At 66.9% G+C, this 56526-nt stretch carries 54 protein-coding genes and 1 tRNA gene (1 of these 55 only partly in view); 19 read left to right on the forward strand and 36 right to left on the reverse strand.

Features of this window, described 5'->3' with window-relative positions; genetic code table 11:
- Positions 1-95 precede the first annotated feature (95 nt).
- The 6 genes from rho to argS all read right to left on the reverse strand — a co-directional run bounded on the left by rho (position 96) and on the right by argS (position 8878).
- Positions 96-2126, reverse strand: coding sequence for a transcription termination factor Rho (rho, locus tag AC4ELH_RS28930; RefSeq protein ID WP_498888255.1), 2031 nt, complete (start codon positions 2124-2126; stop codon positions 96-98).
- 312 nt (positions 2127-2438) lie between these two features.
- The gene (gene thrB / locus AC4ELH_RS28935) at positions 2439-3386 is read right to left on the reverse strand and encodes a homoserine kinase (protein WP_498888257.1); all 948 of its coding nucleotides are present in this window, start codon (positions 3384-3386) and stop codon (positions 2439-2441) included.
- Positions 3387-3391: 5 nt separating this feature from the next.
- Positions 3392-4492: a threonine synthase gene (gene thrC, locus AC4ELH_RS28940; protein WP_448448394.1), complete on the reverse strand. Its 1101-nt coding sequence runs from the start codon at positions 4490-4492 to the stop codon at positions 3392-3394.
- Positions 4489-5811, reverse strand: coding sequence for a homoserine dehydrogenase (locus tag AC4ELH_RS28945; RefSeq protein ID WP_498888260.1), 1323 nt, complete (start codon positions 5809-5811; stop codon positions 4489-4491). The genes thrC and AC4ELH_RS28945 overlap by 4 nt, the downstream gene beginning before the upstream one ends.
- Positions 5808-7193 (reverse strand): diaminopimelate decarboxylase, encoded by a 1386-nt coding sequence (gene lysA / locus AC4ELH_RS28950; RefSeq protein ID WP_498888335.1) that lies wholly within the window; start codon positions 7191-7193, stop codon positions 5808-5810. The genes AC4ELH_RS28945 and lysA overlap by 4 nt, the downstream gene beginning before the upstream one ends.
- Before the next feature lie 35 nt (positions 7194-7228).
- On the reverse strand, positions 7229-8878 hold the full coding sequence (gene argS / locus AC4ELH_RS28955; RefSeq protein ID WP_448448391.1) for an arginine--tRNA ligase: 1650 nt from the start codon (positions 8876-8878) through the stop codon (positions 7229-7231).
- Positions 8879-8983: 105 nt separating this feature from the next.
- Here argS and AC4ELH_RS28960 point away from each other — a divergent pair.
- Positions 8984-9056: transfer RNA gene (locus AC4ELH_RS28960), tRNA-Arg, on the forward strand.
- Positions 9057-9112: 56 nt separating this feature from the next.
- Here the strand turns inward: AC4ELH_RS28960 and AC4ELH_RS28965 are convergent.
- The gene (locus tag AC4ELH_RS28965; protein WP_448448390.1) at positions 9113-9775 is read right to left on the reverse strand and encodes a hypothetical protein; all 663 of its coding nucleotides are present in this window, start codon (positions 9773-9775) and stop codon (positions 9113-9115) included.
- 403 nt (positions 9776-10178) lie between these two features.
- Here AC4ELH_RS28965 and AC4ELH_RS28970 point away from each other — a divergent pair, with 403 nt between their 5' ends.
- Together AC4ELH_RS28970 and AC4ELH_RS28975 are read left to right on the forward strand one after the other, a co-directional pair.
- Complete coding sequence (locus AC4ELH_RS28970; protein ID WP_498888263.1) at positions 10179-11336, forward strand: acyl-CoA dehydrogenase family protein; 1158 nt, start codon at positions 10179-10181, stop codon at positions 11334-11336.
- 11 nt (positions 11337-11347) lie between these two features.
- On the forward strand, positions 11348-12034 hold the full coding sequence (locus AC4ELH_RS28975) for a GntR family transcriptional regulator (protein WP_064880120.1): 687 nt from the start codon (positions 11348-11350) through the stop codon (positions 12032-12034).
- A 200-nt stretch (positions 12035-12234) separates the two neighbouring features.
- Here AC4ELH_RS28975 and AC4ELH_RS28980 read toward each other — a convergent pair whose 3' ends face one another.
- The 6 genes from AC4ELH_RS28980 to AC4ELH_RS29005 form a co-directional block, all read right to left on the reverse strand.
- Positions 12235-12978: an ABC transporter ATP-binding protein gene (locus AC4ELH_RS28980; RefSeq protein WP_064880122.1), complete on the reverse strand. Its 744-nt coding sequence runs from the start codon at positions 12976-12978 to the stop codon at positions 12235-12237.
- Entirely contained in the window at positions 12954-13835 is an 882-nt protein-coding gene (locus tag AC4ELH_RS28985) for an ABC transporter permease (protein WP_498888265.1), read from the reverse strand. Before AC4ELH_RS28985 ends, AC4ELH_RS28980 begins: the two co-directional genes overlap by 25 nt.
- A complete protein-coding gene (locus tag AC4ELH_RS28990) occupies positions 13832-14890 on the reverse strand; it encodes an ABC transporter substrate-binding protein (protein ID WP_498888267.1) in 1059 nt (352 codons plus the stop codon). The genes AC4ELH_RS28985 and AC4ELH_RS28990 overlap by 4 nt, the downstream gene beginning before the upstream one ends.
- A 13-nt stretch (positions 14891-14903) precedes the next feature.
- Positions 14904-16259 carry an LLM class flavin-dependent oxidoreductase gene (locus AC4ELH_RS28995; protein WP_498888269.1) on the reverse strand — a complete coding sequence of 452 codons (1356 nt, stop codon included), beginning with the start codon at positions 16257-16259 and terminating at the stop codon, positions 14904-14906.
- Positions 16260-16433: 174 nt separating this feature from the next.
- Positions 16434-16805 (reverse strand): hypothetical protein, encoded by a 372-nt coding sequence (locus tag AC4ELH_RS29000; RefSeq protein WP_064880130.1) that lies wholly within the window; start codon positions 16803-16805, stop codon positions 16434-16436.
- 389 nt (positions 16806-17194) lie between these two features.
- The gene (locus tag AC4ELH_RS29005) at positions 17195-18076 is read right to left on the reverse strand and encodes an LLM class flavin-dependent oxidoreductase (protein WP_448448404.1); all 882 of its coding nucleotides are present in this window, start codon (positions 18074-18076) and stop codon (positions 17195-17197) included.
- Between the two features lie 51 nt (positions 18077-18127).
- On the opposite strand from AC4ELH_RS29005, the gene AC4ELH_RS29010 reads away from it, so the two are divergent.
- The 4 genes from AC4ELH_RS29010 (at position 18128) to AC4ELH_RS29025 (ending at position 21484) form a co-directional block, all read left to right on the forward strand.
- Positions 18128-18541, forward strand: coding sequence for a VOC family protein (locus AC4ELH_RS29010; protein WP_448448384.1), 414 nt, complete (start codon positions 18128-18130; stop codon positions 18539-18541).
- 83 nt (positions 18542-18624) lie between these two features.
- Positions 18625-19935 carry a sensor histidine kinase gene (locus AC4ELH_RS29015; protein ID WP_498888272.1) on the forward strand — a complete coding sequence of 437 codons (1311 nt, stop codon included), beginning with the start codon at positions 18625-18627 and terminating at the stop codon, positions 19933-19935.
- Positions 19923-20567 (forward strand): response regulator transcription factor, encoded by a 645-nt coding sequence (locus tag AC4ELH_RS29020; protein ID WP_064880138.1) that lies wholly within the window; start codon positions 19923-19925, stop codon positions 20565-20567. Before AC4ELH_RS29015 ends, AC4ELH_RS29020 begins: the two co-directional genes overlap by 13 nt.
- 32 nt (positions 20568-20599) lie before the next feature.
- Complete coding sequence (locus AC4ELH_RS29025; RefSeq protein ID WP_064880140.1) at positions 20600-21484, forward strand: DUF4097 family beta strand repeat-containing protein; 885 nt, start codon at positions 20600-20602, stop codon at positions 21482-21484.
- Here the strand turns inward: AC4ELH_RS29025 and AC4ELH_RS29030 are convergent.
- Together AC4ELH_RS29030 and AC4ELH_RS29035 are read right to left on the reverse strand one after the other, a co-directional pair.
- Positions 21481-22506: a nitronate monooxygenase gene (locus AC4ELH_RS29030; RefSeq protein ID WP_498888275.1), complete on the reverse strand. Its 1026-nt coding sequence runs from the start codon at positions 22504-22506 to the stop codon at positions 21481-21483. The genes AC4ELH_RS29025 and AC4ELH_RS29030 overlap by 4 nt on opposite strands.
- Entirely contained in the window at positions 22506-23030 is a 525-nt protein-coding gene (locus AC4ELH_RS29035; RefSeq protein ID WP_064880156.1) for a GNAT family N-acetyltransferase, read from the reverse strand. The genes AC4ELH_RS29030 and AC4ELH_RS29035 overlap by 1 nt, the downstream gene beginning before the upstream one ends.
- Positions 23031-23085: 55 nt before the next feature.
- Here AC4ELH_RS29035 and AC4ELH_RS29040 point away from each other — a divergent pair, with 55 nt between their 5' ends.
- Positions 23086-23469: a VOC family protein gene (locus AC4ELH_RS29040; RefSeq protein ID WP_498888277.1), complete on the forward strand. Its 384-nt coding sequence runs from the start codon at positions 23086-23088 to the stop codon at positions 23467-23469.
- 6 nt (positions 23470-23475) lie between these two features.
- Here the strand turns inward: AC4ELH_RS29040 and AC4ELH_RS29045 are convergent, their stop codons facing one another.
- Positions 23476-23946, reverse strand: a complete 471-nt coding sequence (locus AC4ELH_RS29045) for an Rrf2 family transcriptional regulator (protein ID WP_064880158.1) — start codon at positions 23944-23946, stop codon at positions 23476-23478.
- 236 nt (positions 23947-24182) lie between these two features.
- Between AC4ELH_RS29045 and AC4ELH_RS29050 the strand changes: the two genes are divergently transcribed.
- Positions 24183-25193 (forward strand): hypothetical protein, encoded by a 1011-nt coding sequence (locus AC4ELH_RS29050; protein WP_498888279.1) that lies wholly within the window; start codon positions 24183-24185, stop codon positions 25191-25193.
- Between the two features lie 101 nt (positions 25194-25294).
- Here the strand turns inward: AC4ELH_RS29050 and AC4ELH_RS29055 are convergent, their stop codons facing one another.
- Positions 25295-25891: a cysteine hydrolase family protein gene (locus AC4ELH_RS29055; protein WP_498888281.1), complete on the reverse strand. Its 597-nt coding sequence runs from the start codon at positions 25889-25891 to the stop codon at positions 25295-25297.
- A 43-nt stretch (positions 25892-25934) separates the two neighbouring features.
- Here AC4ELH_RS29055 and AC4ELH_RS29060 point away from each other — a divergent pair, with 43 nt between their 5' ends.
- Complete coding sequence (locus AC4ELH_RS29060) at positions 25935-26357, forward strand: hypothetical protein (protein ID WP_498888283.1); 423 nt, start codon at positions 25935-25937, stop codon at positions 26355-26357.
- Positions 26358-26369: 12 nt separating this feature from the next.
- Here AC4ELH_RS29060 and AC4ELH_RS29065 read toward each other — a convergent pair whose 3' ends face one another.
- The 4 genes from AC4ELH_RS29065 to AC4ELH_RS29080 form a co-directional block, all read right to left on the reverse strand.
- On the reverse strand, positions 26370-27113 hold the full coding sequence (locus AC4ELH_RS29065; protein WP_498888285.1) for a 3'(2'),5'-bisphosphate nucleotidase CysQ: 744 nt from the start codon (positions 27111-27113) through the stop codon (positions 26370-26372).
- Positions 27110-28954 carry an adenylyl-sulfate kinase gene (gene cysC / locus AC4ELH_RS29070; RefSeq protein ID WP_498888287.1) on the reverse strand — a complete coding sequence of 615 codons (1845 nt, stop codon included), beginning with the start codon at positions 28952-28954 and terminating at the stop codon, positions 27110-27112. The genes AC4ELH_RS29065 and cysC overlap by 4 nt, the downstream gene beginning before the upstream one ends.
- The gene (gene cysD / locus AC4ELH_RS29075; protein WP_448448374.1) at positions 28954-29892 is read right to left on the reverse strand and encodes a sulfate adenylyltransferase subunit CysD; all 939 of its coding nucleotides are present in this window, start codon (positions 29890-29892) and stop codon (positions 28954-28956) included. Before cysD ends, cysC begins: the two co-directional genes overlap by 1 nt.
- A 94-nt stretch (positions 29893-29986) precedes the next feature.
- Complete coding sequence (locus tag AC4ELH_RS29080) at positions 29987-31321, reverse strand: MFS transporter (protein WP_498888338.1); 1335 nt, start codon at positions 31319-31321, stop codon at positions 29987-29989.
- 83 nt (positions 31322-31404) lie between these two features.
- Between AC4ELH_RS29080 and AC4ELH_RS29085 the strand changes: the two genes are divergently transcribed.
- On the forward strand, positions 31405-31818 hold the full coding sequence (locus AC4ELH_RS29085; RefSeq protein WP_498888289.1) for a PaaI family thioesterase: 414 nt from the start codon (positions 31405-31407) through the stop codon (positions 31816-31818).
- Between the two features lies 1 nt (position 31819).
- On the opposite strand, the gene AC4ELH_RS29090 is transcribed toward AC4ELH_RS29085, so the two are convergent.
- The 6 genes from AC4ELH_RS29090 to AC4ELH_RS29115 form a co-directional block, all read right to left on the reverse strand.
- Positions 31820-32311 (reverse strand): beta-class carbonic anhydrase, encoded by a 492-nt coding sequence (locus AC4ELH_RS29090; RefSeq protein ID WP_064888106.1) that lies wholly within the window; start codon positions 32309-32311, stop codon positions 31820-31822.
- Between the two features lie 123 nt (positions 32312-32434).
- Positions 32435-34378, reverse strand: a complete 1944-nt coding sequence (locus AC4ELH_RS29095) for an ArnT family glycosyltransferase (RefSeq protein ID WP_498888292.1) — start codon at positions 34376-34378, stop codon at positions 32435-32437.
- Complete coding sequence (locus AC4ELH_RS29100; protein WP_498888294.1) at positions 34375-35661, reverse strand: bifunctional glycosyltransferase family 2/GtrA family protein; 1287 nt, start codon at positions 35659-35661, stop codon at positions 34375-34377. Before AC4ELH_RS29100 ends, AC4ELH_RS29095 begins: the two co-directional genes overlap by 4 nt.
- 55 nt (positions 35662-35716) lie before the next feature.
- A complete protein-coding gene (locus AC4ELH_RS29105) occupies positions 35717-37504 on the reverse strand; it encodes an ArnT family glycosyltransferase (protein ID WP_498888340.1) in 1788 nt (595 codons plus the stop codon).
- Positions 37505-37607: 103 nt separating this feature from the next.
- Positions 37608-39203, reverse strand: a complete 1596-nt coding sequence (locus tag AC4ELH_RS29110) for a sensor histidine kinase (RefSeq protein WP_498888296.1) — start codon at positions 39201-39203, stop codon at positions 37608-37610.
- Entirely contained in the window at positions 39181-39885 is a 705-nt protein-coding gene (locus AC4ELH_RS29115; RefSeq protein WP_064879676.1) for a response regulator transcription factor, read from the reverse strand. The genes AC4ELH_RS29110 and AC4ELH_RS29115 overlap by 23 nt, the downstream gene beginning before the upstream one ends.
- A 178-nt stretch (positions 39886-40063) precedes the next feature.
- On the opposite strand from AC4ELH_RS29115, the gene AC4ELH_RS29120 reads away from it, so the two are divergent.
- Positions 40064-40519 (forward strand): hypothetical protein, encoded by a 456-nt coding sequence (locus AC4ELH_RS29120; protein WP_498888298.1) that lies wholly within the window; start codon positions 40064-40066, stop codon positions 40517-40519.
- Here AC4ELH_RS29120 and AC4ELH_RS29125 read toward each other — a convergent pair.
- Positions 40516-40755 (reverse strand): hypothetical protein, encoded by a 240-nt coding sequence (locus AC4ELH_RS29125; RefSeq protein ID WP_055116241.1) that lies wholly within the window; start codon positions 40753-40755, stop codon positions 40516-40518. The two genes, AC4ELH_RS29120 and AC4ELH_RS29125, sit on opposite strands and share 4 nt — an antisense overlap.
- Before the next feature lie 409 nt (positions 40756-41164).
- On the reverse strand, positions 41165-41419 hold the full coding sequence (locus tag AC4ELH_RS29130; RefSeq protein ID WP_064879612.1) for a hypothetical protein: 255 nt from the start codon (positions 41417-41419) through the stop codon (positions 41165-41167).
- A 162-nt stretch (positions 41420-41581) separates the two neighbouring features.
- Between AC4ELH_RS29130 and AC4ELH_RS29135 the strand changes: the two genes are divergently transcribed.
- Genes AC4ELH_RS29135 through AC4ELH_RS29145 form a run of 3 tightly spaced genes read left to right on the forward strand, consistent with a single transcriptional unit; the run spans position 41582 to position 45353 of the window.
- Entirely contained in the window at positions 41582-42559 is a 978-nt protein-coding gene (locus AC4ELH_RS29135) for an ABC transporter permease (protein WP_064879614.1), read from the forward strand.
- Positions 42556-43506, forward strand: a complete 951-nt coding sequence (locus AC4ELH_RS29140; RefSeq protein WP_064879616.1) for an ABC transporter permease — start codon at positions 42556-42558, stop codon at positions 43504-43506. Before AC4ELH_RS29135 ends, AC4ELH_RS29140 begins: the two co-directional genes overlap by 4 nt.
- Positions 43503-45353 carry a dipeptide ABC transporter ATP-binding protein gene (locus AC4ELH_RS29145; protein WP_448448369.1) on the forward strand — a complete coding sequence of 617 codons (1851 nt, stop codon included), beginning with the start codon at positions 43503-43505 and terminating at the stop codon, positions 45351-45353. The genes AC4ELH_RS29140 and AC4ELH_RS29145 overlap by 4 nt, the downstream gene beginning before the upstream one ends.
- 2 nt (positions 45354-45355) lie before the next feature.
- Here AC4ELH_RS29145 and AC4ELH_RS29150 read toward each other — a convergent pair whose 3' ends face one another.
- On the reverse strand, positions 45356-46720 hold the full coding sequence (locus AC4ELH_RS29150) for a DoxX family protein (RefSeq protein ID WP_498888342.1): 1365 nt from the start codon (positions 46718-46720) through the stop codon (positions 45356-45358).
- Positions 46721-46810: 90 nt separating this feature from the next.
- On the opposite strand from AC4ELH_RS29150, the gene AC4ELH_RS29155 reads away from it, so the two are divergent.
- Positions 46811-48493, forward strand: coding sequence for an ABC transporter family substrate-binding protein (locus AC4ELH_RS29155; RefSeq protein ID WP_135359155.1), 1683 nt, complete (start codon positions 46811-46813; stop codon positions 48491-48493).
- 8 nt (positions 48494-48501) lie between these two features.
- The gene (locus tag AC4ELH_RS29160; protein WP_498888302.1) at positions 48502-49011 is read left to right on the forward strand and encodes a hypothetical protein; all 510 of its coding nucleotides are present in this window, start codon (positions 48502-48504) and stop codon (positions 49009-49011) included.
- Here AC4ELH_RS29160 and AC4ELH_RS29165 read toward each other — a convergent pair.
- Genes AC4ELH_RS29165 through AC4ELH_RS29185 form a run of 5 tightly spaced genes read right to left on the reverse strand, consistent with a single transcriptional unit; the run spans position 48992 to position 52570 of the window.
- Positions 48992-50236 carry an alpha/beta hydrolase gene (locus AC4ELH_RS29165; protein WP_498888304.1) on the reverse strand — a complete coding sequence of 415 codons (1245 nt, stop codon included), beginning with the start codon at positions 50234-50236 and terminating at the stop codon, positions 48992-48994. The two genes, AC4ELH_RS29160 and AC4ELH_RS29165, sit on opposite strands and share 20 nt — an antisense overlap.
- Before the next feature lie 25 nt (positions 50237-50261).
- A complete protein-coding gene (locus AC4ELH_RS29170) occupies positions 50262-50528 on the reverse strand; it encodes a cytochrome C oxidase subunit IV family protein (protein ID WP_064958004.1) in 267 nt (88 codons plus the stop codon).
- A gap of 2 nt (positions 50529-50530) precedes the next feature.
- A complete protein-coding gene (locus AC4ELH_RS29175) occupies positions 50531-51049 on the reverse strand; it encodes a cytochrome c oxidase subunit 3 (protein ID WP_498888344.1) in 519 nt (172 codons plus the stop codon).
- A gap of 46 nt (positions 51050-51095) precedes the next feature.
- The gene (locus AC4ELH_RS29180; protein ID WP_234789915.1) at positions 51096-51767 is read right to left on the reverse strand and encodes a hypothetical protein; all 672 of its coding nucleotides are present in this window, start codon (positions 51765-51767) and stop codon (positions 51096-51098) included.
- A 44-nt stretch (positions 51768-51811) separates the two neighbouring features.
- Positions 51812-52570, reverse strand: coding sequence for a hypothetical protein (locus AC4ELH_RS29185; RefSeq protein WP_064879682.1), 759 nt, complete (start codon positions 52568-52570; stop codon positions 51812-51814).
- A gap of 121 nt (positions 52571-52691) precedes the next feature.
- On the opposite strand from AC4ELH_RS29185, the gene AC4ELH_RS29190 reads away from it, so the two are divergent.
- Together AC4ELH_RS29190 and AC4ELH_RS29195 are read left to right on the forward strand one after the other, a co-directional pair.
- Positions 52692-53303, forward strand: coding sequence for a TetR/AcrR family transcriptional regulator (locus AC4ELH_RS29190; protein WP_064879630.1), 612 nt, complete (start codon positions 52692-52694; stop codon positions 53301-53303).
- A gap of 45 nt (positions 53304-53348) precedes the next feature.
- Positions 53349-54563 (forward strand): acyl-CoA dehydrogenase family protein, encoded by a 1215-nt coding sequence (locus tag AC4ELH_RS29195; protein WP_064879632.1) that lies wholly within the window; start codon positions 53349-53351, stop codon positions 54561-54563.
- Here AC4ELH_RS29195 and AC4ELH_RS29200 read toward each other — a convergent pair.
- Positions 54560-56526: the 3' portion of an AAA family ATPase gene (locus AC4ELH_RS29200; protein ID WP_498888308.1), read on the reverse strand. 667 nt of this gene lie beyond the right edge of the window; 1967 of the gene's 2634 nt are visible here — the last part of the coding sequence; the start codon falls outside the window, past its right edge; its stop codon occupies positions 54560-54562. The two genes, AC4ELH_RS29195 and AC4ELH_RS29200, sit on opposite strands and share 4 nt — an antisense overlap.

Genomic DNA, 56526 nt, shown 5'->3' on the forward strand with positions numbered 1-56526 from the left:
GGATGCAAAAAAGTACTCCCCAGAAGAACAAACTGAATTTCTCAGTCCAACTTCCGGGGAGCACTTCAATATCGGGGGCCTTTTTGGTGTCGCGCTTAGTCGACGTCCATGTTGCCCGGAGCGGTCTTGGAGACCTGGACCAGGAACTCGTAGTTGGTCTTGGTCTTGCGCAGCTGGCTCATCAGCAGATCGATGGCCTGGTGGCTGTCGAGCCCCGAGAGCACCCGGCGCAGCTTGTGCACCACCGCGAACTCGTCCGTCGAGAGCAGCAGCTCGTCCTTGCGGGTACCGGACGGGTTGACGTCGACCGCGGGGAACACCCGGCGCTCGGCGATCTTGCGGTCGAGCTTGAGCTCGGCGTTGCCGGTGCCCTTGAACTCCTCGAAGATCACGGTGTCACCGGTCGAACCGGTCTCAACCATCGCCGTGGCGATGATGGTCAGCGAGCCGCCGTGCTCGATGTTGCGGGCCGCGCCGAGGAACCGCTTCGGCGGGTACAGCGCGGTGGAGTCGACACCACCGGACAGGATGCGACCCGAGGCCGGCGACGCGTTGTTGTACGCGCGGCCCAGACGGGTGATCGAGTCCAGCAGCACGACGACGTCCTTGCCCTGCTCGACCAGGCGCTTGGCCCGCTCGATCGCCAGCTCGGCGGCCTGGGTGTGGTCTGACGGCGGACGGTCGAAGGTCGAGGCGATGACCTCGCCCTTCACCGAACGCTGCATGTCGGTGACCTCTTCCGGGCGCTCGTCGACGAGCACCACCATGAGGTGGCATTCCGGGTTGTTCTTGGTGATCGCGTTGGCGATGTCCTGCATGATCGTGGTCTTACCGGCCTTCGGCGGCGACACGATCAGGGCGCGCTGTCCCTTACCGATCGGCATGATCAAGTCGATGACGCGGGTGGTCAGCCGCTCCGGCGTGGTCTCCAGGCGCAGCCGCTGGTTCGGGTACAGCGGGGTCAGCTTGGTGAAATCGGGGCGGTTCTTGGCCGCCTCGACCGGACCACCGTTGACACTGTCCAGGCGCACCAGCGGATTGAACTTCTGCCGCGGGTTCTGGCCCCCGCCGCCCTCACCCTCGCGGGGCACGCGGACTGCACCGGTCACGGCGTCGCCGCGGCGCAAGCCGTTCTTGCGGACCATGTTCATGGACACGTAGACGTCGTTCGGCCCGGCCAGGTAGCCCGAGGTGCGGACGAACGCGTAGTTGTCCAGCACGTCGAGGATGCCGGCGACCGGCTGGACGACGTCGTCCTCACGCAGCTCGGTCTCGTTGCCACCCTCGGCGCCACGCTCACCGCGCCGGCGACGATCGCGGTCGCGGAACCGACGGCCGCGACGGCCCTGCCGGCCGTCCCCATCGCCATCGTCATCGGTGTTGGCGTTGCCGCCTCGGTTCTGCTGGTTGTCGGACTGGTCGGACTGCTCGCGCCCCTGGCCGCGGTCCTGTTTCTGGTCGCGGTCCTGCTTCTGGTCGCGCTTGTCGTCCTGCTTGTTATCGGCCTTGTTGTCGGCCTTGGCCTCGCCCTTGTCGGCGTCGGACTGCTCGCGCTTGTCGCGCCGTTCCTGGCGTTCACGCTTGTCCTGCTTGGCAGGCTTTTCCTGCGGCTCGGCGGCAGCCTCAGCGGTCTTGGCGTCGGGCTCGGCGGAATCGGTCTTCGCCTCGGCCTTGACGGCCTCGGTGCCCGCATCGTTCTTGCCGGCATCGGACTTGCCTGCGTCGTCCTTGGCCGCGTCGGCGACCGGCGCGCCGGCCTGGCGCGAGGAACCCCGACGCTCACGACGACGAGTCGCGGGCTGCTCAGCAGCCTCGGCACCGGCGTCCGGCTGGGTATCGGCGGCCGGCTTGGCCTCGGCGGTCGCACCGTTGGATTCACCACGGTGGGCGCGGATGGCTGCGATCAGCTCACTCTTACGCAACCCGGACGCGCCTTCGACACCGATTTCCTTGGCCAGGGCGCGCAGCTCAGGCAGAACCATGGTCGACAGCGACGCGGGCCGGGCGCTGGAAGCGCGCCGCGCGGCCGCGGTGTCAGTGGTCGCGGTGCTTTCAGATGTCACGGCGTTCGGCAAATCCCCAGTGCCGTTGGCGTTGTCAGCCGTGAAGAGGTCCGTTTCTGTCACGGATTTCCTTTCTTTCCCTCGCTCATCAGGTCGTGCGAGGGTTCCCCAAAGGTCGAAGCGCGTTCAGCTGAACCGCTGAGCGCGTAGCTCACACCGTCGCCTTTGCAACGGCGATCGCCCGGGTCCGCCGATATACGGCGAGCCGTCAGTCCACGAGTAGAACACAAGAAGATTGGGTGGTCGTCCTGGTGTCGACGCAGGCAGAGACCCTGCGAGTGCTGGACGAAAGCGAGAATAACTCGCTTTTGTGAAGTAATCAAGCAACGTCAACACTGGGCGTGTGGCGTTCGGCTCTTCTTGTGCCGCACATCGTCAGTTCCTGGCGGCCACACCCGACGTCCAGCGGACGCCCGTTCCGACCGACATCTCCCTGACGGCGAACCCGTTCGCAGTGCCGTAATCCACGGCCTCATCAGGCAGTCCTACCTGCGAACTCAGCCCCAGAACCGTAGGTCCGGCCCCGGACAACACTGCTGCCACTCCACAACGCCGCAGCAACTGCAGGTATTCCGCGGAGGCCGGCATGGCCGCGGCGCGTTGTGGTTGATGCAACACATCCTGCGTAGCGGTCATCAGCAGATCCGGGCGCTCACTCAAGGCCACGACGAGCAGGGCCGCGCGGCTGACGTTGAATCGCGCATCGACGTGGCTGACCTGCTCGGGTAGCACCGCGCGGGTCTCTGCGGTGGACGACCGCTGCTGCGGAACCGCGGGGAACAGACGGATGTCCGGATGCACCCGCACCTGGGCTGCGCGGTAGCGCGGCCGCCCGTCGGCATCGGTCTCGGTCCAGGACACGACCGCCCCGCCCAGCACGGCCGCCGCGGCATTGTCCGGATGCCCCTCGAACTCACTGGACAGCTGAATCAGCTGATCCTCGGTCATCGGATCCGAACCAGCTTGGGCCACAAGACCATTGACCACAGCGAGGCCGCCGACGACGGCAGCGGCCGAAGATCCGAGCCCACGCGAATGTGGAATCTCGTTGCGGCAGCGCACGATCAGGCCAGCCGCACGATAGCCCGTGGCCTGCAATCCGGCTTCGATGGCGCGCACCACCAGATGTGTCGCATCGAGCGGAACTTGACCCGCACCCTCGCCCTCAACCTCCAGCTGTAGGCCGGATTCAGTTGTCTCGACGATGATTTCGTCGTAAAGGCTGAGCGCCAGCCCCAGGCTGTCGAAGCCCGGGCCGAGGTTTGCGCTGGAGGCTGCGACGACAGCAGTGGCCGTGAGCCCGGCGGGCAGGGTCTGATTCACCAGGCTCAGACCAGTCCGAGCTTGGCGACGACGGCGACCGGATCGACCGGCACCGCCGTGACGGTGGGCATGTCCTTGAGTGCGGTGTCGGGATCCTTGAGGCCGTTGCCGGTGACCGTGCAGACCACCGTGGAGCCACGCTTGACCCAGCCGTCCTCGATCGACTTCAGCAGACCGGCCACGCTGGCCGCCGACGCGGGCTCGACGAACACGCCCTCGTTGCGGGCGATCAGGTGGTACGCCGCGAGGATCTCTTCGTCGGTGGCAGCCAGGAATCGGCCCTTGGACTGCTGCTGGGCCTCGACGGCACCGGACCACGACGCGGGCGAACCGATGCGGATGGCGGTGGCGATGGTCTCGGGTTCCTTGACCGGCTCCCCCAGGACCAGTGGGGCAGCTCCGGCGGCCTGAGTGCCGAGCATGCGCGGCAGCCGGTCCGTCAGACCGTCGCGGTGGTACTCGGTGTAGCCCTTCCAGTAGGCGGTAATGTTGCCCGCGTTGCCCACCGGCAGAGCGTGCACGTCAGGTGCGGTGCCCAGCGCGTCGACGATCTCGAACGCGGCGGTCTTCTGCCCCTCGATGCGGTACGGGTTGACCGAGTTCACCAGGGCGATGGTCGGGAAGTCCGCAGTGATCTTGCGGGCCAGTTCCAGACAGTCGTCGAAGTTGCCGTCGACCTGGATGATCTTGGCGCCGTACATGACCGCCTGCGCGAGCTTGCCCATCGCGATCTTGCCCTGCGGGATCAGCACCGCACAGGTGATCCCGGCCTGAGCGGCATAGGCGGCCGCCGAGGCTGACGTGTTACCCGTCGACGCGCACAGCACGGCCTCCTGCCCACGCGCCAGGGACTCGGTGACCGCAACGGTCATGCCGCGGTCCTTGAAAGACCCGGTCGGGTTGAGCCCCTCGACCTTGAGATGCACTGTGCAGCCGGTGAACTCGCTCAGGCGCTTGGCATGGATGAGCGGCGTGCCGCCCTCGAGCAAGGTGATCGGCGTCCAGTTGTCGCCGACCGGAAGGCGATCTCGGTAGGCCTCGATCAATCCCGGCCAGGGCCGGTGCACCGGCCCTGCGCTGGTCTTTCCTTGCGTCCCGGGGTTCATGCGTTCGTTCCTTCCATACGCAGCACGCTGTTGATGGTCTGCACCGCGTCGAGATCGGCCAGCGCCTCGACGGTTTCCGAGAGCGCGGCATCGGTGGCCTGGTGGGTGACCACCACGATGCGGGCGCCGCAGGGCTGACCCTCCTCGTCGACCATGCCCTCCTGGCGCACCTCGGCGATGCTGACCTCGCGCTTGGAGAATTCTGCCGCCACCGCGGACAACACGCCTGGTTTGTCCGAGACGTTCATGTTGACGTAGTAGCGGGTGGGGATGAAGCCGATCGGGGCGATCGGCAGCTTGGCGTACTTGGACTCGCGCGGACCCCGGCCACCCTGGACCCGGTTGCGCGCGGCCATCACGACGTCGCCCATCACGGCCGACGCGGTGGGTGCGCCGCCGGCGCCCTGGCCGTAGAACATCAGCCGGCCGGCCGCCTCGGCCTCGACCACTACGGCGTTGAAGGCTCCGGTGACCGAGGCCAGCGGGTGCGTCAACGGCACCAGTGCCGGGTACACGCGTGCCGAAACACGTTGCTTGCCTTCGTCAGTGGTGAGCCGCTCGCAGATGGCCAACAGTTTGATGGTGCAGCCCAGAGCTCGGGCGGACTCGAAGTCGGCCGCACTGACCTTGGTGATGCCTTCGCGGTAGACGTCGTCGGCGGTGACCCGGGTGTGGAAGGCGATCGAGGCGAGAATCGCGGCCTTGGCCGCTGCGTCGTAGCCCTCGACGTCGGCGGTGGGATCGGCCTCGGCATACCCCAGAGCACTGGCGTCGGCCAGTGCCGAGGTGTAATCGGCGCCGGTGCTGTCCATCTCGGACAGGATGTAGTTGGTGGTGCCGTTGACGATGCCGGCCACCCGCACCACGGTGTCGCCGGCCAGCGACTGGGTCAGCGGACGGATCACCGGGATCGCGCCTGCCACAGCGGCTTCGAAATACAGGTCGACGCGCGCCTTTTCGGCGGCCTGCGCCAGTTCACCGGTGGACTGGGCCATCAGTGCCTTGTTGGCGGTGACCACCGACTTGCCCTGTTCGAGGGCGGCCAGGATGGCCTTGCGGGCCGGCTTCACCGGGCCCATCAACTCGACCACGATGTCGACGTCGTCGCGCGACACCAGCTCGACGATGTCGTCGGTGAGCAGGTCCTTGGGCACACCGCGGTCGCCGGAGACCTTGCGCACGCCGATGCCGCGCACCTCGAGTGGGGCACCGATGCGGGCCGCGAGGTCAGCGGCGCTCTCGTTGATGATGCGCACCACTTCACTGCCGACGTTGCCGAGCCCCAATACCGCTACGCCGATGGGCTTCTCATCACTCATTGACCACTCACCTCCAGGCTCAAAAGATCGTCGACAGTCTCCCGTCGGAGCACCAACCGCGACTTGCCGTCCTTCACTGCCACCACGGCGGGCCGGCACAGCAGGTTGTACCGGCTCGACATCGAATAGCAGTAGGCACCGGTGGCGGCGACGGCCAGCAGATCACCGGGCGCGATGTCGTCGGACACCCAGGTGTCGCGGACCACGATGTCGCCGGTCTCGCAGTGCTTGCCGACGATGCGCGCCAGAGTCGCGGCTGCGTCGCTGGTCCGAGACACCAGCCGGGCGTCGTACTCGGCGTCGTACAGCGCCGGGCGGATGTTGTCGCTCATACCGCCGTCGACGCTCACGTAGCGTCGCTGTGCGGTGGCGCTGATCGCCACGTCTTTTACCGTGCCGACCTCGTACAGGGTGACGGTTCCCGGCCCGGCAATGGCGCGGCCCGGCTCCACCACGAGCTTCGGGGTAGGTAGCCCGACGGCGGCCGACTCGCTTCGCACGATGGCCAGCAGTTTGTCGGCCAGCTCCCGCATCGGAGGTGGATCATCTTGCGGCACATAGGAAATGCCCAATCCGCCGCCAAGGTCGATGACCGACATCTGCGATGTCTTCTCGACACCGAATTCGGACACGACGTCGCGCAGTAGTCCGATCACGCGGTGGGCGGCCACTTCGAATCCGGCCACGTCGAAGATCTGGCTACCGACATGGCAGTGCAACCCCACGAGGCGCAGGTTGTCCGTGGCGAACACCTTGCGCACCGCCTCCATCGCCGCACCGCTGGCCAGCGACAGGCCGAACTTCTGGTCTTCGTGGGCGGTGGAGATGAACTCGTGGGTGTGTGCCTCCACGCCCGGGGTCACCCGGACCAGCACGTCCTGGACGATGCCCGCATCCCCGGCGACGCGGTCCAGGCGCTCGATCTCGATCAGGGAATCGACCACCACGTGCCCGACCCCGGCCTTGACGGCCGCGGTGAGCTCGGCGACGGATTTGTTGTTGCCGTGCAAGGTGATTCGCTCCGGCGGGAAGTCGGCGTGCAACGCCACCGCCAGCTCTCCCCCGGTCGCGACGTCCAGCGACAGGCCTTCCTGATTGACCCAGCGGGCGATCTCACTGCACAGGAACGCCTTGGCCGCATAGTGGACGTAGTCCCCGCCACCGAAGGCAGCGGCGATGTCTCGACAACGCGACCGGAAATCGTCCTCGTCGATCACGAACAACGGGGTGCCGTACTCGGCGGCCAGGTCGGTGACCGGAATCCCGGCGATCGACACGACACCGTCCTCATCGCGAACCAGGTTGCGCGGCCACACGTTTGGTGCCAGCAGCAGGATCTCGTCGGGAGACTGCGGCTTGACGGGTGCACCGGCGTGGTGGATCTCTTCGGCGTGCCGGGGGCCGGCAGGGTGCGCGTTCACATGCGCTCCGGAGCGGTCACACCGAGGATGCCCAGACCGTTGGCGATCACCTGGCGGGTGGCCTCGCACAGCGCCAAGCGCGCCGCGTTCAGATCGCCTGCTTCCTCGTCGCCCTGGGGCAGCACGCGACAAGCGTCGTAGAACCGGTGATAGTCGCCGGCCAGGTCCTCCAGGTATCGGCACACGCGGTGCGGTTCCCGCAGTGCGGCAGCGGCTTTGAGCACCCGGGGGAACTCGCCCAGGTTACGGATCAGGATGCCCTCTTTCTCGTGGGACAACAGATCCAGGTGCGCGGTGTCGGCAGCGACGCCGAGATCGGCGGCGTTGCGCGCCAGCGCGGACAGCCGGGCGTGCGCGTATTGCACGTAGTAGACCGGGTTTTCGCTGGACGCGCTGGACCACAGCGCCAGATCGATGTCGATCGAGGTATCCACCGAGGAGCGGATCAGCGAGTACCGGGCGGCGTCGACGCCGATGGCCTCGACCAGATCGTCGAGGGTGATGACGGTGCCCGCGCGCTTGCTCATCCGGACCGGCTGCCCGTCGCGGACCAGGTTGACCATCTGGCCGATCAGCACCTCGACGGTCGCGGGATCCTCGCCCAGTGCGGCCGCGACGGCCTTGAGCCGGGCGATGTAACCGTGGTGGTCGGCGCCGAGCATGTAGATGCACAGGTCGAACCCGCGTTCACGCTTGTCCAGGTAGTAGGCGATGTCGCCGGCGACATAGGCCGGGTTGCCGTCACTCTTGATGACGACGCGGTCCTTGTCGTCACCGAATTCGGTGGTGCGCAACCAGGTTGCGCCGTCCTTCTCGTAAATGCTGCCGGTCTCGCGCAGCTTGGCGATGGCCTGGTCGACGCGGCCGGAAGTGTGCATCGAGTCTTCGTGCGTGTAGACGTCGAAGTCGGTGCCGAACTCGTGCAGAGATTCCTTGATGTGGGTGAACATCAGGTCTACGCCGACCTCGCGGAACACTTCCTGTTGCTCGTCGGCGGGCAGGCTCATGACATCGGGGCGCTTGGCCTGCACGGAGGCGGCGATGTCGGTGATGTAGGCGCCGGCGTAGCCGTCCTCCGGCGCCGGCTCCCCCTTGGCGGCGGCGACCAGCGAGCGGGCGAACCGGTCGATCTGGGCGCCGTGGTCGTTGAAGTAGTACTCGCGGGTGACGTCGGCACCCTGCGTGGTCAGCAGCCGGCCCAGCGCGTCGCCCACTGCGGCCCAGCGGGTGCCGCCGATGTGGATGGGGCCGGTCGGGTTGGCCGAGACGAACTCGAGGTTGATCTTCTCGGCGAGCTCGGTGGAGTTGCCGTAGGCCGCGCCGGCGGTCAGCACGTTGGTGACGATGACGCCCTGCGCCGAAGCCTCGATGCGCAGGTTGACGAAGCCGGGGCCGGCGACCTCGGCGGCGGCGATGCCGTCGGCCGCGGTCAGCGCGATGGCCAACCAGCCGGCCAGCTCGCGCGGGTTGACACCGACCTTCTTACCGAGCTGCAGCGCGAGGTTGGTCGCGTAGTCGCCGTGCTCAAGGTTGCGCGGGCGCTCGACCGTGACGGTGTCGGGCAACGCGGCGGTGTCCAGGTCGTGTTCGGTCAGCACTGCGGCGGCAGTAGCCTTGAGCAGCTCTGCAAGGTCGGCGGGGGTCACGAGGGTCCATCCTATGGTCTGGGGTCCCCGCGCCCCGAATCCGTATTCGCTCTTCTATGCGCTACGCTATGCAAGCCCAATCGGCGCAGCTGATCTTCAGCCCGCGCCCCCGTAGCTCAGGGGATAGAGCGTCTGCCTCCGGAGCAGAAGGCCGCAGGTTCGAATCCTGCCGGGGGCACCCTCTCTGAACTGCGTAAACGCTCAGCGACAACGAGCGCACGACGTTGAAGACGGCTATGCCGCGTTGTCTGGCCAGCCTGGTGCCGCAGGCTGCATATCCGGCTTGGTATTGATTGATCGGCCGTCGGCGTTCCGCGCATCACGTCCATCAGGTAGCCGGTCGCTACATTGCTCCCGTCGGCGCTCGAAGTCGGCAAAGGTCTCGTGGTAATCGCTGCCGCCGAATCCCGGAGCAGACTCCCACTTGCTGTCGGGAGCCGCGCCCCGGATGCGCCACGATGAGAAGACGTCGTCCATCGGGGCCGGGTTGGGACCTTTCTGAGGAGCATTCGCTGCCGAACTTTCTGGTGCTGCCATTTCGACGTGCCACACCCGGATGGCCTTCATCGGCTCCTTGGGAGGTCCGGCCCAACCGCGCAAACCGGTTACCGGACTGTAGCCGTCCGCGTCATCGCGGTACATGTCGTACAACCCGTCGCACACGTACGCCCGCCAGCCGCCATCCACCTCGTCCAGCGACAGGATGTGGAAGTACTCGTTGCCATAGAACCGCTTTGACTCATATCGGGGCTGACCGGTGTACACCTCGTCGAGTTCGTCGTCCATGTACGGACGCACAAAGGTCAACATGTACGCAGGTGCATCACGCGGTGAATGATCGGTCAGTTCACGGTTGGCGGGAACGGCCCGTTCGAATCCGGGGTAGGCAGCGCTCATGTCGGACTTCATTTGCGCGACCCGCCAAGACTCCGCATACGCGCGCAGTGGGACCGCAGCACCCGAGTACAGATCAATGCCCGGCTCGGCAGTCCATCGAAAACGGAAATCGCTGAGCGTGTCCGACCGCTTGACCTGCGTTTCACTGCTCGGTATCTGGCGCACATCCGTTTTCTCAGAGGGCGCACAGGCCACGACGACTCCCAGTGCGAGAGACGCGCTCACAGCAACACTCCGCCACCCGACCATCACCGCCCCCTTTCACGGGCCGACCCGGTACTCGAAGCGGCCGATCCTCCCAAACCTCCCGATGTTCAGCGAACCCTAGCCGAACCACGGGGCAACAGCAGGATCGCATTCTCTATAGAATATTTTCTATAAAGTTCATGGAAGGGATGCCGCAGTGATCACGCTGTCCGCCGAAGAGCAGGCCATCGTCAGTACCGTCCGCGACTTCGTCGACAAACAGGTCCGGCCCGTGGTCCGCGAACTCGAGCACACGAACACCTACCCCGAAGAACTCATCGACGCGATGAAGGAGCTCGGCATCTTCGGGCTCGCGATCCCGGAACCGTATGGCTTCGCCGCGGTCTCGATGCCCTGCTATGCGCAGGTCACCGAAGAGCTAGCGCGCGGCTGGATGAGCCTGGCCGGCGCCATGGGCGGGCACACCGTGGTGTCGAAGCTGTTGTTGCAGTTCGGCACTGAGGAGCAGAAAGACAAGTACCTGCCCCGGATGGCCACCGGAGAGCTACGGTCCACGATGGCACTCACCGAACCCGGTGGCGGCTCCGACCTGCAGGCCATGCGCACCGTCGCCGCGAAGGACGAATCCGGTTATTTGATCAACGGCTCGAAGACCTGGATCAGCAATGCCCGCAAGGCCGGCCTCGTCGCGCTGTTGTGCAAGACCGATCCGGCCGCCACGCCCGCCCACAAGGGTGTGTCGATCCTGTTGGTGGAGAAGGTTCCCGGCTTCACGGTCTCGAAGGACCTGCCGAAACTCGGCTACAAGGGCGTCGAGAGTTGCGAGATCAATTTTGTTGACTGCCACGTGGATTCGGATGCGCTGCTGGGCGGCGTCGAAGGACGCGGTTTCGCCCAGATGATGAAGGGACTTGAGGTCGGCCGAATTCAGGTCGCGGCCCGGGCGACCGGCGTGGCCCGCGCCGCCTTCGACGACGCGCTGCGGTACGCGCAGGACCGGGAGAGCTTCGGGGTGCCGATCTGGCAGCACCAATCGGTCGGCAACATGCTCGCCGACATGGGAACCAAGCTCTACGCTGCCCGCAGCCTGCTGCTGGATGCGGCCGAGCGGATCGATGCGGGAGGCCGCTGTGACATGGAGGCCGGTATGGCCAAACTGTTCGCCTCGGAAACCGCCATGGAGATCGCACTGAACGCAGTGCGGATCCACGGCGGCTACGGATACTCCACCGAGTACGACGTCGAACGCTACTTCCGCGACGCGCCACTGATGATCGTCGGCGAAGGAACCAACGAGATCCAGCGCGGCGTGATCGCCAAGCAATTGGTCAAGCGCGGCGGAATCGACGTCTGAGGCCCGCTGCCATGACCGGTAATTCGAAGAGACGCACGCCGCTACGGCTGTCCGACGTCGCCGCGGCCCACGTGCGCGAGCTCATCGTCTCGGGGCAGCTGCACTCCGGAGAATTCATCCGCCCGGAGACTGTCGCCGACGAGCTCGGGATCAGCGCAACCCCGGCGCGCGAAGGCCTGCTGCAACTGCAGACCGAAGGCTTTCTGTCCGTCGAGCCTCGGCGCGGCTTCATGGTGACCGCGCTGTCGAGCGACGACATCCGCGACATCTACGACGCGCAGGCACTGCTGGGTGGTGAACTCACCGCCCGTACGGCCACGACGATCACCCCGGCAATGGTCGACGAACTCGAGCGCATCCAGGATGCACTCGAAAGTGCTGCTGCCAACCGTGATTTCGACGAGGAGGAACGCCTCAACCATCAGTTCCATGCCCTCATCTACCGGCTGAGCGGATCGCGCAAGATGCGCTGGCTGATCAAGACGACGTTGTCCTACGCACCGCGAAAGTTCTTCGCCGCGGTGGAAGGGTGGCCCGAGGCCTCGGCCCAGGATCACCGCGCCGTCATCGAGCACCTACGGGCAGGCGACCCCGAGAAGGCCCGTGCTGCCATGGCCGGCCACATCCGCAATGCCGGAGCGCTGCTCGCCGAGCATCTCGCTCAGGGCGAAGCCTCCCCCGGCAAAGACCGATCCTAGACAGTGAAGTGATCTTGAAGTTGGTTGTTCGCTTCTGCAAACAACCCTTCAGCAAACTGCACCGGAGGTATACAGTGGCTCCATCGCGTCGGCTTTCGACCAGAGGCGCGGGAGCGGTGGTGGTGATCAGGGGGAGGAACCCTCCAACACCGCCCACGTATCAGTGGTGGTCCGTTTACAGCGGATCACCACTGATCTGTTCAGGGCCCTTCGCCCGCCCCCACCCCGAGCGCAGCGAGCAGCGCCTCGCGATGCGCGACGAACTCGGGATTGCGGTAGGTACGGGCGTCGGGAGTCTGAAAATCCAGGTGCCGATCGACGACAAACGATCCGCCGTCGAGAACGAGGACCCGGTCGGCGAGGGTGACGGCCTCGTCGACATCGTGCGTCACCAGTAGCACGCCGGGCTCGTACTTCGCGCACAACTCCTTGAGCAGGTGGTGCATACGAACCCGCGTGAGCGCATCGAGCGCCCCGAAAGGTTCGTCGGCCAGCAGCAGCGCGGGATTGCGCACCAGTGACCGGGCCAGTGCCACACGCTGTTGTTCACCGCCGGACAGCTCGTACGGCCAGGCTCGCTCGCGCCCGGCCAGGCCGACGTCTGCGAGCACCGCGCTCGCTCGTTGTCTGACCTCACTGCCGGACAACCCGAGGGCGACGTTGTCGAGCACCCGCGACCACGGCAGCAACCGGGAATCCTGGAACACCACCGATACATCACGGGCGACGAACAGGTCCCCTGTGCCGGCGACCCCGTGGTCCAACCCGGCCAGAGCGCGCAGCAGCGTGCTCTTACCGGAGCCGCTGCGTCCCAGCAGGGCCACGAATTCGCCCTTGCGGATGGTCAGGTCCACCGAGTCGAGAATCGTTGAGCCACCGAATGATCGGCTCAGTTGTCGAACGACGGCAACTTCCTCGGTCAGGTTCCCAGCGCGCGCCGCCACGACAACGCTCTCCTCTCGACGGCGCGAACCGCGTAGTCCCCGGTGAGTCCGAACACCGCGTAGACCAACAGGCCGACCACCACGATGTCCAGCTGCCCGTAGAGGCGGGCCTGGGTCATCAGGTACCCGATACCACTGGTGGCATTGACCTGTTCGACGACGACCAGGGCGGTCCACGAGATGGTGACCGCAAGCCGCAGGCCGGTGAAGAAGCCGGGCAGCGCGCCGGGTATGGCCACCTTGCGGATGAATTGGCTGCGGGAAAGCCCAACGGTTTCAGCAAGTTCCACGTGACGCAGGTCCACACCCTTGAGCTGTGCGGTGGTATTGATGTAGACGGGGATCAGGACGCTCGTGGCGATGATGATGATCTTCATGGTGTCGCCGATGCCGAACCAGATGATCGCCAGCGGGATGATCGCCAGGGTCGGCACCGCGCGTTTGACCTGGACCGGCCCATCGACGATCGCCTCCCCGACGCGGCTCAACCCGGAGATCAGCGACAGCACCAGGCCGAGTGTCACCCCGATGGCCAGCGAGACGGACGCCAGTTTCAGGGAAGCCAGGATGTTTGTGGGCAACCGGCCGTCCGACCACATCTCACCGGCGGTGCGCAGGATGACCAGCGGCGGCGGCAGGGTGCGCGGGTCGAGGATGCCCAGTTGCGAGGTGACGATCCAGATGACAACCAGCAGAAGCGGTCCGATGGCCAACGACGCCGGGATGGCGCGACCGGGCCCAAGCCGCCGGCGACGCTGCGTGCCCGACCGATGTTCCAGATTCGGATAGTCCTGGCGCCCGACGGCCTCCGCTTCCGCTGTCGCCGTCGAAGCGGGCGCCGTCTGGACGGTGGTCACTGCTTGCCCGTCGACGTCGCGTTGAGATCGGCGAACCGGGAATCGAATTCGTCCTTGGCGTGCAACTCTTTCCCGGAGAACGCCCCGGCCTGCTGAAGCAGGTCGATGGTCTCCTGCTGGGTGTTGATCAGCTCATCCGTGAACCCCGGTACGGAGGATTTACCGTCGGCCGCGGCGATGGCCTCGGCATCCTCCGGGCTGACCTTCTGGTCTTTGATCAGGTACTCGTCGATCCAGGTCTGCTTGTTGTCATTGAGCCACTGCTCGGCGCGATACCAGGCGATCACGAATTCGCGGATGGCCGCGGCGCGAGCGGGGTCGGACAGCGCTTCCCCACTGGCGTAGACGTAATACAAGCCGGGATAGGCGCCCGGGGCGTTGGGGATTTCGATGCTCCCCTCCCCCTGTGTGGAAGCGAGGTAACGAACCCGGTCCGGTTGCTTGAGCACCGCGGCGTTGACTTGTTCGGCCCGCAGACCGTCGGCGAACTCGGCCAGACCCAGATTGATCGGCTGTACGTCCTTGATGCTCAGGCCGACGGACTTCAGGTTGCGCAGCACGACCGCCTGTTGCGCCGTGCCCTCATTGATCGCAATCTTCTTGCCGGCCAGGTCTTTCAGCGATTTGATGCCCGAACCCGGCGAGGTTGCCAGCACCAGCCCGTTGCCGTCGTATTTGACCGCCCCGACGATGGGCACCCCGGCGTCCGAATACTGCGCGAGGATCGGCGGGACATCGCCGACCCGGCCCAGTTGCGCATTGCCCGACCGGATCGCCTCCAGACGTAGCGGGCCGCTGCTGAAGTTGGCGTAGGTCACGTCGGCGCTCAGCCGGTCCTGCTCACCGGAGAGTCTGAACAGGGTCTTGAGCCGGTTCGCGTCATCAGCTACCACCAAGGTGGTCCCCTTCGGGACCGCCACCGGAATCGGTGCGTCGGCCGACAGTCCGCCGCTGCCCTGCGCCCCGGATCCGGACGACTGGCAGCCTGCTACGAGTCCCGCGACGAGGCCGGCGGCGACGATCGCGCGGGTCAAGCGGGTCAACGGTTTACGCATATCAGGTTCCCTGTCAGCTCGCGGCCGACACGGAAGCATCCGCGCCGGTGGTGAATCGATTGGCCGGCCGCTCCAGGCCGAGGTGATCGCGGAGGGTGGTCCCCGTGTATTCCTCCCGGAAGATGCCGCGGCGCTGCAACTCTGGGACGACGTGGTCGACGAAGTCGGTCAGCGAGGACGGCAGCGCCGGCGGAATGAGGTTGAAACCGTCAGCGGCGCCGGTGGTGAACCACTCCTCGATGGTGTCGGCGACCTGTTCGGGTGTGCCTGCGAACAACCGATGACCCCGCCCGCTGCTCAGCCGCAGCAACAACTCCCGAACGGTGAGGTTGTCGGTCTCGACCAACCGCTTCACCAGGGTGAGTCGACTCTTGATAAAGGTGTCGCCCGGGTCTTCGGCCGGGAAGCTCAGTTTCCGGTCGAGATCGGCCTTGGTGACCGCGAATCCGACGATGGCGCTCAGTTGTTCGAGACCGTAATCGGGCACGGTGAGTTCTTCGAGTTCGCGCTGACGCTGTTGCGCCTCGGCTTCGGTGCTGCCGATGATCGTCGACAGTCCGGGAAGAATGTGCACCTGGTCCGGGTTGCGACCGAACCGACGGATGCGGATCTTGACGTCGCGGTAGAAGTCACGGGCCTCGTCGAGTGTGGGTTGGGCGGTGAAGATGGCCTCGGCGTACCTGGCCGCGAGATCCTTACCGGGCTCCGAAGATCCGGCCTGGAACAGCACCGGATGCCCTTGCGGGGACCGCGGTACCTCCAGCGGTCCGGCCACGTCGAAATATTGGCCGGAGTGGTTGACCGCGTGGATCTTCGCCGGATCTACGAAACGTGGCGCGTCCTTGTCGCCGACGGTGGCGTCGTCTTCCCAGCTGTCCCACAACTTCAGTGCGACCTGGAGGAATTCGTCGGCGCGCTGGTACCGCGCCTCCGGATCCGGGTGGTTCGGTACCCCGAAGTTGGCCGCGGCCGAGGCGTTGGCCGTCGTCACGACGTTCCAGCCGGCCCGGCCCCGGCTCACGTGATCGAGCGTGGCGAACCGCCGCGCCAACCCGTACGGGTCGTTGTAGGTGGTGGATGCCGTCGCGATCAGCCCGACGTTGGTGGTTGCGCCGGCCAGCGCTGCGACCAGGGTGATCGGGTCCAGCGCATCGAACGGGCGAAACTCGGTCTGGTCCTTGAGCACCGGATGGTCGGCGAAGAACACCGCGTCGAGCTTGCCGCGCTCGGCGATGCGGGCCAGTTCGATGTAGTGGGTGATGTCGGTGATACCCGACAGATCGGTTTCGGGGAGGCGCCACGCCGCTTCGTGCTGGCCGATGTTGCGCAGGAATGCGTTGAGGTGCAACTGCCGTGCAGGCGCAGCCATTGCGACGGGCTCCTTTGGTCGGTGAACCGGGCTGCGTCTATTTCAGGTGGCGGGCTGTGCTGCGAGAACAGTTAAGATCAGCGAAATTTCAGCTAACCCGCAGATACGAGACGAGCGTGCGGCTTGTCTGCCACACGCTCGTTCGTGAGTGAGATTGGTGCCCTCCGGCCGGGTTCAGCCCAGGCCGGTCCACTTCTTCAGCACCTTGCCCGGGAAGCTTCCCCACTTTTCGGCGGTCTTGCCGGGGAACGTCGCCCACTTCTCGGCGGTCTTGCCCGGGAACGAGGTCCATTTCTCGGCGGTCTCACCCGGGAACTTCGTCCACTTGTCGACGATGGGACTCTCAGGCAGGTCGACCCCGCCGGTGAGCGCGCTCTTGGCGGCGTCGGTGACGGCATCGGTGACCGACGAATTCACCCGGTCGCACGGTGAGCATCCGACGGTGCTGTTGCCCTTGGAATCGGCCGATGCCGGCGCGGCCAGCGTCACGGCGGCCCCGATGGCCCCCGCGGCGAGGGTCGTGGCGATCAAGCTCTTCTGGATCATGAGTTCCCCAACTGTTGTATCTCCGCCGTCTGACGACGACGTCGAACGACACGCTAGTACCAGAACCGCGCGAGCGCCGATCACTGACGAACCCTTGACATCGTTTGCTGTAGCCGAACGTGCGCTGGACTTGCCCACGGCCACCCACGCCGGTGTCCCGCACTCAGGGCACCCCGGGCGAACACCCGGTAACGGTCAGATGAACAACACCGCACACGCCTGAATCAAAGCTCTGCGAACAGGCATTGAGCGGAAACCCCGACAGTCGGCACCGCGCCTTTCCGCGCGAACAAACGTCGGGAATCTCCACGTCGAACAGAGATCCAGACTACGAGGCGCTTATTCCATGATCTTGATCACGTTTTGCTGGACTCGTCCAGCAAGGACGCTCAGGCGAAGACTTTCGCCACCTCGGCCACGCGGCGCAACTGGTCGATGTCGGAGCTGGTCGGGATCAGGTGCACCTCGTCGGTGCCGATATCCTGGAACCTGCCGAGCACCTCGATCAGTTCCTCTTCGGTGCCCGCCCAGCCGGTCGCGGGGGCCATCGCGTCGACGTATTCGGCCGGGATCCAGTTCATGTACCGGCGCAGGTGCCGGTGCACCTGCGCGCGGGCCTCCTCCGGCTTACCGAGCGCGAACCAGAACGAGGTGGCCAGGTGCGGCTTGGACTTGCCCGCCTCGGCCCAGGCGGTGCGGGCGATGTCGAACAACTCGGCCTGGCGGTCTACATCCAGATCCAGAGTCGTGCCGGCGACGCCGTCGGCCCAGGCCGCAGCGTCCCGGATGGTCTTGGGCCCGATGGTGCCGATGTGCAGGGAGGGCCCACCGCTCTGAACCGGCGGCGGCCCGACCGGGAGCACCGATTCGGTGACCTTCTCGCCGGCCCACACCCGCCTCATCACCGCGACCCGCTCGGCCATTCCCCGCCGGGTCTGGGACGCCGGGTCGGCGCCGACCGCGTGATAGTCCTCGTGACGGCCGCCGACACCGATGCCCACGGTCAACCGTCCGCCGCTGAGCAGATCTCCGGTGGCCAGGCCCTTGGCCAGCATCACCGGATCGTGGAGCTGCGGCACCACCACGGTGGTCACCAGCCGCACCCGGTCGGTCCAGGCCGCCAGCGCGCCCAGCAGGGTCAGGCTGTCGGGGTTGTCGAACGCGATGCGTTCACCCCAGCACAGCGACGAGAACGGGCCTCCGTCGATGACGCGCGCCCAGGACCGCAGCGTCGTCGCATCCAACTGAGGCTCCATGACCGGCATCGTCATCCCCACACGCACCCACGGATTCTGTCATGTCGTGGTGGCAGCATGAACCCCATGGCCATCACCACGTCCTCGGTCGCGCATGTGCGGCTCACGGTCACCGACATCGAACGGTCCCGGCAGTTCTACGAGAGCGTTTTCGGCTGGCCGGTCCTCATCGAGCTGCCGCAGGACGCCGACGTCGCCACCCGCGCCAGGCTGAGTTTCCTGTCCGGTGGGGTCATCTACGACGCCGGGGCAACGTTGATCGGACTGCGCCCGGTCGGCCGGGATGCCTTCGACGAGAACCGAACCGGGCTGGACCACTTGGCCTTCCGGCTCAGGAGCCTCGCCGAACTGAACGAGGCCGCGCTTCACCTCGACGATCTGGATATCGCGCACGAACCGGTCAAGGACATCGGCCCTTCCCACATCCTGGAGTTCCGCGACCCGGACAACATCGCGTTGGAGCTCACCGCGCCGAAGTAGATCCCCGATCCGGGGGTTATCCCCCAGCACGGTCTGGGGAAAACGCTGTGTCGCCACACCGCACAACTTCGTAGGTTGGAGGCATGGTCGCACCCAGCGAAACCGTCCTGCCCACGCCTGCCCCGCCGGCGTCTGAGCCCGTGTCGACATCACGCAACATCGGCGTCGTACCGACCGCATCGATGATCACCGGCGCCGCCGTCGCGCTCGTGTGGTTCTGGATTCCGTTGTCCATCATGGCCATCGGGGTCTCCTCGATCCCGTCGGTGATCGGATTCCTGCTCGCCGGCGTGGTGTTCATCTACCTGATGCGCGGCGTGGAGTGGTTCGAGCGGACCCGAAGCGAAGCCGTATTCGGTTTCGGTCTCGGCGTCCCGCCCCGCCGACTGTCGCCGCATACCGGCGTCCAGGGCTGGGCTCACCAACTGTGGCTGGACATCAGCAGTACCCGGTTCTGGAAAGGCGTCTGCCACCACTACCTGCGGATGACGTACGACATGCTGGCCACCGGCCTGGCATTCGCGTTGCTGACGTTCGCTTTCCTGGGCCCGGCCGCGGCCGTCGCCATCCGGCACAGCGACGACGATGCCGGTCTGGTGTTCCTGTCCCCGCCGGTCACGTGGCTGCTGGCGATCATCGCCGTCATCGCCGCGGTCGCCATCCTGATCCTCGCGCCCGCGGTCGATGCCGCGATCGATCGATGGCTGCTGTCGCCGTCACCCACCGCGGCCCTGGAGTATCAGGTGAGCGCGCTGGCCGATGCCCGGCAGGGCGCGGTGTCCTCGGCACAGACCGAACGGCACCGCATCGAGCGGGACCTGCACGACAGCGTGCAGCCCCGCCTGGTGTCCCTGGCGATGACGATCGGCCTGGCGCAGACCAAACTGGATTCGGATCCGCCCGCCGCCAAGGCGCTGATCGCCGAGGCCCACGACGACGCCAAGAGCGCGCTGGTGGAACTGCGCAACGTGGTGCGCGGCATCGCCCCGACGATCCTGTCCGATCGTGGACTCGACGCGGCACTGTCCTCTGTGGTGCAGCGTGCCGAAACCTCGGGGGTACCAACCACATTGCACATCGAGTTGCCCCGCAGGCTGCCCGATGAGATCGAATCGGTCGCCTACTTCGTGGTCGCCGAGGCGTTGACCAACATCGCCAAGCACGCCGACGCCTCGCAGGCGGTGGTCACCGTGCGCCTGGACGAGGCCGCCGACGTGCTGCACGTATCGGTGTTCGACGACGGAAAGGGCGGAGCCGTCGTCGACGCGGGCGAGAACGCCACCGGCCTGCGCGGACTCGACGAACGAGTACGCGCCGCGGGCGGAACCTTCGCGGTGTCCAGTCCCGCCACCGGCCCGACGATCGTCACGGCGGTGCTGCCATGCGCATCGTGATCGCCGAGGACTCGGCGCTGCTGCGGGCCGGTATCGAACGCATCCTGGCCGACGCCGGACACGAGGTGGTCGCCGGGGTGCCCGACGCCACCAACCTGCTGCGGCTCGTCAACGAGTACCACCCCGACCTGGCCATCCTCGATGTCCGGATGCCGCCGACGTTCACCGACGAGGGCATCCGGGCCGCGGCACTGCTGCGCAGCCAGAACCCCGAGTCGCCGGTGCTGGTGCTCTCCCACTACGTCGAGGAGCGGTACGCGGCCGATCTGATCGCCTCGGACACCAGAGGATTCGGCTACCTGCTCAAGGACCGGGTCGCCGACGTGCCGGCCTTCCTCGACGCCGTCGCCGTCGTGGGCGGAGGAGGCACGGTGCTCGATCCCGAAGTGGTGTCACAGATCCTCGTCCGCTCGGCCCGCCACAGTGCACTGGACCAGCTGACCCCACGCGAACGCGACGTCCTGCAGTTGATGGCGGAAGGCAGGACGAACTCGGCCATCGCCACGACACTGCACATCTCGGTCGGCTCGGCCGAGAAACACATCGCCTCGATCTTCACGAAATTCGGCCTCGCTCCCGACGAGAGCGAGAACCGCCGCGTGCTGGCGGTGCTGCGCTATCTCGAGACCTAGACCGAACATCCACACCGGGAAGGACTTTCAACGTGACCACCATCGCCCCTCCGCCGCCGGTCAACCCACCACCCCAGCTGAACCCCGGCGGGCGCACCACCTTCCGTCTCGCCCTGATCGTCGCGGCCACGCTGCTCGTGGCCGGTTCGGTGACATCGCTGGGTTTCGCGGCGTGGGCCGTGAGCAACGTCCGAGTCATCACTGACCACGAGGCCCTGCCGGGCACGATGCGATCACTGGTCATCGACACCGCACACATCCCCGTCGCGATCCGGATCACCGCGGACCGCGAAACCCGCGACGCCGCGGCCGATCTGCGCCTGGTGAACACCACCCACAGTGGCGCACACCGACTGCAGGTCACCACCGACGGCGACGAGACCCGCATCGCCATCTTGGGCAATCCGTCTCGCGTCCTGGAATGGGCCCGCGGCGGTGAGATCACCGTCTCCGTACCGCCCGAGCAGGCCCGGCGGTTGACGGTGCGCACCGAGCAGGAGATCGGCACCGTGATCGCGCAGGCAGACCTGGACCAGTTAATCGCGCGGACCACCGACGGGCCGATCATCCTGCGGGGTGCGGCCCGCCGCGTCGAGGCCCACACCGTCAACGGTGAGATCTTCTCGCGCTCCCCCATAGCGGTCACCGAACAGTTCAACGCCACCACGTCCGACGGTGACATCGCCGTCGATTTCCGTGACGCCGCGCCGCGGCGGGTGGATGCGGTGAGCCGCAACGGCGATGTGACCATCGGATTGCCCGGGCGTGGGCCGTATCTGGTGCATGCCCAGTCCGGATCCTCGACGCAGGTGCGGGTGCCCGAGACGACCGTTCCCGACAGTGCCGCCGCCGAGGTCACCGTGCGCTCCGATGACGGCGACGTCGTCGTCGAGGACGTCGGACTCGGCCAGCGCTAGCTGTCCGGGGTCAACCCCTCCATGATCTCGGCCACCGAACCGGTGCGGGCCTGGCGCCACCCGGTGCCGGCCCAGACATTGGTGGCCTGCGGATCGCCTGCGACCACCGACGCCTTGCGCACCGGACTGGTCAGGTAATGGATCTCGGGATAGCCCAACGGCGCCTGTCCATCGTGATCGACGATGAACCGGTTGCGCAGACCGCGCGCATACCGACCGGAAAAAGCCCGCGTCACAACGGTTTCGGTGAAATCAGGGCTCCGCAACGCGTCCCGGTGCACCGGGCTGCTGCCGGATTCATCGGCCAGCAGGAACGCCGTGCCGAGTTGAGCCGCCACCGCGCCCGCAGCCAGAACGCCCGCAACGTCGTCGGCGCTGATCAACCCACCGGCGGCCACCACGGGGATGTCGACCGCCGACAGCACGTCGGCCAGTAGATGGTCCAGTGATTGGGATCCGGGCGAGGCGGACGGATCGAACGTACCGCGGTGCCCACCCGCTCCGGGTCCCTGGACAGCGAGCGCATCGACCCCGCGGCTCACCGCGAGCCAGGCTTCGTCCAGAGTCGTCACGGTGCCGACCGTGGTGACGCCGGCGCTGCGCAACCGGGCGATCTCGGACTCACTCGGCAGGCCGAACGTGAACGAGACCACCTCGGGCCGGAGATCGAGCACCGCATCCAGCTTGGCGGCCCACGCGTCGTCGTCGTACCTCGGCTCGCCGAGTGCCACCCCGTAGCGCTGCGCTTCACCGGCCAGCGCGTCGGCATAGGCCCGGATCTGTTCGGACGTGCCCGCACTGGGCTGCGGCGCAAAGAGATTCACCCCGAGGGGTTCGGAAGTCAGATCGCGTGCCGCGTTGACTTTCTCGGCGAGCGCATCGGCGGTCAGATAACCGGCCGCGAGGAACCCGAGCCCGCCGGCCTTGCTGCCGGCCGCGGCCAGTTCCGGCGTCGAGGGCCCACCTGCCATCGGCGCCACGATCACCGGACGTCGGAGCCCGCGAATATCGAATGTGCCCATCACCGCACCGCCTTTCCGAACAACAGGACGTCCTGAGGTTCGTCGCTGATATTGGGAAACATCCCGTAGCGTGCGAGCCTTCCCTCCAGTGACAAACCGCACCGTCGCAGCACCGCAGCCGAACCGGCATTGTCGACATGGCAGTAGGCCGTGATCCGGTACACCGTGTCATCCGGTTGCATATCGGCCAGCATCAACGAAACCGCCTCCGACATCAGGCCACGTCCCCACCACTGCCGGGCCAGGCAGTAACCCAGCTCTACCGAGTATGGCTGAGGTCGACGCCTGGCACACAGCCCGGCCACGTCACCGTCGACTTCGACCAACCAGGTCTGCTCGTCACCGACGTTGAACAATGTCGTGATGACGCGCCGCGTTTCGGCCACCCCCGAATGCGGGCGCCAGGACAGATACTTCGTGACCTCGGGATCGGAGGCGATCCGGGTGTACAGCGCTTCGGCGTCCTCGACTACCGGTGGGCGCAGCCGCACCTGTGGCCCGGCCAGGATCTGGGTGTTGGGCATGGTCCCATCCTGCACCGTTGCCGGGGGTGCGGGTCCAGCGGTTTACTGGACCGATATGGCCATCACCTTCAACCACACCATCGTCGCCGCCAGGGATCGGCAGGCCTCCGCCGAGTTCTTCACCGAGTTGTTCGGCCTGCCCGCCCCGCAGGAGTTCGGTCCGTTTCTGGCGGTGACGCTCAATCACGGAGTCAGCCTCGACTACGCCCAGATGGGGCCTGAAGAAGAGATCCGGCCGCAGCACTACGCATTCCTGGTCTCCGAGGACGAGTTCGACGCGATCTACGGCAAGATCCGCGACCGTGGCATGCAGCACTGGGCCGATCCGCATGGTCAGCACCCTGGCGAGATCAACCACAACGACGGCGGTCGCGGGGTGTACTTCCAGGACCCGTCCGGGCATTACCTGGAGATCATCACCCGCCCGTACGGGGGCTGACCGGCTTCAGCGGTGGCCGCGTTCGTGTTCCTGATCGCGGTAGGCGTTGGCCAGCGTGTCCACGTGGCCCGGCAGCGCGCCGGCCGCCACGTCGGCCAGGCTGGTCTCCTCCAGGACCGACCGCATGCTGGCCCGCAGCGCACGCCAGACATCGGTCAGGGCCGCGGTCGGACCGGAGTACGGCAGATCACCCAGACCGATGTCGCGCACGCTGGCCAGCGGTCCGTCGATGCAGCGCAGCACGTCGGCGATGCTGATCTCACCGGCCGGCCTGGCCAGTTCGTAGCCACCGTCGCGGCCACGATGGCTGCGGACCAGGCGGTCCGTGCGCAGCGCGGTGAGTATGTCGACGAGGAACTGCGCCGGGATTCCCTGCGCCTTGGCGAGGTCGTCGGTCTTGACCAGCTCGCCGTCACCGACCGTCGCGAGCTGGACCATGGCTCGGACGGCATACTCCGCCTTCGCCGACATCCGCATGATCTGAGATTGTGCCAGCTCACTCATCGCCCGCACCGCTACGGGCGAACGGTGTCGCCGCTCCGGCCCGCAATCGGCCGTGCTCACCACGTCGATTGAACGGCATTGCCGTATGCAATGCTTTCCGTGATGTGGATTGTTCCTGGAGGGACGGCAATCGTGAAGTTCAGCAAAGACGTAACGCCGGCAGGCAGATTGAGCCGACCGGTGTGAGGCACCGGACCTCCTGGCGCGGCTTGACGATCACCCTCGCCCTGGCGTTTGTCACCGCAGTACTGAGCGCCTGCCACGCCACCCCGCCCGACCGCAACGCAGATGTGGCGCGCCTTGCGCGATTGCTCGGCGAGATGCCCGGCGTGCAGACAGTCAGCCACACCGTGACGAATCGCCCGGCCCAGGGCGTGGTGCGGTTCGCCATCGATGTCGAGACCGCCGAAGGCATCACCGAAGATCAACTCGCGGCAGTGGTGTCCCGCTACCTGCAGGACCTCACGATGGTCAACTACACCGGCTACCACACCGAGCTCGCCGCCCACCACGGCTGGAACGTCTTCGCAGTCGACGGTGGCAGGTTACCGATCGACAACGCGCAACAGATCATCTCCCAGGCCCGCGACTGGGCCGCCATGCGTCGTGAATTCTCGACGGCCACAGTACGTTTACGTGCGACGGTGACTCACCCCAACGGCCGGTCGACGATGCAGGAATGGGGACATTCCGATGTCGGATCGATCCGACTGGCCGATGCCACCGATTACACGGACGTGGCCGCCGTGGTCACCACCATGTCTGGAAAGTTCCCGGGCCTGGCCAACGTGACCTGGACGATCAGCGCGGGCGACGATCACCCCGCCGACATCAAGAGTGCCCGGCGCTTCCCGACGGCCGGTGAGCTCGACGTCTGGAGTCGGATGAACGCCGACCAGACGATCCCGCACATCGACAGGCTGACGATCAACGGCCGCGTGCAACCGTCGGTATGGCTGGCGGAGCAGACCCGCTCGCACGAGCCTGCCGACGCAGTCGCCCTTGCCCAACGGCATCTGCCACTGGCGGCCACGCTGGCCGGGCCGACCCTCTACACCGCGAGCGATCAGATACAGGGACACATCACCGGGAACGGTCAGGCCACCGGCGCCATCGCCATCACCATCGGCGGGTGCACGGCACGCGATCTCCTCGTCTACCAACCTCCGGCCGCCGAACAGGCGCTCATGGACAGATACGAGACCTGCAAGCATCCGTGACGCCCGGCTATTTTCGTCGAGATCGACGTTAGGGCTGCTCACAGAGCGCAGCAGCAGCCATGGCGTCGATCTCGGCGACGGAGGGGCAGTTCGGCAGTCGGCTAGTCCGGAATACCGGCCGCGTCCGGGACGACGACCGCGAACAGATCCGACATCGCGGCCAGGCTCGCCGACTGCATGACCGCGGCCGGCACCGGTGCGCTGTCGGGGCCCGCGAGTGTGCGGGTAGCAGTGGCAGCGGCCACCACGGTCGGGGCGTACCCGAGGTTGAAGGCACCGCGCGCGGTCGAGTTGACGCACATGTGCGTCATGAATCCGGCCAGCAGCAGGTTCGAGGCGCCCAGCCCCTTCAACCGGTCGTCCAGATCGGTCTGCACGAACGAGTTGGGGAATTGCTTGACCACCACGGGTTCTCCCTCGCGCGGAGCCACCGCTGCGACGATCGCGCCGCTCTCCCCTTCGATGTCATACAGCGAACCCGGACCGTCGGAGTGCTGGATGTGGATGATCGGAATGTCCGCGCTGCGGGCTCGGTCCAGGAGTTGTGCCGTCTGCTCGAGAGCGGCCTGCACCCCGTCGAGCTCCATGATTCCCTGCGTATAGGTGTTCTGGCAGTCGATCAAGACCAGGGTGGAATCGGCGAGGCGGGCCGGTGCGGCGGGGAGGCTGGCCAGTTCGCGCAGCGTGGGGCGGCTCATTTCGGTGAGCGTAGTGGTCCGCGACCGCGTTTAGGCTGCATTGGTGGCACTCCGGGATTGGTCGTCGGCCAAGGTCAGGCTGGTCATGTTGGCCGCAGCGTCGCCGCTGATGCTGATCATGGTGGTGGTCGGCTACGCCGACGGGCCCAGTGATGAGGACTGCGGGCATGCCGAGCAGGCCATGGCCCATTGGCTCAGCGTGCAACTCGACACGCACCGGGCGATGACGGGCCCCGCGCCCGCCAAGTTGTCCACTGATGCCGCCGATGCCGCCGCCGCTGTCCGCCAGGAAGCCACGGGGATCGAGGATTCCGGGTTGCGGCAGACGGCGAGCACTCTCGCGAACCAGCTCGATCAGGTCAGCAAGGGAAACCACGTGCGCGGGTACGAGGGCACGGCGGAGGCAATACAGGACCTCAAAACCGCCTGTCCGAAGGCCGGTGACGAGCCCATGCTCATTCCCTGACCGCGCCGAGAACTACCCCGCCGTGACGGCCAGTACCCGCTCGGCCAGTTCGGGGCGGCACACGATCAGGTCGGGCAGCGTGGGGTCGGCCGAGTTGTAGACCAACCGCGAGCCGTCGATACGTGAGGTGTGCAGGCCGGCCGCGCGGGCCACCGCGACGGGCGCGGCCGAATCCCACTCGTACTGACCACCCGCGTGCACGTACACATCGGCGATCCCGCGGATCACCGCGGCGACTTTGGCTCCGGCCGAACCCATTTCGACCAGGGTTCCGTCGAGCTCCTCCCGCACGGCCAGAGCCACCGCGGGCGGCCGGGTACGTGACACGACGACCCGGGGCGGGCCGTCGAAGGGGCGGGTTGCGGCTACCTCGGGCGTGGACAGCGTGGTGTTCTGCGCGGGCAGCGCGACCGCTCCCGCCACGAGTTCGCCCGCACTCCACAGCGCCACGTGTACGGCCCAGTCGTCGCGGCCCAGTTCGGAGAACTCCCGGGTGCCGTCGAGCGGGTCGACGATCCAGACCCGCTCGGCGTTCAGCCGCGCCGGATCGGCCCGTTCCTCGGCCGTGGCCTCCTCGGACAGCACCGAGTCACCGGGAACCAGCTTGGCCAACTCGGCCATCAGGAAATCGTGGGACTGCTTGTCCCCGGCGGCCTTTCGCTCGGCCGGCGTGGCATCGGCGAAGTCGGCACGGACATCGAGCAGCAGATCCCCGGCCCTGGTGGCCAGCCGGGCAGCCAGTTCGTGATCGTTCACGACGGCAATTCCAACAGCTCGATCACCAGGTCGGCCAGTTCATCGGTGCTGTGGTCAGGCGTGAGCCGCAGATCCGGGTTCTTCGGCCGCTGATACGGGCTGTCGATGCCGGTGAAGTGGGTGATCTCACCGGCGCGCGCCTTGGCGTACAGGCCCTTGGGATCACGGCGTTCGCAGTCCTCCAGCGGGGTGTCGCAGAACACCTCGTAGAACTCCAGACCCGCATCCGTGGCGACCTTGCGGGCCAGGGCGCGGTGCTCCTCCAGCGGGCTGATTGCGGGGACCAGCACAACCTGGCCGGAGTCGGCCAGAATGGCGGCGATGTGGGCCAGTCGGCGCTGGTTCTCAGCCCGGTCGGCCATCGAGAAGCCCAGATCCGCGTTCAGCCCGTGGCGCAGGTTGTCCCCGTCCAGAACGTATGCCGGAACACCCTTTTCGAGCAGCTTCTGCTCGACGAGCACCGCCACCGAGGACTTGCCCGAGCCGGACAGGCCGGTGAACCACACGGTGCGGCCCTTCGACAGCCGGTCCTCGGCGGTGCACAGCGACTCGTGCCGCACGGTGTTGGGGCTCGCGGTGTCGTGGCGGGTCTCGCGCAGCACCATGCCGGCACCCACGGTGCCGTTGGTGGTGGGGTCGATCAGGATGAACGAACCGGTGGCGGCATTGCGGCTGTACTCGTCGAGCAGCAGCGGCGCCTGGGTGCGCAGCGAGACACGGCCCAGCTCATTCAGTTTGAGCGCTGTCGCGGTCTTGTCCCGGTGCAGGGTGTTGACGTCGAGCCGGTAATCAAGTCCGGTCACCTTGGCCCTGGTGGTTCGGGTGGTGTGCTTGATCAGGTATTCGCGGCCGGGCTCCAGTGACGATCCGTCGGCCATCCAGCACACGGTGGCGTCGAAATCCTGTGCGACCCGGGGCTGGTTGTTGGGCCGGGCGATCATGTCGCCGCGGGAGATGTCGATGTCGTCGGACAGGCTGATCGACACCGCCATCGGCGGGAAGGCCTCCTCGACCACACTGCTCGGGCCGTCGATCTGGGTGATGCGCGTGGGCTTTCCGGCCGGCAGCACGATCACGTCGTCGCCGGGACGCAGCACACCGCTGGCGACCGTGCCGGCGTAGCTGCGGTGATCGGCGTGCTCATGGGTCTGCGGCCGGATCACGTACTGCACCGGGAAACGGACATCGACGAGGTTGCGGTCACCGGCGATGTAGACGTCTTCGAGGTGGCTCAGCAGCGACGGGCCCTCGTACCAGGGGGTGATGTCTGATTTGGTCACCACGTTGTCGCCGTTGAGCGCCGACAACGGGATGGTGGTGACGTCGTGCACGTCCAACCGGGCGGCGAACGCGTGGAACTCGTCGCGGATCGCCTCGAAACGTTCCTGGTCCCAGTCGATCAGGTCCATCTTGTTCACGGCCAGCACGATGTGCTGGATGCCCAGCAGCGAGGCCAGGAACGCGTGGCGGCGCGACTGCTCGAGCAGGCCGTGGCGCGCATCGACGAGCACGATGACCAGCTGCGCAGTGGAGGCTCCGGTCACCATGTTGCGGGTGTACTGGATGTGCCCCGGGGTGTCGGCGATGATGAATTTCCGCTTGGCCGTGGCGAAGTAGCGATAGGCGACATCGATCGTGATGCCCTGCTCCCGCTCGGCGCGCAGCCCGTCGGTGACCAGTGCCAGGTCGGTGTAGTCGTGGCCGCGTTCCTTGGAGGTGCGCTCGACGGCGGCCAGCTGATCCTCCATGACCGCCTTCGAGTCGAACAGCAGCCGGCCGATCAGCGTGGACTTGCCGTCGTCGACGGAACCCGCCGTGGCGATTCTCAACAACGTGCTCATCAGAAATACCCCTCGCGCTTACGGTCTTCCATTCCGGCCTCGGAGATCCGGTCATCGGCGCGGGTGGCGCCGCGCTCGGTGAGCCGCGACACCGCGGTCTCGGCGATGACCTCGGAAACCGTTGCGGCGGTGGACTCCACGCAGCCGGTGCAGGTGACGTCGCCGACGGTGCGGAACCGCACGGTCTTCTCGATCACCGGTTCGTCCTTGCGGGGTTGCATGAACTTGTGCACCGCGAGCAGCATGCCGTCGCGCTCGAACACCTTGCGCTGGTGCGCGTAGTAGATGGAGGGCAGCTTGATCTTCTCAGCGCCAATGTAGGACCAGATGTCGAACTCGGTCCAGTTGGAGATCGGGAAGGCCCGGATGTGCTCGCCCTTGTGGTGCCGGCCGTTGTACAGGTTCCACAGCTCGGGACGCTGGGCCTTGGGGTCCCACTGGCCGAACTCGTCGCGGAAGGAGAACACCCGCTCCTTGGCGCGGGCTTTCTCCTCGTCGCGGCGGGCGCCACCGAAGGCGGCGTCGAACTTGTTCTCCCGGATGCCGCGCAGCAGCGTGACGGTCTGGATCGGGTTGCGCGACGGGATGGTCTCCACCACGCGGCCGGCATCGATGTCGTCCTGCACCTTGGCCACGACCAGGCGCGCACCGTAGTGCTCGACGAGCTCGTCGCGGGTCTCGTACACCTCGTCGAAGTTGTGCCCGGTGTCGACGTGCATGACCGGGAACGGCAGCCGTCCTGGCGCGAACGCCTTGACCGCCAGGTGCAGCATGACGATCGAGTCCTTGCCGCCGGAGAACAGCAGCACCGGCTTCTCGAACTCCGCGGCGACCTCACGGATGATGTGGATGGCCTCGGCCTCCAGGGACCGCAGGTGGCTCAGCTCGTACTGCCCGGCCTGATTGGCTCGCGGACCTGTCGTTTTGGCGGTGGTCATCACTTCCCCATTAAGTTGGTAGGAATGGCCAGAATTGCAAGCATGGCCAGGAATCTAGCCGCCCTGCCGCCGCGGTGTCAATGGCGGGCAACCTTCAAATCCGATGCCCGCTTACGTGGGCACCTGCGTGCCGCGGCAGCCGCACCGTGGCGACCAGGGTCAGCGCCAGCAAAGCGCCCAGGACCAGGTAGGTCACCGAATATGAGGTGAATTGGCTGAGCAGCAGCGCTGCCACCGCGATGCCCAGTCCGGCCGCCAACTCCTGCACCGAGGCGTTGAGCGTGTTGGCGTGCGTCAGGTGCTCCCCGTCTACGTCGGAGAACGCCAGGCTGTTGTAGGCGGTGAAGCCGATCGACCGCAGCGCCCCGCTCAGATAGAGGACGACGGCCATCACCGCCACTGGCAGGCCCGGCTGCAACGCGGCCAGCAGGCCGAAGCACGCGACCGAGGTCACCCCGTTGACCAGCAGCACGGTCCGGATGCCGTACCTGCGCATCAACGGGGTGGTGGCCGGCTTGATGGTCAGGTTCCCGGCGAACAACGCGGCCACCATGACGCCGGCTGCCAGCGGCGTCCAGCCGAACTCCAGCTGGAATTGCAGCGGCAGCAGGAACGGCACCGCGGTGATCACCAGTCGGTACAGCGACCCGGCCACCACCGTGATGCGCAGCGTGTGCACCCGCAGCACCCGCAATTGCACCAGCGGGGCGGGCGTCGTGAGCAGCCGCCACGTCGCTGCGCCGAGCAGGAGAACTGCCGCGGCACCGCATCCAGTGACCAGTCCCCAATCGGTACCCGAGACCCGGATGTTCTCCAGTGCGATGAGGGCCGCAGCAATCCCCGAGCTGAGCGCGAGCAGGCCCGGCCAGTCCAGCGATCGGACCGCGGATTGGGGCCCGCCGCGGACGAGTCCGAGCGCCAGGACGATTCCGATCACGCCGATCGGAATGTTGATCGCGAAGATCCACCGCCAGCTGCCCAGCGTGGCGATGGCCCCGCCGAGCACCGGAGCCAGCACCGGTGCGGTCAGTGCCGGCCAGGTCAACAGTGCGATGGCCCGCACGAGGTCGGACTTGCTGCTGTGCCGCAACACCGCCAGGCGGCCGACGGGCACCATCATGGCGCCGCCGACCCCTTGCAGGATCCGCATCACCACCAACATCGGCAGTGAGGCACTCACCGCGCAGCCGACCGAGGCCAGTGTGAATACCGCGATCGCCCCGATGAACACCCGGCGGACGCCGAACTTGTCGGCCAGCCAGCCGCTGGCCGGGATCAGGACCGCGACCGTCAACAGGTACGCCGAGATCGCCACGTTCACGTCGATCGCCTCGACACCGAAGGACGCGGCGATCAGCGGGATCGCCGGGGCGATGATCGTGGCATCCAGGATCTCCATGAACAGCGCACCCGCCACCAGCAGCGCCATCCCCCGCGGGAACGGCGGATTCACGGTGCGCTTACCCCGCAGGTAATTGAGACGCTGACCGCCGGCGGCAGACACTGGCGGCCATGAGTATCCAGACCGGCCCGGAAGTCATGGCGCAGTTCCTCCCCCAGTCGCCGTTCGTGGCCAAACTCGGCATTCTCGCCGAAAACCTCGACGGCCCCGAGGTCCGACTTCGGTTGCCGTGGGATCCGTCGAACATCACGATCGCCGACATGGTGCACGGCGGTGCGATCGCCGCGTTGGCCGACGTCACGGTGATGGCGGCGGCCTGGGCCCGGGCCGAGGTCCCGGATTCGCTTCGCGGAGTGACGGTCTCGATGTCGATCAGCTATCTGGCGCCGGCCCGGGCCACCGACCTGATCAGCCTCGGACGCGTGTTGCGTCAGGGTAGATCCCTGGTGAACAACGAGGTCGATATCGTCACTCCTGACGGCGAGGCGGTGGCCAAGGCCATCGCGACGTACAAGGTGGGGTGAGCTACAGCGTCACCTCGTTGAGCTTGCCGGTGGCGACGTCGAAGATGAAGCCGCGCAACGATTCATGCTTTGTGACGAACGGGCTGGCCTCGATGCGACGCAACGACTGACGCACGTCCTCGGCCAGGTCGACGAAGGACTCGGCGGCCCAGTTCGGCTTGATTCCGGTTTCGTCCTGGATCTGCTGTTTGAACCCGTCGTCGGTGAATGTCAGCATGCCGCAGTCGGTGTGGTGGATCAGGATGATTTCTTTGGTGCCGAGCAGCCGCTGGCTGATGGCCAGTGAGCGGATCTCGTCGTCGGTGATGACACCACCGGCATTGCGGATGACGTGCGCCTCACCGTCGCCCAGGCCGAGGATCCGGTAGACGTCCAGCCTGGCGTCCATGCACGCGACCACCGCAACGTGCTTGCTGGGCGGCAACGGCAACGGCCCGGAAAAGGTCGTGGCATAGACCTCGTTGTTGGCCAGGTACTGGTCGGTGACAGACATGAATCGACGCTAACCCCGCGCCGCCGACAGGACCAGAGGAAGAATCAGGCTGAGCCGATTGGGGTGCGCCCAGGCGGCGGCCGTCCTGCCGGGGGGATGTGGACGGCCGCCGCGGTCTGGGTGTCAGGCGACGGGCGCAGACAGGTCGTAGACCGGAACCTCACCGACCATGTTCTTGGTGAAGTGCTCGCGAACCCATGTGGTGATCTCCCCCGCGCTACCGCCGGGATCACGCGGCGGTCCGGGCGGCCCGCCGCGACCACCTGCGGGCCGATCGAGGAAGTAGCGGACCTGGCCGTCGGCAACATATTGCTGGAACTGCGCCAGCGTGGGCGAGTTGTCGCTGCCCGTGAAACCGCCGATTGCCATCAGCGACTCGCCCGTCTTGAGCTCTAGATCGCTGACCTGCATCGAGCCGACACCGGCTGCGGCCCAGCGCCCGTCGGCCCCCGCGATGAGCTCGGCCAGTGCCGGATCATCGGCGCGCCCGAATCCACCAGGACCGCCAGGACCACCGGGTCCGCCGAACCCCATGTCCCGGTTGGGTCCCGAGGTGGCCATCGGCCCACCGCCGTGGACTTTCGCCACCGTCTCGACGGTGTAGGCCGCCGTCGCGGCGAGCCCGAAGACCATGGCCGCCAGCGCCACCACCGCGGGGACCTTGCCCGCCCGGTGGGCAGTGATCGCCAGGGCGACCGCCGTCAGTGCCGAGCCGATCAACACGATCCAGCGCAGCGCCGGCAACCAGTCAGGCGTCCGGTCCAGCAGCACGAACGCCCACGCCCCGGTCCCGGCCAGCATCAGCGCCAGCACCAGCCGGGCTGCCGATCGGGCACGGACCCGCCACAATTCGACGACCGAGATGCCCACCAGAGCCGCCACCGCAGGCGCCAGCGCCACGGTGTAATAGGGATGGATGATCCCGTCCATGAAGCTGAACACCACGGCGGTGACCAGCAGCCAGCCGCCCCACATCAGCACACCGGCCCGCGGTCCGGCAGTGCGCGCGGTGCGCCGGGTCAGCCACAGCATGGCAACCAGCCCGATCAGCGCCGCAGGCAACAGCCACGACGCCTCGGTGCCCATCGACATCCCGAACATCCGGCCGATCCCGGGGTCACCGCCGAACATCAGGTTGGGGCCGCCGCCGGGACCGTGACCGAAACCGGGTCCACCCGGACCGGGGCCCGAGCCAGGCCCGTGCCCCTCCTGCCCCAGGATGCGTTGCAGCCCGTTGTAGCCGAAGGCCAATTGCAACAGGCTGTTGTCGGTCGATCCGGCGATGTAGGGCCGGGAGTCCGCCGGCCACAGCGCCACCAGCGCGAGGTACCAGCCCGACGAGACGATCATCGTCGCCGCGCCGATCAGCAAGGTACCCAGTCGTTTCCACAATCCGACCGCCGGCGCGGCGACCAGGAACATCAGGGCCAGGCCCGGCACGATCAGGAAGGCCTGCAGCATCTTGGTCAGGAACGCGAACCCGAGCGCACATCCTGCCAATGCCACCCACCCGGCGCTGGCCCGTGCCGACACCGGCCCGACGGCACGCACCATGAAGTAAGCCGCCAGCACCAACAGCAGGACCAGGAGTGCATCGGGATTGTTGTAGCGGAACATGGAGGCCGCGACCGGTGTCAGCGCCAACGCCGCCCCGGCGATCAGTCCGGCGGCCGGACCGCTGGTGCGGCGCACGGTGGCGTAGAGCAGTGCCACCGCACCCACCCCCATCAACGCCTGCGGCAGCAGCATGGTGAACTCGTTGAAGCCGAACAGCCGGCCCGACAAGCCCATTGCCCACATCGCGGCCGGTGGTTTGTCGACCGTGATGGCGTTGCCGGCATCCAGCGATCCGAAAAGCCAGGCTTTCCAGGACTGGGTGCCCGCTTGGGCCGCGGCGGCGTAGTAGCTGTTGGCCCACCCCGACGATCCCAGCCCCCAGAGGTAGAGCACCGCGGTACCGGTCAGCAGAGCCCAATAGGTGGGGCGAATCCAGCGCGGCGTCAATGCCTTCGGCGATTCCGCGGTCTCCGCGGCGGCTTCTGGTGCCGTGTCGACGATGGTCGTCATAGTTCTGTCCCTCGATTCGGCGCGGTGACCTGCCGCGTCCGCGCTGGGTGGAAGACCCACCCGCGCAACAGGACGAAGCGCACCACGGTGGCCAACAGGTTGGCCACCACCAATACTGCAAGCTCGACGCCGCGGTGCGGCACGGGCGCCACGACGTGCAAGAGTCCCAGCGATCCGCTGGTGATCGCCAGCGCGATCCCGAACACCGTCAACCCCTCCAGATGATGGCGGGTGACGTTGCCCGAACCGGCGATGCCGAAGGTGAAGCGGCGGTTGGCTGCGGTGTTTCCGATCGCGGTCACCAGCAGCGCGATCAGGTTGGCGGCCTGCGCGCCGACACCGGCCCGCAGGGCCGTGAACAGCAACAGGTAGGCCAGCGTGGAGACCACACCGACCGCACCGAAACGCACCGCCTGGCGCAACAACGATCCAGGGGCAGCCGATTTCCGAGAGGACCCGAGCTGCGCGGCGATCGTGTTCACCGGGATCGACCCGTTGGCGAACCCGCGCAGCAGCCGCCCGATGCCCTTGAGATCGGCGGCCGCCGTGGCGACGATGTCCACCCGGCTGTCCGGATCGTCCACCCAGTCCACCGGAACCTCGTGAATGCGCAGACCGCTGCGTTCGGCCAGCACCAGCAGCTCGGTGTCGAAGAACCACCCGGTATCGGCAACGTGGGGCAGCAACTCGCGGGCAACGTCGGCGCGAATCGCCTTGAATCCACACTGGGCATCCGAGAACCGGGCTGCCAGAGTCGATTTCAGGATGAAGTTGTAGCAGCGCGAGATGAACTCGCGCTTGGCGCCGCGGACGACCCGTGAGCCGCGGCCCAGACGGGTGCCGATGGCCAGGTCGGAGTGGCCGGAGATCAGTGGTGCCACCAACGGCGCAAGCGCGGCCAGGTCGGTGGACAGGTCGACGTCCATGTACGCCAGCACGGGCGCGTCCGAAGCCGACCACACCGCCCGCAGTGCGCGTCCGCGCCCCTTCTCCTCCAGCCGGACCACCCGCACGTCGTCGAGGTCAGCGGCCAGTTCGGCAGCGATGCGCGGGGTTTCGTCGACACTGGCATTGTCGGCGATGGTGATGCGCACCGGCACCGCGAAGTTCTCGGCGAGATACCGGTGCAGCCGGCGAACCGAATGGGCGAGCGTTGCCTGCTCGTTGTACACCGGTACGACGACGTCGAGCACCGGAACCCCGGCGTCCCGCGCGGCATGTGTGGCGTTGGGCCGCGACGCGAAATGAAAGCGCTGCTCAGGTTCTTCGACCAAGGTTGTCATGAGTTCATCGTTCTCCGCAGGGTTGTGATCCGGGTTGGGCGAAGCTATGCGCCGGCTATGTGTTCGACGCACGGTGAGTCAGGTCGTAGATGGTGACGTCGTCGACGGTGACCGGGTTGTAGTGGGCCTGGACCCATTCCGCGATCTCGGTGGCCGCCTGGCTGCCGCTGGGGGTGTGTCCGCCGAATCCTCCGGCCATGATGCGGGATCGGATGAAGTAGTGGATGGCGCCGTCGTCGACGAGACGCTGGAATTCGTCGAGCGTGGGTGCCGGATCCGTGCCGTTGAAGCCTCCGACTGCCATCACCGGTGCGCGGGTGGCCAATTGGTATCCGGCGGCATTCGACGAGCCCACCACGGCGGCCGCCCACTGGTAGTGGTCGGCATCTGCGGCCAGCGTTGCGGTCAGCGTCGGCCCTGGATCGGGGGCGGCGAACATTCCGCCGAACCCGCCGCCACCACGCGATGGACCGACGGACGGTATCGCCCCGGTGTGCGGGGCGGAGGCGGTGGCGATCGAATACGCGGCCGGACCGGCCAGGCAGGCTGCGACCGCCAGCACCGCCGTCACCCGCACCATCGGGCGCTCCAACCGTGTGACCATCAGCAGCAGTACCGCGGCACCCACACCCACCACTGCCACTGCCGCCCGCAGCCACGGGAAGGCATCGTCGTTGCGGACCAACAGCACTGCAGCCAGGATCGCGGTCACCAACACCGCGCCCGACATCGCCGTGGCGGCGCGGAGGTCGGTGCGGTGTTGCCACAGCAACCTCGCCCCGATGCCGATGACCGCACCGATGGCCGGGGCGAGCGCCACGGTGTAATAGGGGTGGACGATGCCGTTCATGAAGCTGAACACCAGCGCGGTGACCAGGAGCCAGCCGCCCCAGAGAATCAAGGCGGCCCGGGCCGGATCGGTCCTGGCGGCCCGGCGGGTCAGATAGAGGCCGGCCACCAGGCAGATCAGCGCCGCGGGCAGCAACCAGCCGATGTCGGCGCCCATCTGCGACCCGAACAACCGCCCCGGCCCGACGTCGAAGTTCAGATTGCCGAGGCCACCCGTTTCGTCACCGGTGAGCCGACCCAAACCGTTGTAGCCCAACGCCAATTCGAGAATGCTGTCGTGCTGCGAACCACCGATGTAGGGCCGTGACGAGGACGGCCACAACTCCACCAGCACCAGGTACCAGCCACCGCTGAGGACCATGGCGACGCCGGCGGTGGCGACATCGAGGATGCGTCGGCCCAGTGGGCGGTCTCCGGCGACCAGCGCCGCGGCGGCAATACCCGGCAGCACCAGGAATGCCTGCAGCATCTTGGCCAGGAAACCGAAGCCGAGTGCGACCCCCGCACCGACGAACCACCAACGGCCGGCGTCCTTTTCGATTCCGCGCTGCACGCAGTAGGCCGCCACGACAAGCAGCAGCACCAGAAGCGCGTCGGGATTGTTGAACCGGAAGATCAAGGCGGCCACCGGCGTCAGCGCAAGGACCGTGCCGGCCAACAGACCGGCCCACGGCCCGGCCGCGCGGCGCACCGCCGCGTAGAGCGCTGCGACCGCACCGACGCCCATGAGCGCCTGCGGCACCAGCACACTCCACGGGCTCAGCCCGAACAGGCGCACCGAGAGATCGGTGATCCACAGCGCCGCGGGCGTCTTGTCCACGGTGATCGCATTGCCTGCGTCACTGGACCCGAACAGCATCGCGGTCCAGTTCTCGGCACCCGCTTGCGCGGCGGCCGAGTAAAACGCGTTGGCCCACCCGCTGATCGACAGGTTCCACAGGTAGAGCACCGCGGTGCCGGCCAACAGCAGGACCAGGGCGATGCTCTGGGTCATCGAGGTCGAGCTGCGGGGGTTCGACTCCTCGGGTGTCGCCGCCGGCACCTCGGCAGCGGGATGCGCGGCAACAAGGGTCACGTTCTCATCGTTGCCGTGGCCGCTAGGTGCCGGATTGGTCCATCCTGTGCGTGCCCTGTGAGCTGACGACCGGCAGCAGCACCACGAATTCGGTCGAGCCCGCGGTACTGCTCACCTCGATGGTGCCGCCGTGCGCCTTGAGCACCGCGGCCACGATCGCCAGACCCAACCCGGTGCTGCCCTCCCGTCGCGACCGCGACGAGTCTCCGCGCGCGAACCGCTCGAACACGTCGGGCAGCAGTGACGCCGGGATACCCGGGCCGTCATCTGCGACGCTCAGCAGCACCGCATCCCGGTCGGGTTTCAGCGACACCGTGACCGAGGTGCCCGGCGGGGTGTGCGTACGGGCGTTCGCCAACAGGTTGGCCAGCACCTGATGCAGCCGGGCCTCGTCGCCTTCAACCACCACCGGGTCCTCGGGTAGATCCAACGCCCACTGATGGTCGGGGCCGGCGATGTGGGCATCGCTCACCGAGTCCACGATCAGCCTGGACAGATCCACGCTGTCGCGCTCCAGAGGCCGCCCGGCATCGAGGCGCGCCAACAGCAGCATGTCCTCGACCAGTTGCGTCATCCGCGTGGTCTCGGACTCCACCCGGTTCATCGCATGGGCCACGTCGGCGGGCAGGTCATCACGTTTGCGCTGGGCCAGCTCGGTATAGCCCCGGATCGCCGCCAGCGGCGTCCGCAACTCGTGGCTGGCGTCGGCCACGAATTGGCGCACCCGCGTCTCACTGGCGTGCCGGGCCGACAGCGCGCTGGCGATGCGGTCGAGCATCCGGTTCAGCGAGGTACCGAGCTGACCCACCTCCGTGTGGGCACTGGCGGGGTCGACCGGCACGATCGGTGTCGGCAACTCCACCTCGCCGCGGTCGAGTTCGAGATCGGCCACCCGGCGTGCCGCCGCCGAGACGCGAGACAGCGGGGCGAGTTGGCGCCGCAGGATCAGGATGCCCGCCGTCGTCGCGGCGATGAGCGCGATGGCGGCCAGTACACAGAACATGCCGAGGACCCACAGCAGAGTGTCGTCGACGACGGCCGTCGGCAGCCCGGTCACGATGGTCTGCGGGCCGCCGTGACGCGGGTGCAGGCCGATGAGCCGGTAGCGGCCCAGTCCGTCGAGGTCCACGGTTTCGGGTTCCCGGGTCGCCGGGACCTGGGACAGCTGGACGGCCGCGGCGGCACTGACCTCGACGCGGTCGCCGTCGGCGGTGATGACCCCTGCGTCCACCGGGCGGTTCGGCGCCACCACCGCTCCGACCGTGCGGGCGGCCTGCCCCGGGGCATTGAGGAATCCGGGTCCCGGCCCCTCCTCAGGGTCGAACGGAACCCGGTGATGACGGTGCATTCCCGGCGGGGGTGGGGTTCCCGGTGGTGGCGGCGGCAATTCGAAGATGGCGGCCGAGCGGCGGCCGGCCTCGATCAGTTGATCATCGAGCTGGTTCATCAAAAACCGTTGCAGCGCAAACTCTGTCGCCACTCCGATACTGGCGCACACCACCGCCAGCAGGGCCACCTGGGTGACCACCAGCCGGGCCCGCAGCGTCCAGGTCCGCGGTGACCACCAGCGGGTGACGCTTGCCCCGGCCGTCACCTCAGCGCGCGGGCCGGAGGACATAACCCGCACCGCGCAGCGTGTGGATCATCGGTTCCCGTCCGCTGTCGATCTTCTTGCGCAGATACGAGACGTACAGCTCGACGATGTTGGACCGGCCGCCGAAGTCGTAGCTCCACACCCGGTCGAGGATCTGGGCCTTGCTCAGGACCCGCTTGGCGTTGCGCATCATGAAGCGCAGGAGTTCGAACTCGGTGGCGGTCAGGGTGATCGGATCACCGGCCCGGGTCACCTCATGGCTGTCCTCGTCGAGCACGAGATCGCCGACGACGATCTTGGCGCCGCCGTCCTCACTGGTGACTCCGGTGCGCCGCAGCAGTGCCCGCAACCGCAGCACCACTTCCTCGAGGCTGAACGGTTTGGTGACGTAGTCGTCGCCGCCGGCGGTGAGGCCCGCGATGCGGTCCTCCACCGAATCCTTGGCGGTCAGCAGCAGCAGAGGCAGGCCGGGGATCTGTTCCCGCAGTTTGCGCAGGACGTCCAGACCACTCATGTCGGGCAGCATCACGTCGAGGACGACCACATCGGGCGGGCTGTCCCGGGCAGCGGCGATGGCGCTCGCGCCGTCACCTGCCGTCGCGATGTCCCAGCCCTCATAGCGCAGCGCCATCGACACCAGTTCCGCCAGTACGGGTTCGTCGTCGACTACCAGGACCTGGATCGGATTGCCATCGGCGCGGCGCATGACGGCGCGCCCGGACTCGGAATCGGTGCCATTGGTCGTGCTGCTCACCCGCTCATTATTCGTCCGTTCGTTAGGCCCCGACTGAGCGCTTTCTATGTGCCGGCTGTGAAACAGCGCCACATCTGCGCCAGAGCCCGCACACAGCCGGCACACAGCCGGCCCCGGCAACGTGGACCATATGAGCATCCGACCCACTGTTGCCTCAGTCGGCATCGCGGCGGCCATTGCTGGGCTCGGCGGCGCGGCGGTGTATGCCGCCACCGATACGCAGGGCCCCGGCCACCACGGTCCGCCCAATGCAGAGGGCGGGCCCCCGCGCTGGATGGGCGGGCCGGGAATGGACGGACAGCCCCACGACGGGACCGATCCCGCCACGATCCACAGCGAGGCCGTGCTGACCGAAGGCGGCGGCTACCGTACGACGCTGTTTCAAACCGGCACGATCACCGAGCTGTCCGCAACGTCGGTCACGGTGCGCAGCAACGACGGATTCACCCAGAGCTACGCCCTGCCTGATGCCGTCAAACCGCTGTACGGGGTCAACGACCGGGTCCTGATCCGAGCCACCCGCACCGGGTCGGCATCGACGGACAAGCCGACTGTCACCAGCATCGGCGAGGCACCCCGCCCCTAGCCGTTGCCGTACCCGTCGGGCAGGTCCACCTTCACCTTCGGCTTGGCGAACGATGTCTCGAGTTCGGTGGGAGCCGTTGTCTTCGTTACGGTTTCACCAACATTGACGGCCGGGACCGCGCCACTGCTCGGCGCCTCGGCCACCATCGCACCGAATGCGCCCATCGCTGCAAGTGCGATCGCCCCGACACCGGCCATCGCGTACTTGGTCCGCTTGTTGCGTTCGTCTCCTGTCACAGAGACCTCCCTACCGGGGCCTGCGGGCGAGGTAAACCCGACTTCGCAGGCCCCGGTCGGCGAGATCAGCCGCGATCAGTGTGGCGTGGCAAACCCCGACGGGGTGGTCGCCGAGACCGACGGAGTGCCCTTCGAGGTCTCAGGGGCTGTCGGCGGAGTCGTCTCGGTAACCGTTTGTCCAGTGGTGATGACAGGTGGTTCCTCCCGCTGCTGGGCTCCGGCGACGCCTCCGCCCATCGCGACTCCGAGCACGGCGGTAGCTAACCCACCGATCGCGCCCATTCCGGCAGTGACCAATTTCAGATTTCGCTGAATGTTTTCCTTCGCGCTACCCAATGCGCTCACCTCCGCGCGACGTATAGCCACGGCGGGTGGCGGTGAAACCACTACCCGGCACTTTGCGCAGTGATCAGTGCGTGACGGCGAACCCGGACGGCGGCGTGTAGCCCCTCATCGCAGGCACTGCCATCGAAACCTGCGGTGCAGTCGGAGGCGTCGTCTCCGTGCTGGTCTGGCCGACGTTCATGTGGGATCCGGAAGCCAGGGACTCGCCGGCCCCCGAGTGAACGTCCGAGACCGCTCCGAACACGCCCAGCCCCACCACGGCCGCACCACCGGCGACCGCAGCGATCACTTTCACATTCTTCAGTCCGCTGACCTTCATGTATTTCAGTGAACGCCTGATTGCTATGCCGAAGCTGTGAGCCGACTACCAGTTACCCATCGAGCGCGGGGCGCGCCGAACCTCACATCACCGCGATGACCGGGTTCCGGTGCCCGGCTGCTCTACCCTGTCTGGCATGCAGCCGTGGGCAGGAACAACCGGATGACGCGCTTTCTGGCGCGCCGGCTGCTCAACTACATCGTGTTGCTGGCCCTGGCATCGTTCCTGACGTTCACGCTGACGTCGCTGAACTTCAAACCCCTCGACAGCCTCGAGCAGCGCAATCCGCGGCCGCCGCAATCCGCGATCGACGCCAAAGCCGCTGAACTCGGCCTCGACCAGCCCATTCCGCTCCGCTATGCGAACTGGGCAGCCGACGCGGTCCGCGGTGACTTCGGAACCACGGTGACCGGCCAGCCGGTGGTCGACGAGTTGTGGCGACGCATCGGGGTGACCCTGCGCCTGCTCGTCATCGGCGCGATCTCGGGCGCGGTGATCGGCGTGGTGGTCGGCGCGTGGGGAGCGATCCGCCAGTACCGGCTGTCGGACCGCGTCATCACCGTGCTGTCCCTGCTGGTGATCAGCACGCCGTCCTTCGTGATCGCCAACATGCTGATCCTGGCCGCACTCAACGTGAACTCGATTCTCGGCGTGCAAATTTTCGAGTACACGGGGGAAACGGCGCCGGTGCCCGTCGGCGGCGCCTGGGACCAGTTCGTCGACCGGCTGCAGCACCTCGTGCTGCCGACGTTCACCCTGGCCCTGATGGCCATCGCCGGCTACAGCCGGTACCAGCGCAACGCGATGCTCGACGTGCTCGGCCAGGACTTCATCCGCACCGCCCGGGCCAAGGGGCTGACCCGACGTCGCGCCCTGTTCAAACACGGGCTGCGGACCGCACTCATTCCGATGGCCACCCTGTTCGCCTACGGGGTGGCCGGGCTGGTCACCGGTTCGGTGTTCGTCGAGAAGATCTTCGGCTGGCACGGGATGGGCGAATGGGTGGTGCAGGGCATCGCCACCCAGGACACCAACATCATCGCGGCGATCACGGTGTTCACCGGGACCGTGATCCTGGTCGCCGGCCTGCTCTCCGACGTCATCTACGCGATGCTCGACCCGAGGGTGCGAGTCACATGACCCAGACGTCTGCTCCCACCGGGGATGCCGCCGCGGCCCGCTCGGGCCTGCACACCGAGGAATTCGCCACCCGGCGCACCCTCGTGTTCCGCCGGTTCCTGCGCAACTGGCCCGCCGTGGTGTCGCTGACACTGCTGGTGATCATGTTCGTGGCCTGCTACGCGCTGCCTTCGGTGCTCCCCTACAGCTATTCGGACCTCGATTACTACGCGCTGCAGGAGCCGCCGTCGACCGACCACTGGTTCGGCACGAACGCACTCGGGCAGGACATCTTCGCCCAAACCCTGCGCGGCATGCAGAAATCCATGCTCATCGGTGTGTGCGTGGCGTTCATCTCGACCGTCATCGCCGCCACGGTCGGGTCGGTCGCCGGATATTTCGGCGGCTGGCGCGATCGCACGCTCATGTGGATCGTCGACGTGTTGCTGGTGGTGCCCAGCTTCATCCTGATCGCGATCGTCACGCCCCGGTTGAGCCAGTCCGATCGGGTGTTCTGGCTGATCGTGCTGCTCTCGGCGTTCAGCTGGATGATCAGCTCCCGCATCGTGCGGGGGATGACGCTGAGCCTGCGGGAGCGCGAATTCGTCTTGGCTGCCCGCTATATGGGTGTCAGCAGCGCGCGCATCATCGTGCGGCACATCCTGCCGAACGTGGCGTCCATCCTGATCATCGACACCGCGCTCAACGTGGGAGTGGCGATCCTGTCCGAAACCGGTTTGAGCTACCTGGGATTCGGCATCCAGGCCCCCGACGTCTCGCTGGGCACGCTGATCGCCGACGGCACCAAGTCCGCCACCACCTTCCCCTGGGTGTTCTTGTTCCCGGCCGGGGTATTGGTACTGATCATCCTGTGCGCCAACCTGATCGGAGACGGCCTCCGCGACGCCCTCGACCCGGGCAGCGGCCGGTTGCGACGGCGGAGTCGGCGGAAGGGCGGCACCCGATGAGCCGGCTACTCGAGGTATCCGATCTGACGGTGGACTTCCCTACCGACACCGACGCGGTACACGCGGTGCGGGGCCTGAACTTCCATGTGGATTCCGGTGAGGTGGTCGCGCTCGTCGGCGAGTCCGGTGCCGGGAAATCGGCCAGTGCCATGGCGGTGATCGGGTTGCTGCCCGAGTTCGCCGAGGTGTCCGGATCGGTGCGGCTGCGTGGCGAGGAACTGATCGGGTTGTCCGACGCGCAGCTGTCACGGGTCCGGGGCAACACCGTCGGCACGGTGTTCCAGGACCCGATGTCCGCACTCACGCCGGTCTACACCGTGGGTGATCAGATCGCCGAGGCGCTCGAAGCCCACAACCGCGATCTGGGGCGGCGCGCGGCACGGTCCCGGGCCGTCGAACTGCTGGAGCTGGTCGGGATCGCCCAGCCGGAACAACGCGCCCGCTCGTTCCCGCACGAGTTGTCCGGCGGCGAACGCCAGCGGGTGGTCATCGCCATCGCCATCGCCAACGATCCTGATCTGCTGATCTGCGATGAGCCCACCACCGCCCTCGACGTCACGGTCCAGGCCCAGATCCTCGACGTGCTCAAGACCGCGCGCGACGTCACCGGCGCCGGGGTGCTCATCATCACCCACGACCTCGGTGTGGTCGCCGAATTCGCCGACCGGGCACTCGTGATGTACGCCGGACGGGCCGTCGAGGACGCTCCGGTGGCCAAGCTGTACGAGAACGCCCGGATGCCCTACACCGTCGGCCTACTCGGCTCGGTGCCACGCCTGGATGCCTCGCAGGGCACGCGTCTGGTCCCCATCCCTGGTGCACCGCCGTCGCTCACGACGGTACCGACCGGCTGCCCGTTCGCGCCCCGCTGCCCGCTGGCCATCGACGAATGTCTGGCCGCCGAGCCAGAACTCATCGAGCTGGCGCCGGATCACCATGCAGCCTGCATCCGCACCGATCAGGTGAGTGGGCGCAGTGCCGCCGAGATCTACGGGTTAGCGGGCGGCCCCGAGACCGACGTCACCGCCCCGGAGAAGCCTTCCGGCGACGCCGATGTGGTACTGCGGGTGCGCGAGCTGACCAAGACCTACAAGCTCACCAAAGGCGTGGTGCTGCGCAGGCAGGTCGGTGAGGTCCGCGCGGTCGACAAGGTCAGCTTCGACCTGCGCAGCGGCCGCACCCTCGGCATCGTCGGCGAGTCCGGATCGGGAAAATCCACCACCCTGCACGAGATCCTGAATCTGTCTGCACCGCAATCGGGCTCGATAGAAGTGCTCGGTTCGGACGTGGCCACCCTGGACCGCAAGACGCGGCGTACCCTGCGAACCGACCTTCAAGTGGTGTTCCAGGACCCCGTGGCTTCACTGGACCCGCGGTTGCCGGTCTCGGATGTGTTGGCAGAGCCGTTGACCGCCAATGGCTTCGACAAACCGCGCATCGACGGACGGGTGGCCGAGCTGCTCGAGTTGGTGGGCCTGCGACGCGCCGACGCCGCCCGCTACCCGGCCGAGTTCTCCGGGGGACAGAAGCAGCGCATCGGGATCGCCCGTGCCCTGGCCCTGCAACCCAAGATCATCGCGCTCGACGAGCCGGTCTCCGCGCTGGACGTCTCGATCCAGGCCGGGATCATCAACCTGCTGCTGGACCTGCAGGACCAGTTCGGCCTGGCCTACCTGTTCGTCTCCCACGACCTGTCGGTGGTCAAACACCTGGCCCACGATGTCGCGGTGATGTACAAGGGCGCCGTCGTCGAACAGGGCTCAGGCGAGGAGGTGCTCGCCAACCCGCAGCACGCGTACACCCGCAAGCTGCTGGCCGCCGTGCCGCAACCAAAGCCGGCCGACTGAGTTCACCTGTTGTACGGAGCCTCGCGGACCCAACTGAAGCCCCTCTCCACCAACGGAAACGAGTTCGGATCCACCTTGGTGCACCAGGCGTGAATGCGGTGTCCGGCGTAGTCGTCGGCGTCGATCACCAAGCGGTCGGGTCCCGGCCACCAGTAGGTCAGGCGCACCCGCACCGGCGTCTGCCTGGAGGTTCCCAGCTCGATGTAGTGATTTAAGTCGATGAAATGCCGACTCGCATCGATCGTGCCGCCGTATTCCTCGAACGAGTCGTCCATGTGCTGGATGGTCAGCCGCATCGGGTCGGCGAGGTTGAACGAACGGTCGAAAATCACTCGACGCCACTGTAATTCGTCGGTCAGCAGCGGATCACGCCGGTAGCCCTCGGCCGAGAAGCCGTCGACGCGGTAGATGCCGTAGAGCTCGGGAACCGGTCTGGCCCACTGTTGCCAGTTCTGCGCCGCAGTGACACCGAACAGCATCGCACCGACCAATAGCTGGGCCACCAACGCGATTCGGTTGGCCCGTCCCGAGGTGAACAGCTGGGGTGTGCTCGCCGCGGGAACCGCGCGATCAGAGAACAGCACCGCCGCCAGCCGCGCGGCGTAGGGCGCCAGCAGGAACAGGCTCATCAGCAGCAGCATCGACGACACGGTCTTGAGTCGGATGTCGTAGGTCATGTTGAGCAGGAAGACCTGCGACATGTCGATCGCTGCCAACAAGGCGCCGGCCGGCACCGCCCTCGGGATCAGCAGTAATACTCCGGCCAGCAGCTCGGCCGACCCCAGTGCGATCTGGTAAGGCTGCGAGATGCTCACCTGCGACCACAACACACCCTGTGGGCTGAAGTTGCCGAAGGGCTCGACCAGACGGTTCAGCACGAACGGCATCTGGGTGGGAATGGCCTTGGCCATCCCGAAATAGAACATCGCCGTGGCCAGTACGAATCGCAGGTACAGGGTGAGCCAGGCAGCCAAGCGCGCGTGGTTGTCGCGATGACGGTCAAGTACCGACCAGACGACAGTCGCAACCGTGGAGACCACCAGCATCAGGAACAGTGCAGTCCACTGGAATGCACTGTCGCTGCCCACCTGCATGCTCTCGATCCGCAGTCCGAGAACTCCGGATGCGGTCCAATCGATCAACGGACGCACCGCCTCAAGGAGGCCGGCAACCGAGGACCACGGCAGAGGGATCCCGGCGCCCGCCAACAACACCGGAGTAAGCCCCACAAAACAAGCCAGCCCGAAAAGGCCGAAGTAGCAGAACCCGAAGCGGAAACCGATTCGCGTCGCCGGCGACCAGCGAACATCGGTGCCAGTCGTGTCCGTCACGGCCGCGCCTCCCCCGTCGAAAAACCCGGGTCCCACGGTATCGGCTGCCGTTCCAACGCAACCGTCGAACCGGCGCTGCCCGAGTCCTGACCCCATAGCGGCCCGCGTACCTCTAGCATCGGCGGCATGAACGGATTCAATATCCGACGATTGGCTATCGCCACCGTTGTTGCCGGCCTCGCTCTCACCGGATGTTCCGGCGGTGATCGGGAGACCCCCTCCGCCGGCGGAAACGCCGAGGTCGGCACCACCAACGACATCAATCCGCAGGACGTCGCGAACCTGCGTCAGGGCGGCAATCTGCGCCTGGCCCTGACCGAGTTCCCCTCGAACTTCAACCCGCTGCACCTCGACGGCAACACCGGCGACGTCGGCGCGCTCACCAGGCCCACCATGCCCCGCACGTTCGTGATCGCCGCTGACGGATCGGCGACGGTCAACACCGACTACTTCACCAATGTCGAACTGACGGGCACCAACCCCCAGGTGGTCACCTACACGATCAATCCCAAGGCGGTGTGGACCGACGGCACGCCGATCACCTGGGAGGACATCAAGTCCCAGACCGAGGCCAACAGCGGCAAGGACCCGGCGTTCGTCATCGCCGCGCCCAACGGCTTCGAGCGGGTGGCCTCGGTGACCCGCGGCGTCGATGACCGCCAGGCCGTGATGACCTTCGCCAAGCCCTACGCGGACTGGAAGGGCATGTTCGCCGGCAACGGCCGGCTGCTGCCCAAGAGCATGACCTCCACCCCAGAGGCCTTCAACAAGGGTCAACTGACTGCGCCCGGGCCGTCGGCGGGCCCGTTCATGGTGACCAACATCGACCGGGGCGCTCAGCGGATCACGTTGAGCCGCAACCCGAAATGGTGGGGTACCCCACCGCTGCTGGACACCATCACCTACCTGGTGCTCGATGACGCCGCCCGCATCCCGGCGCTGCAGAACAACACCATCGACGCGACGGGCACCGCGTCGCTGGACGAACTGACCATCGCCCGTAAGACCGCGGGGATCAGCATCCGACGGGCACCGTCGGCCAGCTGGTACCACCTGACCTTCAACGGCGCACCCGGCTCGATCCTGGCCGACCCGGCGCTGCGCAGCGCCGTCGCCAAGGGCATCGATCGTCAGGCGCTCGCCAACATCACCCAGCGGGGTCTCACCGACAACCCGGTCCCGCTGAACAACCACATCTTCGTCGCGGGTCAGCAGGGTTACCAGGACAACGCCGCGTCGGTGGCGTTCGACCCCGAGAAAGCCAAGGCCGAACTCGACGCGCTGGGCTGGAAAGTGCCTGAAGGGCGGCAGTTCCGGGAGAAAGACGGCAAAGAACTCGTCATCCGCAACGTGTTCTACGACGCGGGCAGCACCCGGCAGGTGGCCCAGATCGCGCAGAACATGCTCGGCCAGATCGGAGTGAACCTGAAGCTCGACACCAAGCCGGGTACCGGGTTCTTCACCAACTACATCATCAAGGGCGACTTCGACATTGCCCAGTTCGCCTTCCTCGGAGACGCTTTCCCGCTGAGCTCGCTGACCCAGATCTACGCGCAGGACGGGGCCAGCAACTTTGGCAAGATCGGCAGCCCGGAGATCGACGCCAAGATCGAGCAGACGCTGGAAGAGCTGGACCCGGCCAAAGCCCTGACCCTGGCCAACGAGTTGGACAAGATGCTGTTCGACGAGGTGTTCAGCCTTCCGTTGTTCCAGTCGCCCGGAAACGTGGCGGTGCGCAGCAACCTGGCCAATTTCGGGGCCCCCGGCCTGGCCGACACCGACTATACGAAGGTCGGCTTCCTCAAGTAGCGCCGCCCGTGCACGTCGAACTGATCGGTGACACCACCGTGCGCATGGCTCCGGGTATGTACAGCTGGTGTGCTCTGCTGACGTTCGCGATCCCGGTGGCGGTGTCGGGCACCGACCTGATCGACAGTGTCCTGACTCATCCCCGCTACCACCACGACTGCGCTTCCCCGTGGACTGGGAAACCCGACCCCGTGCATGGTCCCTACCGGCTGGACTCCCTCAATGCTGATGGCTTCCAGCGATGTTCACACGCCGACGCGGTGGCAACCCTGTGGTCGTGGCCTGCGAGAAACCTGAACCCGTGGGTCAGCGCCGAGTTCCTGCTGTCGCGCGAACTGGTGATGGCGTGGACGGCGCCGATCCTGAGTACCGCCGACGAGATCTACCGGTTGAGCGTGCCGCGGGAGGGCAACGAGCATTCCTACGGATGGGTTGTCGGCCTCAGCGGGTTCCACGAGTTCATTGCCGTATGCCGCCCGCGTGGCTCGGCCACCGTCATCATTGCCACGGACGATTGACGGCCGGCACCGCCGATTCCACAGCCGTGGCCGCCGCTATCGCCGAAACCGCGACCCGGATGGCAGGACGTGCGGGCAGGGCATCCAGTTCGTCGGCGGTGGCCGAAAGTTGTTCGGCCACACCGTCGCGCACGGCACGGATCACTGCGAACGCCGCACGCTCCCTGGTGTCGATCACGCTGTGCACCACCGTCGGCATGGAAACCAGCACGGCCCCGGGCACCAGCTCGGCGATGTGCTCCGCAACGGCCGGCGGTGTGGTCAGGTCCCGGCCACCGGACAGTACGACGGTGGGCCAGTGAAAGTCCGGTAGCTCGGCCGGCAGGTCGAAGGGCTCCACCTCGAAGGGTTCGAAGAACTTTGCGCTGCCGATCATGTCGGCCATCTCCAGCGCCGGGTCCAGCGGGAGGCCATCGGGCACGCCGGCGTAGTTCAGTTCGCGGAAGGCGATCCGCCCGACGAGGTCTACCTCGTTGCGGTACGGCGCTTTTCGCGTCGACAGTCGGCTCAGCCGGGCGAGCCCCGACCAAACCACCGTGCGGCCGCGCAGCAGCAGATCGAGTTGGCGGTCCAGCAGGGCAGCGCCACCGAACCCGTACAGCAGACCGGCCAGTTCTCCTCCCCTGGTGGCCAATGCCCCACCGGCCACCAGGCGCCGGACCTTGGGCGCAAGGTCCGCAGTGTCCGGGTCCGTACCCTCCCACAGGAGGCCCCGGACAGCACTGCGCACCACTTCGATATCGGCGGTGGACAGCAGCGGCGAGTCCAGCACCATCGCCGCGACCCGGTCCGGGTGGCGGACACCGAAGCCGGCGGCGATGTAACTCCCGTATGAGGTGCCGTACAGCACCGCCTCATGCACGCCCGCGTCGTCGAGCACCGCGGCGACGTCGTCGACCACAAGCTCGACGGTGATGGCCGCCGGCGGCAGATCCGCACCCGCGTCGGTATGCCGCGACATCCCGACGCCGCGGTGCTCGATCATGATCACGTCGAATCCGGCCGCAGCCGCCCGCCTGCGCAACGCGCGGTACGGCTGGATCGATGCCACGCCGGGACCTCCCGGGATGATCACGACCGGATGCGCGGATTTACGCCCGGACCGTACGTAGAACAGGTCGAACCGCTCGTCAGAACCAGGGCTGACCGGGCGCCGCACCGCGCGCACCCCCGGTAGCGCGGCCAGCTTGTCGTGCACCCGCCTGCGCTTGGCGTTCATGGTCATTGCGTTCCATTGTGCCGCGCGATGCTCACATCAGATAGATGGTGAAAATCGCTCCGAACAGCGCCACCAGCCAGCCGTCCGTGGCGAGTTTGAGCCACCTCGGCGCGGTCCGGACCTCCATGAACTGCCGGATGATCAAACGGGACTTGATCAGCGTCAACGCAAGCACCAGCGCGGTGATCGGCACACTGGCCCGCAGCGCGTCCGAATACTGCGCCGGTGCCAACCACCAGGATCCGACGGTGATGGCGACCAGCACCAGCCACGTCTGAGTCACAGCCTTGTCGGTCATCATCACCTCACCACGTACAGCAGGCCGAAGATGATCACCCAGAGCAGGTCGACCATGTGCCAGTAGACCGCGCTCGCCTCCACGACCGATGCGCGACGACGGGACGGATTGCGCAATTCCCGCACGATCACGCCCAACACGATGAGCCCGATCAGGACGTGGATCAGGTGCACACCCGTCAGCACGTAGTAGAACGAGTAGAACATCTCGGAATTGGTGTGCCCGTTCCGGATCTTGACGACCCATTCATAACCCTTGCAGGCCATGAACATCAGACCGCCGACACCTCCGGCGTAGGTGAGCCGGATCGCCGTTTCGTGCCGCCCGGCGCGGGCGGCCAGCACCGCACGGGCCACCAACCAGGAACTGGTCAGCAGGATCACGGTGTTGGCCACACCGATCGTGATGTCGAGATGCTGTTGGGCCCGCAGGAATTCGTCCGGATACATGGTGCGGTAGATGATGAAGACGATGAAGTAGCCACCGAAGATGACCAGGTCACCGAGCACCATCACCCACATGTGCCCGTCGCCGGGCAGGTGCTCCGACGAGGCCTGTGGTCGCGAATCAGTCTGCGTCACTGCATGTTTCCTCACGCTTGAGCGCCTGCCGGAGCAGCACGATCAGGGCAGACAGCCAGACGGAGAAGACCACCACCGCCCACCAGAAGGCGATTGATCCGTTCCAGGCGAACGGCCCTGACTCGAACACGAACATCTGGGTGGCGATCACCTCGGTGATGATCTGCCAGATGGTCACATAGGCGAACCACGCCGGGAAGATCTGGTTCTTGTCGTAGAGGATCGCAATCGCGAACACCAGGTAGGCCGCCGTGAAACACCCCAATGATCCGTTGTAGGAAAGCATTCCGAGGTCATAGAGCAGGCTGATCAGTTCCGGGTCACGGTCCGGCCGAAACGCCGCCGTGAGAAAGCACACCGATACCAACAAGAACCCGGGCAGCGCGCCGACGCCCATGCCGCCGATGTAGCCGTAGGCGAACACCGACCCCACCGACATGCGCTTGATCTGGTAGGCGACCAATCCGTTGGTCATCGCCGCCCCGCCGAGCAGGATCAGCAGCAGACAGAAGCCGATCTTGATGGTCAGACCGTGCTCGACGAAGAACGCCACCTTGTCGGCAGCGGTGACATCGGGGCGCGGCGGCGGCGTCACTCGGGTCAGGATGCAGATGATGACACCGAAGGCGCCGTACCAGAGCGGGAAGAACCAGGTCATCAGCCGCACGTCGGGTCTGCCCGGCGGCGCCTCGGTCTGAACTGTCACGCCCGCACCCGAGCTTCCACGACCCCGTCTTGAACAGCCTGGCTGAGTACCGCGCGGCGCAGCACGAAGAACATCACGATGACGAAGACCGCGAACGCACCGTTGCGCAACCAGAAGGCCAGCACACCGTCCCACGCCAGCGGCCCGGTGTGGAAAACCGCAGCGCCCGCAGCCGGGATCATCGCCACCGCGGTGGCCAGCGAGTAGTGCCCGACCCAGCGCGGAAACACCGGTTCGGGCCCGTTGTCGAAGTAGACCGCCACCGCCAGCAAGACGAACTGCGACACCACCATGCCCACCGGAGCGACCAGCACGATCCAGGCCAGGTCGTTGAGCAGCATGATCAGTTCGGGATTGCGGTCCGGGCGAAACGCCGCCACCAGGAAGAACACGTTGGACAGCGCGAAGATCGTGGCACCGCTGACCGCAGCAGTCAGGTAGCAGTAGGCGAACACATGGCTCTGGGTCTTCATCCGCTTCATCTGAACGACGATCACCATGAAGAACGGCAGGATCAGGATCCCGCACAGGTTGAACGTCACCTGGCTGAACCGGATCCACGCGGTGTGGTCGGCATAGAAACCGGCAACCTGCTGCGCGCTCCAGGTGGGCGACATGGGTGGCCAGAAGCCGGGGAAGGCCAGCGCCGCCACCAGCAGGACCGCACCGACTGCCGGCCCGGTCCACAGGCTCACCCACTGGGCCTTGATGTTCCCGGCTTTCGGCAGGTCTTGAACCTGCTCCAGGATCTGCACGCCGACCTCCAAATACTGACTTCAGTCAGATCAACTATTACTCGAAACCGTAGCGGCTCCACGGTTCAAAGGAAAGACCAGAACTGAGTACAGTCAGTTATTACTGACGTAGCATGAGGCCGTGCTCCACGCCACCCCCCGCAGCCGCAAGGGCCAGCAGACCCGCGAACGGTTACTCGGGGCCGCGATCGCCGAGTTCAAGCGCGGGGGCATGGCCGCTGCCGACACCGCAGCAATCGCATCCGCCGCGGGCGTCGCCCACGGCACCTTCTTCTTCCACTTCCCCACCAAGGAACACGTCCTGGTGGAGCTGGAACAGCGCGAGGAGGCCCGGATGGCCGCCGAGCTCATCCGGCGCTTCGCCGCACCGCACGATGTGCGCGCCACCCTCACCGAATCCGTGCGCATGCTGGAGAAGTTGGAGCGGCGGCTGGGCCGTCCGCTGTTCAAAGATTTTCTGGCGCTGCATTTTTCCACGACCCGCCCGCCGTCGGAGGAATGGGAACACCATCCCGTGCTGGTCGCATTGATCGAAGAGCTCCAGCGCGCCAGGGACGCCGGCGAGATCCCGGACACGGTAGACGTGTTGCACAACGGCGCATCGTTTTTCGCCGGGCTCTACGCACTGCTGATCACCATTCCCGACACCCCCGAGGTGCGGGTCCAGGTGATCGACGAATACCTGACCACCTATCTCTACGGAATGCGGGTGAGGGGCTTAGGTTCGGGCTGATCCAAACACGTGCCCAGCGATAGCCGGTCCGGATACAACGGTGCCATGACCACCGTCGAGAACGTGACCCACCTCCGGCCCGGAACCCCGGAATGGGATGACCTGCTGGCCTCGATCGCCTCAGGCGCCAAGGACCGCGACCTGAACGACGAGAACCCTTTCGATCAGGTCGCGGCGCTCAAGCGGGCCGGGTTCGGCACACTGCGCCTTCCCGAGTCCCTCGGCGGCTCAGGATTCACTGTGCCGCAGCTCTTTTCCGCGGTGATCGACGTGGCCAAGGCCGACCCGATCGTCGCTCACATCTTCCGGACCCACTTCTGGTTCACCGAGGAGCGCCTACGCAATGCCGAGGATCCGGTGTCGGCGCACTGGCTGGGCAAGATCGCCGAAGGCAAGATCTTCGGTAACGCATTCAGCGAGAAGGGCTCATTGGCCGTGGGCAGCCTCGTGTTCAACACCCGGCTGCTGGCCGACGGGGCCGGCACCTACCGGCTCACCGGCGAAAAGTACTACAGCACCGGCACCCTGTTCTCGGACTACCTGACCGTGACCGCGACCACCGACCACGACTCGGTGGCCAACGTCCTGGTGCCGACCGACCGCGAAGGCGTACGGCTCGTCGATGACTGGGACGGCTTCGGCCAGCGCCGCACCGGAACCGGCACCACGACGTTCACCGATGTCACGGTCGCTGCCGACGAGATCCTCTCCGATACCCCGTATGACGCCGACCCGGTCCCGACCGTGCAGTACGCCTCACTGCAGTTGTTCATCCACGCGGTGGTCGCCGGAATCCTGGCCAATGTCGTCGACGACGGCGTGGCGCTGCTGCGCTCCCGCGAGCGCAACTTCAGCCATGCCGTCACCGAACGACCCACCGACGATCCCCTGCTGCAGCGGCAACTCGGAGTCTTGGCCAGCACGGCCTACGTCGCGAGGGCCGCCGTGCTGGACGCGGCGGCAGCGATCGGCGCGGCGACGGATTCTGCCGTCGACGGGGTGCCCGACCTTCGGCTCGCGGCGGAAGCCCAGCTCAAGGTCGCCAAAGTGAAAGTGCACCTCGACGACGTCGCACCCGAGGCCGCCACCCGACTGCTGGAACTCGGTGGGGCCAGCGCGGCCTCACGGCAGCGCAACCTGGACCGGCACTGGCGAAACATCCGGACCATCACCCTGCACAACCCGGTGGCCTACAAGGCCCGGGTGATCGGCCAGAACCTGTTGCACGGCACGCCCGTTCCGTCCAACGCCTACTTCTAGGCCGTCAAGGCGATGTGGTGCGCGCCCTGGATGCTCGCGTAACGCTCCGGGCTGCAGGTGAGCACGATGACCTGCCCGTCTCCGCCGACGGCGTCGAATACCGCTCCCATCTTGGTCAGCCGGTCCGGATCGGTGAATCCGAGGGCGTCGTCGATGACCACGGGCACACTGTCCTCCTTGGCCACCATCGCCGCGCCGGCCAGCCGCGCGACAATGGCCAGCTGCTCCTTGGCGCCGCCCGACAGCGATTCGTAGGGCACCGTGCGCCCGGACAACGTGCGGGTCCGGATGTTGAGGTCGCTGTCGACGTCGACCTCGAAATCCTCACCGAAGACGAGCCGGCCCAGCCGCTGCACCTCGAGACGGAACGGATCGGCGTAGCGCTGACGGGTGGCATCGCGGTGGCGCGCCATCACCGTCCGCAGCGTCTCGGCCGCCCGGGCCCGGCGGTGCACCCGGAGGTACTCGGCGTGGGCGTGCTCGCGTTCGGTCTCGGCAGCATCGAGATGCCCTTTGCGCCCCTGGGTGCCGTAGACCTTGAGTTGCGCAGCCAACTCCCGCAGCGCATCAGCGGCCGCCCCGTGGCGAGCATCCAGGGCCGCCGCGCGACGGACCGCCTCGTCGAGGGCGGCCTTCACAGAATCCGGTGCGGTGGCCGACAATTCGGTACGCAGCGCGGTCGCGTGGCCTGCTGTGGCGGTGGCCTCCTCCTCGGTGGCCTGAGCCTTGACCGCCAACTCATCGTCGCCGGCCTGCGCACGCTGGACCTCCAACCGGCCACCGGCCACGGTCAGCTCGGCCTGCGCCGTGGTGAGCTTCTCGCGCAGCACGCTGCAGCGGGTCGACTTCTCCGTGAGCTTCTGGGCCGCCGCGGCGATCACCTTGCGGCTGGTCTCACTGTCGGCCACGGCCTGGCGGTGCGCCTTCACCGCGGTATCGAGTTCAGTGCGGGCGGTGGCGATATCGGTGGGCCCGGCGAGCTCGAACAACCCGGCCTCGTCGGGCTGCCCGGCACTCAGCTGCGCCAGACGGGCCCGCAGATCCGCCAACTGGTCATCGCCCGTGAGCGCTTCTACGGTGGCGCGCAACCGATCCCGGCTGCCGATCAGTTCCCGACGCCGGGCATCGAGGGCCCGCGCGGCTTCCACGCCGTCGACCCCGGCCGCGGCCAGCGCAGCCGTCAACACGTTCTGCGCCTCGTCGAGAAGGGCCTGTGTCTGCGCGGCCGGCGTGCCCGGCACCACACGGACGGTGAGCACACCGGGCACGGCGATCTCGGTCTCGGCGGTGGTGTTGACCGACCAGGGACTACCGGCCTCCAGAGCGACCCCGGCCGTGTCCACTCGGACATCGAGGTTCTCGACGGCGACGAGTTCGATTCGCGCCGAAGCCAGTTCGGCCTGCCCTGCAGCACGTTCCACCGCGACCGCGGCGGCCTCGATGGCCCGCATCCCCGCGTCGTCGAGCGTGATCCCGGTCAGGTCGCGGTTGATCCGGTCGAGTTCACGCACGCCGGCGTCGATCTTGCTCAGCCTGGCGGCCAACCGGTCGGCCTCGTCGCGGTCGGTCATCTGCGTGAGGGTGGCGCGGGCGGCCTCAACCCTGGCTTCGTGCTCCTGGGCTGCCAGCCGAGCCTGTTCGGCCACGGCCTCGGCGGCCTCGTGAACCTCACGGGCGGTGGTGGACTCACCGTCGGCCACACCGAGCGCGGCCTGCAGTTCGGTGATCGTGGTGGCCCGCTCGTCGAGGTCGGCCCGCAGCCGCCGGCGTTCGGTGAGGGCCGCGGCCGCGGCGGCCTGCGCCACCCGGGCGGCCTCGGCCACCACGTCGGCCTCTTTGAGCCGCTGCACCAGTGCGGCGACCGCCTCGGCGTCCTTGCGCGCCGCGACCAGGGCGGCGTGGGCCACTTCGCGCTCACCGGCCAGTCCGGTGACCTCGGCGCTGAGCTCGGCATGCCGGCGCA

This window comes from Mycobacterium shunyiense (assembly GCF_058270075.1).

Coding starts and splice junctions, on each gene's coding strand:
- AC4ELH_RS29055 (WP_498888281.1), bottom strand. CDS start 25,891: ATGAGCCGCCCCACGCTGCGCGAACTGGCCAGCCTCCCCGCCGCACCG.
- AC4ELH_RS29130 (WP_064879612.1), bottom strand. CDS start 41,419: ATGAAGGTCAGCGGACTGAAGAATGTGAAAGTGATCGCTGCGGTCGCC.
- AC4ELH_RS29080 (WP_498888338.1), bottom strand. CDS start 31,321: ATGGCGCTGCTGGTGGCGGGTGCGCTGTTCATGGAGATCCTGGATGCC.
- AC4ELH_RS29155 (WP_135359155.1), top strand. CDS start 46,811: ATGAACGGATTCAATATCCGACGATTGGCTATCGCCACCGTTGTTGCC.
- AC4ELH_RS29005 (WP_448448404.1), bottom strand. CDS start 18,076: ATGACGATGCCGGTCATGGAGCCTCAGTTGGATGCGACGACGCTGCGG.
- AC4ELH_RS29110 (WP_498888296.1), bottom strand. CDS start 39,203: ATGTCCTCCGGCCCGCGCGCTGAGGTGACGGCCGGGGCAAGCGTCACC.
- AC4ELH_RS29010 (WP_448448384.1), top strand. CDS start 18,128: ATGGCCATCACCACGTCCTCGGTCGCGCATGTGCGGCTCACGGTCACC.
- AC4ELH_RS29140 (WP_064879616.1), top strand. CDS start 42,556: ATGACCCAGACGTCTGCTCCCACCGGGGATGCCGCCGCGGCCCGCTCG.
- AC4ELH_RS29135 (WP_064879614.1), top strand. CDS start 41,582: ATGACGCGCTTTCTGGCGCGCCGGCTGCTCAACTACATCGTGTTGCTG.
- AC4ELH_RS29085 (WP_498888289.1), top strand. CDS start 31,405: ATGAGTATCCAGACCGGCCCGGAAGTCATGGCGCAGTTCCTCCCCCAG.
- AC4ELH_RS28975 (WP_064880120.1), top strand. CDS start 11,348: ATGACCGGTAATTCGAAGAGACGCACGCCGCTACGGCTGTCCGACGTC.
- AC4ELH_RS28945 (WP_498888260.1), bottom strand. CDS start 5,811: ATGAGTGATGAGAAGCCCATCGGCGTAGCGGTATTGGGGCTCGGCAAC.
- AC4ELH_RS29180 (WP_234789915.1), bottom strand. CDS start 51,767: ATGACCTGGTTCTTCCCGCTCTGGTACGGCGCCTTCGGTGTCATCATC.
- cysD (WP_448448374.1), bottom strand. CDS start 29,892: ATGACCACCGCCAAAACGACAGGTCCGCGAGCCAATCAGGCCGGGCAG.
- AC4ELH_RS29035 (WP_064880156.1), bottom strand. CDS start 23,030: ATGCCCAACACCCAGATCCTGGCCGGGCCACAGGTGCGGCTGCGCCCA.
- AC4ELH_RS29100 (WP_498888294.1), bottom strand. CDS start 35,661: ATGACAACCTTGGTCGAAGAACCTGAGCAGCGCTTTCATTTCGCGTCG.
- AC4ELH_RS29090 (WP_064888106.1), bottom strand. CDS start 32,311: ATGTCTGTCACCGACCAGTACCTGGCCAACAACGAGGTCTATGCCACG.
- AC4ELH_RS29030 (WP_498888275.1), bottom strand. CDS start 22,506: ATGGGCACATTCGATATTCGCGGGCTCCGACGTCCGGTGATCGTGGCG.
- AC4ELH_RS29170 (WP_064958004.1), bottom strand. CDS start 50,528: ATGACCGACAAGGCTGTGACTCAGACGTGGCTGGTGCTGGTCGCCATC.
- AC4ELH_RS29115 (WP_064879676.1), bottom strand. CDS start 39,885: ATGCGCCGCGCCGATGGCAATCCGATCCAGGTCCTGGTAGTCGACGAC.
- AC4ELH_RS29040 (WP_498888277.1), top strand. CDS start 23,086: ATGGCCATCACCTTCAACCACACCATCGTCGCCGCCAGGGATCGGCAG.
- AC4ELH_RS29095 (WP_498888292.1), bottom strand. CDS start 34,378: ATGACGACCATCGTCGACACGGCACCAGAAGCCGCCGCGGAGACCGCG.
- AC4ELH_RS28990 (WP_498888267.1), bottom strand. CDS start 14,890: ATGCGTAAACCGTTGACCCGCTTGACCCGCGCGATCGTCGCCGCCGGC.
- AC4ELH_RS29175 (WP_498888344.1), bottom strand. CDS start 51,049: ATGTGGGTGATGGTGCTCGGTGACCTGGTCATCTTCGGTGGCTACTTC.
- AC4ELH_RS29105 (WP_498888340.1), bottom strand. CDS start 37,504: ATGACCCAGAGCATCGCCCTGGTCCTGCTGTTGGCCGGCACCGCGGTG.
- AC4ELH_RS29020 (WP_064880138.1), top strand. CDS start 19,923: ATGCGCATCGTGATCGCCGAGGACTCGGCGCTGCTGCGGGCCGGTATC.
- AC4ELH_RS29145 (WP_448448369.1), top strand. CDS start 43,503: ATGAGCCGGCTACTCGAGGTATCCGATCTGACGGTGGACTTCCCTACC.
- AC4ELH_RS29195 (WP_064879632.1), top strand. CDS start 53,349: ATGACCACCGTCGAGAACGTGACCCACCTCCGGCCCGGAACCCCGGAA.
- AC4ELH_RS29000 (WP_064880130.1), bottom strand. CDS start 16,805: ATGATCCAGAAGAGCTTGATCGCCACGACCCTCGCCGCGGGGGCCATC.
- AC4ELH_RS28995 (WP_498888269.1), bottom strand. CDS start 16,259: ATGGCTGCGCCTGCACGGCAGTTGCACCTCAACGCATTCCTGCGCAAC.
- AC4ELH_RS29120 (WP_498888298.1), top strand. CDS start 40,064: ATGAGCATCCGACCCACTGTTGCCTCAGTCGGCATCGCGGCGGCCATT.
- AC4ELH_RS29165 (WP_498888304.1), bottom strand. CDS start 50,236: ATGACCATGAACGCCAAGCGCAGGCGGGTGCACGACAAGCTGGCCGCG.
- AC4ELH_RS29045 (WP_064880158.1), bottom strand. CDS start 23,946: ATGCGGATGTCGGCGAAGGCGGAGTATGCCGTCCGAGCCATGGTCCAG.
- AC4ELH_RS28965 (WP_448448390.1), bottom strand. CDS start 9,775: ATGAGCGCTGCCTACCCCGGATTCGAACGGGCCGTTCCCGCCAACCGT.
- AC4ELH_RS29015 (WP_498888272.1), top strand. CDS start 18,625: ATGGTCGCACCCAGCGAAACCGTCCTGCCCACGCCTGCCCCGCCGGCG.
- thrC (WP_448448394.1), bottom strand. CDS start 4,492: ATGAACCCCGGGACGCAAGGAAAGACCAGCGCAGGGCCGGTGCACCGG.
- cysC (WP_498888287.1), bottom strand. CDS start 28,954: ATGAGCACGTTGTTGAGAATCGCCACGGCGGGTTCCGTCGACGACGGC.